This is a genomic window from Methylobacterium sp. 092160098-2, from assembly GCF_028920805.1.
In the GTDB taxonomy this organism is placed as follows: domain Bacteria; phylum Pseudomonadota; class Alphaproteobacteria; order Rhizobiales; family Beijerinckiaceae; genus Methylobacterium; species Methylobacterium fujisawaense.
Map to the genome: position 1 here is coordinate 3,072,368 of NZ_JAQPZJ010000001.1, position 55,157 is coordinate 3,127,524.

Below are 55,157 nucleotides of genomic sequence, written 5' to 3' on the forward strand. Positions count from 1 at the left end.
AGCCGCGGCCTGCTGCTTCGCGTTCGCCGCTCAGGCGGCCGATCTGCCGCGCCGTGCGCCGCCCCCACCGCTGCCGCCGTCGCTGCCGGTCTTCACCTGGACCGGCTTCTACGCCGGCGTGAATGCGGGATACGCCTTCCGCACCGGAAGCAGCGGCTTCACCGATCCGACCTACGGCGCGGTCACGGGCGGCGGCCGGGGCGGCGGCTTCGCCGGTGGCGGCCAGATCGGCTACAATTATCAGTTCACGCCCGGCTCCGGCTTCGTGGTCGGCTTCGAGACCGATCTCCAGGGCACCGCCTTCGCCAAGGCGGATGCAGCCTATCTCGGCACCACGCCGTACTACAGCGTTCGGCCGAGCCTCGACTATTTCGGGACGGTCCGCGGCCGGCTCGGCTACGCCATCGACCGCGTCCTCATCTACGGGACCGGCGGCTTCGCGTATGGCGGCGGCACGCGCTCGACCTATGCGGGATCCTATCCCTACACCCTGCCGGCGACCGATCGGACCGGCTATGCGGCCGGCGGCGGCATCGAATACGCCTTCACCGAGAAGCTCTCCGCCAAGGTGGAGGCCCTCTACCTCCATCTCGGTCGCGGATCGTCCGCTGCTACGTACTACAACGCCAGCGTTCCGGCATATTATGGTGCCGGCAAACAGGAATCTGGTTTCGCCTTGGTCAGGGCCGGCGTGAATTATAGATTCTAACAAATATTCGCTGTCGGAGATCTTGACGCTTTCCGTGGGCTGGGACGCCATACGCGACGTTCGGCTTCGCGAATCCGTCGGCCGCGCGAACGAGGTCATGGCCGGTGCAGGGCGGCGATTCCGAATGTCGCGCGGGCGTTGCCGTGCGGGATCAAGGGTCTTCTCCGACAGGATCGGCCGTGAGCATCCCCAAACCGACCACCCTCACGACAGCGTTGCTCGCCTTCGGGCTCGCGGCCTGCGCCGTAACGGTACGGGCCCAGGAGATCATCCCGCCCGGACCCACCGGGCGCGGTGCCATCCTGATCTACGGAAACTTCTGCGGGCCGGGTAACCGGGGTCCCGGATTCCGGCCGATCGACGCGCTGGACCGTGCCTGCGCCCGTCACGACATCTGCTCGGCCGATCCGATGTCGGGCACGCTTACGAGCTGCACGTGCAACCGGCGCCTCACGGTCGAGGCCGGTGCGGTCGCCCGGGATCCGCGCGCGCCCGCTCACACCCGAGAGGCGGCGCGATTCATCTCGGATTTCTCCGCGGCGCTGCCCTGCCAATAGGCCGCGCCGCGGGGACGAGCGGCAGTGTCGGTCAGGCGGCGTCCGCCGGGCTGGCCGCCGCCTTCGGGCCGCCCTTGGCGACGCCCACCAGGGCCGGGCGCAGGACGCGATCACCGATGACGTAGCCCGCCTGCACGACCTGCACGACGGTACCGGCCGGAACCTCCGCGTTCGGCACCTCGAACATGGCCTGATGGCGGTTCGGGTCGAACTTCTGGCCCTGGGGCTCGACGATCTTCACGCCGTGGCGCTCAAGGGTCTTGGCGAGGTCGCGCTCGGTGAGTTCGATCCCGTCGATCAGACCCTTCAGGGCGCCGTCGGCCGTGGACTTCGCATCGTCCGGCACGCTGTCGAGGGCGCGGCGGATGTTGTCGGCGACGTTGAGAACGTCCCGGGCGAAGTTGGTCACCGCGTAGGCGCGCGCGTCGGCGACTTCGCGCTCCGTCCGGCGGCGCAGGTTCTCCATCTCGGCGAGGGTGCGCAGCGTCCGGTCCTTGAGCTCGTCGCGCTCGGCGGTCAGCAGAGCCAGGGCCTCCGCGACGGGATCGACGGAGGCCGACTCGCCGCCCTGACCCGCGGGCGCGGAATCCTGGGCCGCGCCGGCACCGGCTTCGACCGTGGTCTGGCGCTGGTCATCCTGAGGCATGTCGTTGCTCGTCATCACGTTTCAGTCGTGGGCGGGAATCGGTGAGGGATCGTGGAATCGGCGCTGATATCTGGCCAAGGGGTCGCGAAATCAACCCGTCCGCTCACGCCTCGCGCGGCGGCGGGGCCGCCACCAGCGCCTCCAGACCCTCGGCCTTCAGCGTGGCGACGTCGTGCGCGAACACGTCCATCACGGCGCTGCGGATTGCGGCCTGCCGGTCGGGCTGCGTCACCCGGGTGCCGGTGAGGTCGGTGACGTAGAAGACGTCCACGGCGCGTTCGCCAAAGGTCGCCACATGCGCCGACGTGATGTTGAGCGACAGCCGGCTGAAGGCGGTGGTGAGCTCGTAGAGCAGGCCCGGCCGGTCGAGGCCGGTGATCTCCACGACGGTCTCCCGGCTCGACAGCGCGTTGTCGATGATCACGTCCGGCGGCACCGGGAAGGTCTTGGCGCGGGTGCTCGCCGTCGGGTGCTTGTCGGCGACGAGGTCGGCGATGCGGATCTCGCCCTTCAGCGCGCGCTCGATCGCCGCCGTGATGCGCTTGGTCCGGCGCAGCTCGTCCTCGTCGCGCTCGAAGGCGCGGGAGATGAAGATCGTGTCGAGGGCAAACCCGTCCGTGGTGGTGAAGATCTGCGCGTCGACGATGTTGCTCCCCGCCGCCGCGCAGGCGCCGGTGACGATGGCGAGCAGGCGGGGATGATCCGGCGAGTAGATGGTGATCTCGGTCACGCCCCGAACCGGATCGAGGGCCACGTCGGTGGCGCTGGTCCGTCCGTCGCGCACCACATCGCGCAGGAAGATCGCGTTCTTCAGCTGGCGCGTGCCGTCGACCTTCAGCCAGTAGGCCTGGCTGTGCCGCGCCGCGTAGGCATCGAACTCCTCCGAGGCCCAGCCCGGCAGCTGCTCGCGCAGGCCCATCTGCACGAGGCGCACCCGGTCGGTGCGGGCGATCTCGGAATGGCCGCCTGACAGGTAGACTTCAGTCTCGTCGTACAGCGTGCGGATCAAAGTGCCCTTCCAGGCGGTCCAGACCCCCGGCCCGACGGCGGTGATGTCGGCCACCGTCAGGATGGTCAGGAGTTTCAGCCGCTCCAGGCTCTGCACGCTCGCGGCGAACCGCTCGATCGTCTTGGCGTCCGAGAGGTCGCGGCTCTGCGCCGTCATGGACATCAGCAGATGGTGTTCCACGAGCCAGCGCACGGTCTCGGTCTCGGCCTGGTTCAGGCCGAAGCGCGGGCAGAGCTTCTCGGCGATGGCGGCGCCGGCGATCGAGTGGTCCTCAGGCCGGCCCTTGGCGATGTCGTGCAGCAGGATCGCCACGTAGAGCGCCATGCGGTTGTGGATCGTATGCACGAGGCGCGAGACCAGCGGATAGGTCTCCTGGACCCGGCCCGATTCGATGTCGGCCAGGACGCCGACCGTGCGCAGCAGATGCTCGTCCACCGTGAAGTGGTGGTACATGTTGAACTGCATCATCGCGACGATGCGGCCGAAATCCGGGATGAAGCGGCCGAGCACGCCCGCCTCGTTCATCTCGCGCAGCGCCTCCTCCGGGGCGTTCCGCGAGGTGAGGATCTCGACGAACAGGCGATTCGCCTCGGGGTCCACGCGCAGCGACGGGTTCACCAGGCGCAGGGACCGGTTGGCCAGCCGCTTGGCGTCCGGATGGATCGCGAGGTTGTGCCGGTCGGCGAGCCAGAACAGCCGGATCAGGTTCACGGGGTCGCGCTCGAAGGCGTCCTCCGCACGCAGGTTCACCCGGCCGTGGTCGATCCAGAAATCCTCCGCCTCCATGGCGGTTGCCCGGAACCGGTCGCGGAACCGGCCGATCCAGCGGTCGAGCACCGGGGTGCGCTTGGCATGGCGCGCCTCCAGCTCCGCGCAGACGATGGCGGTGAGGTCGCCCACGTCCTTGGCGATGCGGAAATAGGCCTTCATGAAGCGCTCGACGCCGGAGAGGCCGCCCCGGGGCTCGTAGCCGAAGCGCTCGGCGATCCGCGGCTGCAGGCCGAAGGACAGGCGCTCCTCCGCGCGCTTCGTCACGAAGTGCATGTGGCAGCGCACCCGCCACAGAAACTCGTCGCAGCGCTCGAACAGCGCGTATTCCTCCGGGGTGAACAGCCCGGCGCTCACGAGTTCCAGCTGGTCGCGGACCCGGTAGGTGTATTTGGCGATCCAGAACAGGGTGTTCAGGTCGCGCAGGCCGCCCTTGCCGTCCTTGACGTTGGGCTCGACGAGATATCGGGAGGTGCCGGCCTTGGAGACGCGCATGTCGCGCTCGCGCAGCTTCGCCTCCACGAACTCGGCGGCGGATCCGACCACCAGCTCGGCGTCGAAGCGGGTCACGAGCTCCTCGTAGAGGATCCGGGTGCCGAACAGGTATCGCGCTTCCAGGAGGGCGGTGCGGATCGTCATGTCGGCCCGCGCCTCGCGCAGGCATTCCTCCACCGACCGGGTGGCGTGGCCGACCTTCAGCTTCAGGTCCCACAGGACGTAGAGCATCCCCTCGACGACGCTCTCCGACCACGCCGTCTGCTTGTAGGGAAGCAGGAACAGCAGATCGATGTCCGAGCCCGGCGCCATCGTGCCCCGGCCGTAGCCGCCGGTGGCGACCACCGCGAGCTGCTCACCGGTCGACGGATTGTCGTTGGGATAGAGGCGCCAGACCACGGCATCGTGAATCGCCCGGACCACCGCATCGGTGAGGTTCGACAAGGTCTGCGCGCAGCGCAGCCCGTTGCGGTCCTCGAGGAGCTGCGCCTCGGCGGCGCGGTGGCCCTCTTCGATGACCCGGCGCAGTTGCGGCACGAGCGCGGCCCGGAGCTTCGTGGGCTCACGGGCCTCGCGGTCGAGGTTCTCCAGAACCGTGTTGAGGGCTGCGACGGGATCGAACATGGCTCCCGTTAGCATGATATCCCGACACCGCCAGCCACGCGGCCCCGCCGCTATTCCGCAGCCGGCAGGTCGAGGGCGAGCAGCCGCGCCGTGCGGGTGCGGGTCGCCGCCCGGGGCTCCGCCTCGCTCGCCTGCCGCCGCGCGTCCGCGATCGCCGCATGGACGCCGTCCACCGCCAGGATCAGCGCGCTGACTGTCCGCGCATCGATGCTGCGTTCACGGGCGTAACAGACGACGTCCGCCACCAGCCCGTCGGTCTCGATCGCGATCGCATCGAGTTCGGCGGCGCTGGTCGCCGCCCGCACCTCGCGCATGATGTCGAGGAGCCGGTCGAGGACGAAGTCCACGCGCTCCCGGCGCTTGCGGGCGAGGCGCTGGCCGATCCAGGCGATGCCGGACCCGATCGTGCCGCCGAAGAAGGCGAACAGGTAGATGTAATCCTCGTAGCGATCGAGGAAGGTCTGCTGCTCGCGCTCGAAATAGTCGACGGCGCCGGGGTGGTTCGGCAGGCGCGCCGAGGTCGCCGCCACGGTGGTGTCGAAGTCCGGCGCCTTCATCAGCTTGGCCACCGGCGCCGCCGAGGCCAGACGCGAGCGCCACTCGAACAGGTGCTGCGTCGCCGAGGCGACCGCGACCCGGCTGACCGTGCCCCGCGCCATCAGGCGGTAGGAGGCGCCGACGGTCTTGATCTCCTCGTCGGGGCGCTTCGGCCGGCCGCCGAAGGTGCCGGCCGGAATCGTGACCGCTTGCAATTCGGGGAAGCGCTGCAGGATCGCGTCGCCGTCCGGGATCGAGACGAAGCCGACCTTCCGCTCCGGCGAGCCCAGCTCGACGGCACGGACCACGGAAGCCGCGGGCTTGGAGGCGGGGCTCGCGATCACCGCCACCGCATCGACGCGTTTGTCGGCGAGGGCGGCGGTCACCTCGCCGATCTTGAGCGGCACCACGGTGACATGACCGGGCTCCGCCTCGGCGGCAGGGCTGGCCTCCGGCGCGTCCGCGCCCGCATTGTCCGGCACGAGGTCGTAGAAGGAGAGCAGGTTCGTCAGGAAGGACAGGTCGGCGCTGTGCCGGACCACGATGCCGAGCCGCTTGCGCGCGAGCGCGGGGATGTCGTCGATATCGGCCGCCTCCGGCGCCGCGATGACCAGGGCCTCGTCGTGCAGGATCGCGAGGGTCAACCCGTTCTCGGGCAGGAACACGTCCGGCCGGACCACGGCGAGGTCGGCCTTGTTCCGCTGAAGCGCGAGGGCGCTGTCGCGCACGTCGCCGTAGCGCACGACCTTGAGCCGGACATCCTCGCGTGCCCGGTCGAGGGCGCTGGCATAGGCTTCGATCAGCGCGGCCTCGGGGCCGTCCTGCGGGCCGACCGCCACCGTCAGGGTATTCGGGCGCGACAGATAGACGATTGCGGCCGCGGCCGCAGCGAGCCCCAGGGCAACGAGGACCAGGAGCCATTCACGCCGCATCAGGATAGCTGCCGCACGTGGCAGCCGACGGTTCCGTCGACCCTGCGGATCGCCTGACGAAGAACGGTGGTTCGGGCCATGGCCGAGCCTGTCGCGTTGCGCGCGTTCCATGCCCGAGTCATGGAACGCAAACCTGTCGAGATCGTGAAGAACCGGTGAAATCTCCATTCGTTGCAGGATCCGCGCCAGAAGGTCGCGACCGCGAGATCGAGCCGCCCGGCCCCGTGAGCCCGGCGTGGCTGGAGCGGGCGGCGCTCCATTATCTGGAGCGCTACAGCGCCTCGACCGAGATGCTGCGCCGGACCCTTGCGCGCCGCGTCCAGAAGCGGGCCCGCGCCCGGGGCGAGGATCCCGCGCTCTTCACCGACCTCGTGACGGCGACCGTCGCGCGGGCGGTGTCGGCCGGCCTCGTGGACGACGCGCGCTTCGCCGACACCCGCCTCGCCACCCTGCGCCGCCGCGGCACGTCGAGCCGCGGCGTCTCGGCCAAGCTCGCCGCCAAGGGTGTTCCGCGCGATGTCGTCGAGGCCGCCATGCTGGCGGAGCGCGACGCCCTGCCGGACGGTGAGGCGGAGGCGATCGAGGACCAGGCCGCGCGGGCCTACGCCAAGCGGCGGCGCCTCGGGCCGTATCGCCGCCCGGATCAGCGGGCGGCGCACCGCGACCGGGACCTCGCCGCCCTGGCCCGGGCCGGCTTCGACTACGACCTCGCCCGCCGGGTGGTCGATCTGGAGCCCGACGACATGGTGTGATGGGTGCGGCATCGCGGCCCGGGGTGAAAGGCGGGGCGGCCTTGCACCTTTGGCCGGGTTGTTCATTGTCTGTTCGATGGACGAGACCCTGGCCAAGAAGCTGCGCATCCTCGCGGATGCCGCCAAGTACGACGCCTCCTGCGCCTCCTCGGCCGCGCCGAAGCGCGCGGCCGGCAAGGACGGGCTCGGGTCGACCACCGGGGCGGGGATCTGCCACGCCTATACGCCGGACGGGCGCTGCGTCTCGCTGCTGAAGATCTTGCTGACCAACTGGTGCCTGTTCGATTGCGCCTACTGCATCAACCGGCGCTCCTCGAACGTGCCGCGGGCCAAGTTCTCCGTCGAGGAGGTCGTGAACCTCACCCTGAACTTCTACCGGCGCAACTACATCGAGGGCCTGTTCCTCTCGTCGGGCATCATCAAGTCGCCGGACCACACCATGGAGCTGCTGACCCGGGTGGCGAAGTCGCTGCGGCGCGATCACGGCTTTGCCGGCTACATTCACCTGAAGTCGATCCCGGAGGCGAGCCCCTGGCTGATCGAGGAGGCCGGTCTCTACGCCGACCGGCTCTCGATCAACGTCGAGCTGCCCACCGAGGCGAGCCTGGAACGCCTCGCCCCGGAGAAGGACGGCGCCGCGATCCAGGGAGCAATGGCCCAGATCGGCGAGCGCATCGTGCAGGCCAAGGCCGAGAAGCGCCGCTTCTCGCCGGCCGGCCACTCGACGCAGGTGATCGTCGGGGCGGACGCCACCACCGACGAGGCGCTGATCCGCAAGAGCGCGCTGCTCTACGGCAGCGTCGGCCTGAAGCGGGTCTATTACTCGGCGTTCAGCCCGATCCCGGACGGGTCCGCGATCCTGCCGCCCAAGCCGCCACCGCTCCAGCGCGAGCACAGGCTGTACCAGGCCGACTGGCTGCTGCGGTATTACGCATTCACCCCCGACGAGGTGGCCGACGCCTCGGAGGGCGGGATGCTCGCCCTCGACATCGACCCGAAGCTCGCCTGGGCGCTGAAGCACCGGGACAAGTTCCCCGTGGACGTGAACAAGGCCGATCGGGAATGGCTTCTGCGGGTGCCGGGGCTCGGCGCCCGGGCCGTGGACAAGATCGTGAAGGCGCGCCGGCACGCGACCCTGCGCCTCGACGACGTTGCCCGCCTGACCTCGGGCTTGAAGCGGGCCCGGCCGTTCCTCGTCGCCGCCGATCATCGTCCGGTGGGGCTCACCGACAGGCTCGACCTGCGGGCGCGACTGGTCGAGCCGGCGGCGCAACTGAGCCTGTTTTGAGAAAGGTCGCAGACGCGATGCTCCGTTCCCCTGCGAGCGGACACGGGAATGCCGGCGCGCCGCGCGCCATGCTCCTGCGCCCGGGCGCCGATCTCGACGGCTTCCGCACCGCCGTCCGGAGCCTCGTCGCGGAGGGTGTCCCACCCGAGGGGGTGACATGGTCGGAGGCGGACTCCCCCGGCCTGTTCGGCACCGGCGCGGCGCATGCCCTCAGCCCGCCGCTAGCCCTGCCGAAGCCCGTCGCCGCTCTGATCCCGCAGGTGATCCCGCACCGCGATCCGGAACGCTATGGGCTGCTCTACGCGCTGATCTGGCGCGTCTGCCACGGCGAGCGGCATTTGATGGAGGTCGGCAGCGATCCGCTGGTCCACCGCCTGCACCGTCTGGCCAAGGCGATCGGGCGCGACCTCCACAAGATGCACGCCTTCCTGCGCTTCCGCCGGGCTGAGGGGCCGGGTGGGGAGCGCTACATCGCGTGGTTCGAGCCGGATCACCACATTCTCGAGGCCGCGGCGCCGTTCTTCGTCAATCGCTTCCGCGGGATGCGCTGGTCGATCCTGACGCCGGACGGATCGGCGCATTGGGATACGGAGGCCTTGACCTTCGGACCGCCGGGCGACCGCGCGCAGCTGCCGGAGGGCGACGGGTTCGAGGCCGGCTGGCAGACCTACTACGAGAGCACGTTCAACCCGGCCCGTACCAACCTGAAGGCCATGCGGGCCGAGATGCCCAAGAAGTACTGGCACAACATGCCCGAGACGGCCGCCATCCCCGCCCTCGTCCGCGCGGCGGCCGGGCGCACCGAAGCGATGATCGAGAGGGAGCCGACCATGCCCACACGCCGCGACCCGGCCCGCGCCGTCGCCGCCATGGCCGATCAGGACCCGAAGACCCTGGAGGAGCTGAACGCGATCATCCGACGGACCGAGCCGCTGGTCGCGGGCGCCACCCAGGCCGTGCTCGGCGAGGGGCCCGTGGGCGCAACGATCGCCTTCGTGGGCGAGCAGCCCGGCGATCAGGAGGATCGGCAGGGCCGACCCTTCGTCGGACCGGCGGGGCAACTGCTCTCCCGCGCCATGGCGGAGGCCGGGATCGACCGTGGGGCGAGCTACCTCACGAATGCGGTCAAGCACTTCAAGTTCGAGGAACGCGGTAAGCGCCGCATCCACCAGAAGCCGACGGCGGGCGAGGTCAGCCATTACCGCTGGTGGCTGGACCGGGAATTGGACTTCGTGGCTCCGAAGCTCGTGGTCGCCCTCGGCGCGACCGCGGTGCTGGCGCTGACCGGCAAGGCCGTCCCGATCACCCGGGCGCGGGGCCCGTTCCGGTTCGACCGGTTCGACAACCGCTTCCAGGGCTTCATCACGGTCCACCCCTCCTACCTGCTGCGCCTGCCCGACGAGGCGAAGGAAGAGGCCTACGCGGCGTTCGTGGACGACCTGCGCCGGGTGGAGGCTCTGGGGCAAGAGCTCGCGGCCTGATCCTCCAACCCCGCGGTTCTGCTATGCTGATGGCCGCCGATTCCCTCCGATCCCGCCGCCATGGACAAGCAGCTCGCCCTCGACATCCTCCGCACGAACGAAGCGGAACTGCGCCGCCGCGGGGTGCTGCATGCGGCGCTGTTCGGTTCGGTCGCCCGTGGGGACGCCGGGGACGATAGCGACCTCGACGTGCTGATCGACATCGATGCGCCCGTCGTCGGCGGTCTCTTCGGCTATGTCGGGTTGTGCCATTTCATCGATGATCTGTTTCCGATCCGGGTCGACGTGGCGGACCGGGCGGCCCTCAAGGATCGGGTCCGAAAGCACGCAGAGCGCGATGCCGTTTTCGCTTTCTGAGCGCGAGCGGACCGCCTGCGCCGACATCATCGCCAACGCCGAGCGTGCCGCTCACTTTGTGGCGGGGTTCACGCTCGAGACTTTCGGGGCGGACGAGCGCACGCACTTCGCAGTCATGCGTTGCCTTGAGATCGTCTCGGAGGCGAGCCGCCGATTGAGCGCCGAGACGAAGGACCGGTATGCGGACGTGCCGTGGCGACAGATCGCGGATGCGGGCAGCGTCTATCGCCACAGCTATCACCGGGTGACGCTGGACATCGTCTGGCTCACCGTCCACCACGAGTTGCCCGTTCTCGTCGCGGCCTGCCGCGCCGAACTCGCCCGCGCGCCCGATTCCTGATCGCCCCGAGCCGCCTGAGCCCATGACCGACGCGAAGCCCGAAATTAAGTCCGTGGGCCCCGGCGATCAGGTGATCCTGGTCGACGGCTCGTCGTTCATCTTCCGGGCCTATTTCCAGTCGATCAATCAGGACCAGAAGTACAATTCGCGCCCCTCCGACGGGCTGCCCACCGGCGCCGTGCGGCTGTTCTGCACGAAGATCGCGCAGTTCCTGCAGGACGGCGCCGCCGGCACGATGCCGACGCATCTCGGCATCGTCTTCGACAAGTCAGAAGGCTCGTTCCGCAAGGAGATGTTCCCAGACTACAAGGGCCACCGCCCGGACGCGCCCGACGACCTCAAGCGGCAGATGCCCCTGATGCGCGACGCGGTGCGGGCCTTCGGCCTGCACGCGGTGGAACTGGAACGCTACGAGGCCGACGACCTCATCGCGACCTATACCCGCCAGGCCGAGGCACGGGGCGCGGGCGTCATCATCGTCTCCTCCGACAAGGATCTGATGCAGCTCGTGGGACCGCAGGTGCGGTTCTACGATTTCGAATCCGGTGCGAAGGGCAAGCCGGGCTACCGGCCCGAGCGCAACCTCGATGTCGAGGCGATCATCGCCAAGTGGGAGGGGCTTCAACCCAACCAGATCGGCGACGCGCTGGCGCTGATCGGCGACACCTCCGACAACGTACCGGGCGTCCCCGGCATCGGCTTGAAGACCGCCGCGGCGCTGATCAAGGAGTTCGGCAGCCTCGAGGCGCTGCTGGAGCGGGCGGGCGAGATCAAGCAACCCAAGCGCCGGGAAACCCTGCTCGCCAACGTCGATCAGGCTAAGCTGTCTCGAAAACTCGTGGCGCTGATGGAGGATGTGCCGGTCCCGGTGCCGCTCGACGAACTCGGCGTGCCGAAGCCCGACCCGGAGAAGCTCGTCGGCTTCCTGAAGGCGATGGAGTTCAACACCCTGACGCGCCGCATCGCCCAGATGCTGCACGTCGACCCCGAGGCGGTGAAGCCCGATCCGCGGCTCCTGCCCGGCGCCCGGCCGCACGGCTACGGCAACGGGGCCGGCGGCAGCGACGCGGTGCCATTCTTCGGCGATTCCGTGCCGCCGGATCCCGAGACCGCGGCGGCCGGGGCCGAGCGCCCGCCGGGCGCCGCACCGCCCGAGGGCGGCGCGGTGGACCCCTTCGCGGATCTCGACCTGCCGGACGCGCCCGCCAAGCCCCGGGCCCCCGTCGAGGCGACGCCCGGCAACGTCGTGGCGGCCCGGGCCGCGGAGGCCGTGGCCCCCTTCGACACCGCCGCCTACGAGACCGTCACGTCTCTGGAGCAGCTCGACGCCTGGATCGCCGAGGCCGAGGAGGCCGGTGTGATCGCGGTCGACACCGAGACGGACGCGCTCGACGCCCACAAGGCCGGCCTGGTCGGCGTCTCGCTGGCGGTGTCCACGGGACGGGCCTGCTACATCCCGCTGGCGCACGTGCAGGCCGCCAAGGTGCAGGCCGACGCCACCGACCTGTTCGGCGAAGGGGCCGCGCCCTCCGACGTGGTCGAGCCGGTCCCGGGCCAGATCCCCCTGAAGGATGCCGTCGCCCGACTGAAGCCGCTTCTGGAGAATCCCGGCGTCCTGAAGGTCGGCCAGAACCTCAAATACGATTGGGTCGTGCTCGCCCGCTACGGCGTCGAGGTGGCGCCCTTCGACGACACGATGCTGATCTCCTACGTTCTCGATGCCGGGAAGGGCGGCCACGGCATGGACGAGCTGGCCCGCCGCCATCTCGGCCACCAGCCGATCACGTTCTCGGATGTCGCCGGCACCGGCCGCAACAAGGTGAGCTTCGACCGGGTCGCGATCGACAAGGCCACCGCCTACGCGGCCGAGGATGCGGACGTGACGCTCCGCCTGTGGCGGATGATGAAGCCGCGCCTCGTCGCCGAGCACCGGGTCGCGGTCTACGAGACCCTGGAGCGCCCGCTCCTGCCGGTCATCGCCCGGATGGAGCAGCGCGGCATCCGGGTCGACCGGGACATGCTGAGCCGCCTCTCGGGGGATTTCTCGCAGATCCTCGTGCGCCTGGAGGAGGAAATCCAGGAGGATGCCGGCGAGAAATTCTCGGTGGGCTCGCCGAAGCAGATCGGCGACATCCTGTTCGGGAAGATGGGCCTGCCGGGCGCCAAGAAGACGCCCTCCGGCCAATGGGCCACACCGGCCACGCTCCTCGAAGAACTGGCCCAGGCCGGGCACGAACTGCCCAAAAAGATCCTGGAGTGGCGCCAGCTCTCGAAGCTGAAATCCACCTATACTGACTCGCTCCAGACCCATGCGGATCGCGAGACCGCGCGGGTCCACACCTCGTTCTCGCTGGCGGCGACCACTACGGGTCGGCTGTCCTCCTCCGAGCCGAACCTGCAGAACATCCCGATCCGCACCGAGGAGGGCCGGCGCATCCGCCGCGCCTTCGTGGCCGCGCCCGGCAACCGGCTGATCTCGGCGGATTATTCTCAGATCGAGCTGCGTCTCCTGGCCCACATGGCCGATATCCCGGAACTCCGGAAGGCGTTCGCGGACGGGATCGACATCCACGCGGCCACCGCCTCGGCGATGTTCGGCGTGCCGCTCAAGGACATGACGCCCGACCTGCGGCGCCGGGCGAAGACCATTAATTTCGGCATCATCTACGGCATCTCGGCCTTCGGGCTCGCCGACCGGCTCGGCATCGGCCGCGAGGAGGCTTCCGCGTTCATCAAGCAGTATTTCGAGCAGTTCCCCGGGATCCGCGACTACATCGATGCGACCAAGAAGAGCTGCCGGGACAAGGGCTACGTCACCACCCTGTTCGGCCGGGTGTGCCACTATCCGCAGATCCGCTCCAACAACCCGTCCGAGCGCGCCAGCGTCGAGCGGCAGGCGATCAACGCGCCGATCCAGGGCTCGGCCGCCGACATCATCCGCCGGGCCATGACCCGGATGGAAGGGGCTTTGGCCGACGAGAAGCTCGGGGTGCGCATGCTCCTGCAGGTCCACGACGAGCTGGTCTTCGAGGCTGGCGAGGACGAGGTGGAGCGGGCGATCCCGATCATCCGCGGCGTGATGGAGGAAGCCCCGGCGCCGGCCCTGACGCTGCGGGTGCCGCTGGTGGTGGAGGCCAACGCGGCGGGGAACTGGCAGGAGGCGCATTAGCGCGGATGGCGGCTGAACCTGTCCATCCTCGCGACCGGAGCGGAGCGGGCCGGCACGACGCTCATCGATCCGGTGGGCGCGGGTTCAGGACAGGGGCGATGGCGTCGTCCTCGCGCGTCCGGTAGAGCGCCATCGGCTTGGTCGCGTGCGCCCGCTTGGGGGGCGTCGTCGCGCCGCACAGCACCGGGCCGGCCCGCAGGGTTTCGACGAAAGGGTGCAACCGGTCGAGGCAGCCGCCTCCGGCGGTCCATTGGACACCGAGATGCGCTGTTCGGTGCGCCTCCGTGGAGGACGAGAATTCGTCAGTTCAGCTCGATCCCGCGTTCCGGGCACGGCGAGATCGCCCTCGGTCAGGCACCCGAGTATCGCTGTCGCTCCAACATGCAGGATGCCCGCCGGGACGGGCAGGCTCGTCTGCAGAAGGTCGCTGACGAACGCGAACAGCCGTTCGGCTCCGGCGTGGGCTGCGTCGCTGTCGACTGAAATGCCGGCCGCCGGTTGTGCCGTCTGCCCTGGCCCACGCTCTTGCCCGTGCCCGGGTCAACGTATTTCGGCCGCACGGACTGTCGCCGGTCCAGAGGGCTGTGTTGGAGGCCTGCGCGGAGAGATCAGGTCAACGGATCGCCGCGATCCAGGCCCTGCAGTCCGGCAATCCCATTCATTCCCGGGCACCCCCGGGCGAGCCCGGAACCCAGAGCCGCCGCCAGCCATGCCGGCACGCGGTCGAGGTCTGGATCCTGCTTCGCAGTCCCGGAATGACGGGGCTGTGACGTCGGGCTGTGACCTCGGGCTGGTCTCCGACTACAGGCATCCACAGGGCCGCCCTGGCTTGGAGATGGCGTCGAAGACGGTCATACGCGGTAAGTCCATGACCTGTATCGCTCAGAACTTGTGATCGATCCCCTCTCCTTCCTATCCGGCGGCGGCGAGGCCGCGCGGATGATCCGCGCACGCGACTGGACCGGCCATCCCCTCGGCCCCCCGGGGACCTGGCCGGCGGAATTCCGCGCGGCCCTTTCGCTCGTTCTCAACTCGCCGGAATCGATGATCCTGGCCTGGGGGCCCGATCTCCACTTCTTCTTCAACGACACCTACTTCCCGCTGCTCGGGCCCCGTCTGGCCTGGGCCATGGGCGAGCGGTTCGACGTGGTCTGGGCCGATGCCTGGGATCAGGCCAAGCCGATCATCGACGCGGCCATGGCAGGCAGCCCGGAGCGCTTCATCGATCTGCCCTGGCAGCTCGACACCGACCGGGGCTCCCGGGAGACGTGGTGGACCTTCTCGTACTCGCGGGTCCTCGACGCCGCGGGGCGGGTCACGGGGTTGTTCATCCTCACCAACGAGACCACGGCCCGCGTGCGCGCCGACGCCGCCCTCAAGGAGAGCCAGGGCCGCCTGGAATCCGCCCTCGCGGAGCTGCGCGACCTCAACGCCACCCTGGCCCAGCAGGTCGAGGAACGCACCGCCGATCGCAACGCCCTGTGGACGCTCTCGTCCGACATGATGCTGCGCTGCCTGTTCGACGGCACGATCACCGCGGTGAACCCGGCCTGGACCGAGGTGCTGGGCTGGCGGCCGGACGAGCTGATCGGAACCAAGCTCATCGCCTTCGTCCATCCGGACGATTTCGACCGCACCGTCGAGGGCGCGCAGCAGCTCGCCACGGGATCGAGCCTCGCGCGCTTCGACAACCGCTACCGCCACCGGGACGGCGGATACCGCTGGATCAGCTGGGCGGCCCGGCCGGGGGAGGGGGTGATCAACGCCGTCGGCCGCGATTTCACCGCGGAGCGCGAGCGCGCCGACGCCCTGGCCGCCACCGAAGAGGCCCTGCGGCAATCGCAGAAGATGGAGGCGGTCGGCCAGCTCACCGGCGGGATCGCCCACGACTTCAACAACCTGCTCGCCGGCATCTCCGGATCCCTGGAGCTGATCCAGACCCGCCTCGGCCAGGGTCGCGTCATGGATGTGGACCGCTACATCAATGCCGCGCAGGGAGCGTCCAAGCGGGCCGCGGCCCTGACCCATCGCCTGCTCGCCTTCTCGCGGCGGCAGACCCTCGATCCGAAGCCCACCGACGTGAACCGGCTCGTGGCCGGCATGGAAGAGTTGATCCGGCGGACGGTCGGCCCCGCCGTGATCGTCGAGGTCATGGGCGCGCCCGGTCTCTGGCCGGCCCTGGTCGACCCGCCGCAGCTCGAGAACGCCCTGCTCAACCTGTGCATCAACGCCCGTGACGCCATGCCGGAGGGCGGCCGGATCACGATCGAGACCGCCAATGCCTGGCTCGACGAGCGCGCCGCCCGGCGTCACGACATGCCGCCCGGCCAGTACCTCTCGCTCTGCGTCACCGATACCGGCATCGGCATGCCGCCCGAGATCGTCGGCAAGGTGTTCGAGCCGTTCTTCACCACCAAACCGCTGGGGCAGGGCACCGGCCTCGGCCTGTCGATGATCTACGGCTTCGCCCAGCAATCGGGCGGCCAGGTGCGGATCCATTCCGAGGTCGGCAAGGGCACCACGGTCTGCCTCTACCTGCCCCGCCATCGCGGCGCGGTCGCGGAGGAGGATGCGCATACCGCCGTCGGCGCGCCGCCGCGGGCCGCGCCGGGCGAGACCGTGCTGGTGGTCGACGACGAGCCGACCGTGCGCATGCTGGTCACCGAGGTGCTGGAGGATCTCGGCTACACGGCGATCGAGGCCGCCGACAGCGCGGCCGGCCTCAGGGTGCTGCAATCCGACGTGCGCATCGACCTGCTCGTGTCCGATATCGGTCTGCCGGGCGGCATGAACGGGCGCCAGATGGCCGAGGCCGGCCGGGTGACGCGACCGGGGCTCAAGGTCCTGTTCGTCACCGGCTACGCGGAGAATGCCGTCTTGGGCAACGGCCAGCTCGATGCCGGGATGCAGGTCATCACCAAGCCGTTCGTGGTGGAGGTGCTGGGCGCCCGCATCCGCGAGATGATCGGGACGGCTTGACCGCACGGCCGGTTCGGGCCTCATCGGCGGAGAAACGCCGGGGAGGAGACACGGAATGCGGGCGCTGCTGTGCACGAGGCTCGACGGGCCGGAGCATCTGGAGATCGTGGAGCGCTCCGATCCGGTTCCGGGTCCCGGGCAGGCCCTGGTGCGGATGCGGCTCGCGGCGCTCAACTTCTTCGACACGCTGATCGTGGCTGGGCGCTACCAAGTGAAGCCGGCCCTGCCGTTCTCGCCGGGCGGCGAGGGGGTCGGCGTGGTCGAGGCGCTCGGGCCAGGGGCCTCGGGCGTGGCCGTGGGCGACCGGGTGATCGTCCATGCCGGGCACGGTTGCTGCGCCGAACTCATCGCCCTCGACGCCGCCCGGCTCACGCCGGTGCCGGACGCGGTGCCGGACGAGCAGGCGGCCGGGCTCACCATCACCTACGGCACCTCGCTCCATGCCCTGGCGAACCGTGCCCGCCTGCAGCCCGGCGAATGGCTGGCGGTCCTCGGGGCCTCCGGGGGCGTCGGTCTCGCCGCCGTGGAACTGGGGCGGCTGATGGGCGCCCGGGTGATCGCCTGCGCCTCCTCGGAGGAAAAGCTCGCCGTCGCCCGCGCCCACGGCGCCGAGGCCGGCCTCGTCTACGATCCCGCGACGCTCAAGGACGAGTTGCGCCGGATCTCCGGGGGCGGGATCGACGTGGTCTACGATGCGGTCGGCGATGCCTACGCGGAGCCGGCCCTGCGGGCGCTCGGCTGGCGCGGCCGGTTCCTCGTCATCGGCTTCGCCGCCGGGGAGATCCCGCGGCTGCCGTTGAACCTGATGCTCCTGAAGGAACTCGACGTGCAGGGCGTCCACTGGGGCGCCTTCCTCGAACGCGAGCCGGAGGCGCATCGGGCCGACCAGCGTCGGCTCCTCGACTGGGTGGCCGAGGGCAAGCTCACCGCGCAGGTCCACGGCGTCTACCCGCTGGCGGACTTCCCGGAGGCCTTCGGCCTGCTGACCCGCCGTGCGGCCGTAGGCAAGGTTCTCCTGCGGCCCTGATCGGGCCGCGGCCGCCCGCCTTCGACTGGATCGGCGCTCGACCCGCGGCACGGCCTTGGCGGGCGACGCGTCATGCGTTCCGCGCTGATCTGCGGCGCAGATCACTTCCGAAGTAGAGGTTGCGAAAAATCTGTCCTTCATCTTCGTGTGCCACGATGCGCCGGTGTCGTCCTCTGTGGTGCCCGAGATGAGCTTTCGAAGAAGTATCGTTTCGAAGCTGATACTGCCATCGATAATCGGCTTTTTGCTGTTTATCGCAAGCTCGACCATCGGCTTGATGCAGATACAGGCCATCAATGCCGCCGCCGTGGAGACCCGCGACGTCTGGGTGCGCAAGGACAACGATCTCCATACGATTCGATTCCTGATGCTGCGGTACCACACGACGACGATCCGCAAGGTGGTCGCCGTCGACGACGGTGAGAACCGGGACCTCGATGCCGAGTTCGTCGAGATGGATCGGACCATCCCCGAGGCCTTCCAGAGCTATCGCGTGCGCGCGACGACGCCCCGGGAGCGCGCGCTCTGGGACGCATTCGAGGGGCGGTGGAAGGTCTATCGCACCGCCCAGGAGGCGATCCTCGCCCCGCTCAGGCGCGGCGACCGGAACGCGGCCCGCGACGCCATCGCGCCCGCCCGCCCGCCTCTGGTGGCCGCCTTCGATGCCCTGGCGGATCTCGCCCAGGTCACCGCCGAGGGCACGAACGTCTCGGTCCAGCGCTCCGAGGATGCGTTCCGGACGGCGTGGTCCGTCACCATCACGCTCTCCGTGATCGGAGCGATCATGACCGGCGCGGCGGTCTGGTGGGTCTGGCAGCGGGTCGCCCGCCCGATCCGGTCCCTGGCCGAGATCATGGGTCGGCTCGCGGCCAACAACCTCGACGTGGCCGTCGGCGGCTCCGAGCGAGCGGACGAGGTCGGGGTCATGGCGGCCTCCGTCCAGGTCTTCAAGGACGGCCTGATCCGCGCGCGCACGCTCGAGCACGAAGCGGCACAGGCCCGCGCCGCGGCCGAGGCGCGGCGGCGGAGCGGCATGCAGCAGATCGCCGACGCCTTCGAGGGCACGGTCGGCGGCATCATCGGCACGGTCTCGGCCGCCGTCGCTGCGCTGCAGGACACGGCCTCGGCCATGAATGAGGCGGCCGCCGACACCGCCGATCGCTCCGGCCGGGTGGCGAGCGCGGCCGAACTCGCGGCCAGCACCGTCAACGTCGCGGCGGCGGCGGAGGAACTCGGCGTCTCCGTCCAGGAGATCAGCCGCCAGGTCGCGGGCTCGACGGCGCTGACCCAGTCGGCGGTCGCGGACGCGGAGGCGACCGCGCACTTGGTTCGGGATCTGAACGGGGCGGCGGTCCAGATCGGTCATGTCGTGACCCTGATCTCGACCATCGCCGAACAGACGAATCTCCTGGCGCTGAACGCCACGATCGAGGCGGCGCGGGCCGGCGCGGCGGGCCGCGGCTTCGCCGTCGTGGCCGCAGAGGTGAAGGCGCTGGCCGGTCAGACCGCGCGGGCGACCGACGAGATCGGCGGCCACGTCGCCCGGATCCAGTCCTCCACCGGCGACGCCGTCTCGGCGATCGGGCGCATCGGCGGCCGAGTCCAGGAACTCAGCGCCGTGGCGACGCGGATCGCCAGCGCCGTGGAGCAGCAGGGCGCCGCGACGCAGGAGATCGTCCGCAACGTCTCCCAGGCCGCCCAGGGGGCGGCTGACGTCACCAGCACCATCACGGGCGTCGCCGACGCGGCGAAGGGAACCGGAGCGGCGGCCGATCAGGTTCTCACGGCAGCCTCGGAGCTGTCGCTCCGGTCCGGGCATCTCAGGGACGAGGTGACGCGCTTCCTCGCGACCGTCCGCGCGGCCTGAGCGGGCGGAATCGGAGCGGACGCAACCCTCCGACCGCGCGCCCGACGCGCCGGCTCAGAGGAGCCCGCGCGCCTTGGCCAAGCCGACCAGATCCGCCTGCGGGCGGGCGCCGATGTGCTGGATGACCTCGGCCGCCGCGAGCGTGCCGAGGCGGGCGCTCGTGACGTGGTCGAGGCCGCGGGCGTGGCCGGCCAGGAAGCCGGCCGCAAAGAGGTCCCCCGCCCCCGTCGTGTCGACCACCTCGTGGACCGGGCTCGCCTCGACGGCGCGGACCTCGCCACCCTGCACCACCAGGGCACCGTCGGCCGAGCGCGTCACGAGGCCGAGCAGGTGACGGCCGCGGGCGTTGCGCTCGTCCCGCAGGGCCGCCACCGCGGCCTCGGCATCGTCGGTCTGGAAGAGGCTCTGCAACTCGCCGATGTTGGCGAAGAGGATGTCGATGGTGCCGTCGCGGATCAGACCGAGGAATTCATCGCGGTAGCGACCGACGCAGAACGCATCCGAGAGGGTCAGCGCAACGGCGTTGCCGGCCTGGTGGGCGATGTCGGACGCCTTGCGGAACGCCTCCTTGGCGGCCGGCGGATCCCAGAGGTAGCCCTCGAGATAGACGACCCGGGCGGAACGCACGAGAGCCTTGTCGACATCGTCGGGCGAGAGTCCCTGGCAGGCGCCCAGATAGGTGTTCATCGTGCGCTCGCCATCCGGCGTCACCAGCACGAAGCATCGGGCGGTGGCCGGTCCCTCGGCCGCCGCAGGGACGCTGAAGTCGACGCCGGTCGCCTTGAGATCGTGGCTGAACAGGCCGCCGAGCTCGTCGTTCCGGACCTTGCCGACGAAGCCGGTCTTGGCTCCGAGCAGGGCCGCGCCGACCGCGGTGTTGGCGCCGGAGCCGCCCGACACGATCGTGGCCGGGCCCATGGCCTCGAACAGCGCCTCGGCCCGCGGCTCGTCGATGAGCTGCATCGCACCCTTGGTGACGCCCTGCGCCGCCAGGAAGGCATCGTCCGTCCGTGCGATCACGTCGACGATCGCGTTGCCGAGCACGAGGAGATCGAGAGGTTCAGTCATCCGGGCGTCCTGATTCGCGTTCGCGCCGCTGTGGCATCCACCTCGGATCGGATCAAGCTCCGTCGTCGTCGGACGCGCGGTCGGCGAACAGCTCCGGGACGGGCAGGCGCAGGCCGGGCGGCGTCAGGTCCAGCGTCTCCTGGGTCGCGATGCGGGTCTCGATCAGGCCGCCCTGCGCGCGGCGGTGATGGATGACGAGGCGTTTGACCGGATCCACGATCAGATAGTGGATCACGCTCTCGAGACTGAAGTAGCGGGTCAATTTCAAACCCGAATCGACGGAACGTGTGCTCGGCGACTGCACCTCGACGACGATGACGGGATCGGTGATCTCCGTCGCATCGGGGTCAGCGCGCATTCCGCAGTAAACGAGGGCGTCGGGCTCGAAGACCGTATCCTGATCGACGCGAACGCTGATGCCATCCGGCAGCGCGTAGCAGGCGCTCTTCGCTTGCTTCAGTGCGGACCGGAGCGCCAGATAGGTGGCAGCCTTGACCTCGGCATGCCGAACGCGCTCCGGCGACATCGCGAACACCTCGCCATCGACCAGCTCGAAGCGCCCCGGCTGCCCATCGGCCCAGGTGAGAAACTCGTCGACCGTCATCCGGGATTTCGGCTGAGCGACCATGCCCGAGGCTAGCACGGATTCGGCCTCCTGGGAGCCGAGCCCGTGACGGGCCTCACCCCGCGATCTTCTCCAGCGCGACGTCCCGTGTCCGCGGACCCAGGAGCCCGACGAGCAGGCCCGCGGCCAGCATCGCGGCCGAGATGAACAGGAACACGCCCGGCGTGCCGGCCTCCCGCAGGACGAACGCGATGACGAAGCCCGTGAAGATCGCCGAGAAGCGGCTCCAGGAATAGACAAAGCCCACCGCCCTGGCGCGGATGCCCGTGGGGAACAGCTCGGCCTGATAGGCGTGGAAGCTGTACGACATCACGTTCGAGGCGAGCGTCAGGCCGATGCCGAGCGCCACGATGATCGGGACGTCCCGCGTCTGCGCGAAGGCGAGGCCGCAGCCGATATAGACGAGGGCGGCGGCCACGATGACGTGCTTGCGCTCGAACCGGTCGGCGATGGCGAGGCCGATCAGCGGGCCGACGGGGGCAGCCAGCGCGATCAGGGCCGTGTAGGCGAGGCTCGACGTCACCGTGATGCCCTGGGCCACCAGCAGGGTCGGCACCCAGTTGGCGAAGCCGTAGAAGCCCACCGTCTGGAAGACGTTGAATCCGGCCATCATCAGCGCCCGGCGCCGATAGGGCCGGACCCACAGGTCGCGGAAGGCGCCGCGCGGCTGCACCGGCTCCGCCGCGGCCGGCGCGGGCAGCGCGCCGCCATGCTCGGCCGCGATCCGCGCCTCCAGCTGCCGCAGAATCGCGTCGGCTTCCGCCAGACGCCCGTGCTCGACGAGCCAGCGCGGGCTTTCCGGAAGGCCCGCCCGCATCCACCAGACCACGATCGCCGCCGAGGCGCCGATCAGCACCACCCAGCGCCAGCCGTCGATGCCGAGGGGGGCGATCGGGATCAGCAGGTAGGAGAGGAACGCCACCACCGGCACGGCCGTGAAGCCGATGCCCTGGCACAGGGCGAAAGCCCGGCCGCGGATCGCCTTCGGGACGAGTTCGGAGAGGTAGCTGCCGATCGTCACCATCTCCAGGCCGAGGCCGATCCCTGCGACGAGCCGCCAGAGGTTGAGGCCGAAGGCGTCGCTCTGGCAGGCCATCACGACGTTCGCCGCGGTGTAGGCGAGGAGCGACCACGTGAAGATCGCCCGGCGCCCGAACCGGTCGGCGAGCCAGCCGCAGACGAGGGTGCCGATGAACAGGCCCGTGAAGAGGGCGGCCACGAAGCTCGCCACACCACTGGCGCCGAACAGGCCGGGGGTCGTCGGCGTCAGGATCCCGGCCTTGACGAGGCCGGGCGCCACGTAACCGGTGAAGAGCAGGTCGTAGAGTTCGAAGAAGAAGCCGAGGCCGAGCAGCGCCACGAGGCGCCAGACCGTCGGCGTGGCCGGAAGCCGGTCGAGACGGGCCAGGATGGCACCGGGATCCAGACCGTCGTCGGCAGCCCGGACCGCCACACTCGTCGCCATGCCGCTGAGTCTCGCTTCGGCGCCGCAACGCCCCGGCGGCGCAGTGCCGCGGAAGTGGGCGCCGCGCAAGGGGGCAGGGGAAGGGGGGCAGGGAAGGGGGGCAGGGACCCGCTCAGGATCCGAAGACGGACCAGCCCATGCGCTGCGTCAGCCGCTCCAGGGCGATGCGGCCGAGATGGGAATTGCCCGCCGCGTCGAGACCGGGCGACCAGACGGCGATGGAGGCCTTGCCGGGTGCGATCGCCAGGATGCTGCCGCCGACTCCGCTCTTGCCCGGCAGGCCCACGCGATAGGCGAACTCGCCCGACCCGTCGTAGTGGCCGCAGGTCAGCATGATCGCGTTGATGCGGCGCGCGCGCTCCGCCGAGACCACCGAATGGCCGGTCGACGGGTTGATGCCGTTATGTGCCAGGAACCGGCCGGCGCGTGCGAGCTGGCGGCAGTTCATCGCGATGGCGCAGTGGTGGAAGTAGACGCCGAGCGTGTAGTCGACCGGATTGTCGATGACGCCGAAGGACTTCATGTAGTTGGCGAGCGCGGTGTTGCGGAAACCCGTGCGCTTCTCCGAGGCCGCCACGGTCTCGTCGATCGCGATGCTCGAATCCTGGGCCAGGAACTGCATGAAGCGCAGGATCTCGCCCAGCGCCTCGCGGGGCTCGTGGCCCGAGAGGATCACGTCGGTGACCGCGATGGCGCCCGCATTGATGAACGGATTGCGCGGCACGCCGCGCTCCCGCTCCAGCTGGACGATGGAGTTGAACGGGTTGCCCGAAGGCTCGCGGCCGACCCGTTTCCACAGCCGGTCGCCGACCATGCCGAGGGCGAGGGTGAGGGTGAAGACCTTCGACACGCTCTGGATCGAGAAGGGCGTCTCGCTGTCGCCCCCGGCGAAGACGCGTCCCGCAGCATCGATCACCGCCATGCCGAACTGACCGGGATCCACCCGCGCGAGTTCGGGAATGTAATCCGCGACCGCCCCCCGATCGGAGCGCTGGGCCATCTCCTCGGAGATTTCCCGGATGACGAGGGCAAGGTCAGGCACAGTGGGGCTCGGGCATCGAGACGCGTCGGAACCGGGCCGGTTCGCGACGTCCAGGCGATGCAAGGTCCGGTCCGGCGGGCCGATGATCTACCAGTGCCGATCGGGCGTGAAAACCGGAGCGGCGGAACTGCGCCGCCGTCCCGGTGCGGCAATGCCGGGACGGGTCCACGGGGGCGCAGTCAGGCGGCGGCGAGGGCCATCGCCATGGATTCCTTCTTCATCAGCTCCCGGAAGAAGCCGTCGAGATGGGTCAGCTTGTCGGGCGAGCCGTCCTGCGCGATGCGGCCGCCGTCGAGCACGACGATCCGGTCGAAATCCTGCAGCGTCGAGAGGCGGTGCGCGATCGCGATGACGGTCCGGCCCTTCATCAGGTTCGCGAGGGCCTGACGGATCGCTTGCTCGGATTCCGCGTCCAGCGCCGAGGTAGCCTCGTCGAGAAGCAGGATCGGCGAGTTCTTCAGGATCGCCCGGGCGATGGCGATCCGCTGACGCTGGCCGCCCGAGAGCTTTACGCCGCGGTCGCCGACGATCGTGTCGAAGCCTTCGGGAAGGGCCTTGATGAAGTCGGTGCAATGCGCGGCCTCGGCGGCCTGCCAGACCTCCTCGTCCGTCGCCTCGGGCCGGCCGTAGCGGATGTTCTCCCGCAAGCTGCGGTGGAACATCGAGACGTCCTGCGGCACCACGGTGATCGCCTCGCGCAGGGATTCCTGGGTGACCCGCTCGACGTTCTGGCTGTTGATGCGGATGGCGCCACTCTGCACGTCGTAGAAGCGCTGAATCAGCGAGAACAGGGTCGACTTGCCGCCGCCGGACCGGCCCACCAGACCGACGCGCTGGCCCGGCTCGATGACGAGGTCGAAATCCGTGAAGACGGGGCGCCCGTCCGGATAGCTGAAGGCGACGTGCTCGAACTCGATCTTGGCGCCTTGGCCGGTGAGCGGCTGCGCTTCCGGATGATCCACGAGATCGTGGGGCTGAAGCAGGGTGTGCAGGGCCTCGGCCAGCCGGGCGGTGTGCTGGGTCGCATCGACCAGCGCGACCGCGAGGTCGCGGGTGGCCGCCAGGATGCGGATGCCGAGCGTGCAGACCAGCACGACCTGACCGTTCGTCGCCTGTCCGGCCTCCCACATCTGGATCGCCCAATAGAGCAGGCCGAACACGGCAAGCACGGTCAGCACCGCGTGCACGATGCGCAGCTTCTCGAGGTAGAGGAGCGACGAGCGCCGCGCCCGCATCTCGGTCGCGATGGTGCCCTCGAAGCGCTGCCCCTCGCGCTTGAAGGCCGAGAAGGCGCGCACGAGCGACATGTTGCCGACGAGATCGACCATCTCGCCGTCGACGCTGGCGGCCTTGGCGGCGAAGTCGTGGTGCAGCGGCTTGCCGGCCGAGGCCATCTTGAACATCAGCACGACGACGGCCGCGAACACGCCCGCCAGGATGCCCGCCATGGTGAGGTTGACGGTGGCGATGTAGGCGATCGACCCGAAGGCCGCGACCGTCGGCGGCATCACGTTGAACACGAACATGTTCTCGACCGTGAAGATCGCGTTCGAGGTCGCCGTGATGCGCGACGCCAGGGTGCCCGGCTGGCGGTCGGAGAAGAAGGTCGGGGAATGGCCGGTCATGTGCCGGAACAGGTCGCGCCGGATGTCGCCGGTGATCCCCACGAAGGTGAAGGCGCCGGTCAGCGCCGCCACGCGCCAGAGCATGTTGTCGGCGGCGATGAAGGCGACCAGGACCGCGAGCGCGCTCCAGACGACCGTGTTGCCCGGGCCGGGCCCCTTCGTCAGCGCGTCGACCACGCCCTTGAGGGCGTAATCGGTGGAGACCGAGAAGCCGACGGCGCCGAGCACGGAGATCAGGATGACCAAGTGCGGCAGCCAGCGGCGGCGGAGATACCGCGCGACGAAGGCGAAGGGCCTGTCGGCGTATCGGTGCAGCTCTTCCATCGCGGTGACCATTCCGTATTCGCGCGGCTTTGGCTTACGGGCTGAGGCGGCGTGCAGAGCGGGCGCAGTCTGACCCGCAGCGGCAACGCGAGAGCGTTGCCATATGTTTCACCGGCCCGCACCTTCCGTGCGCTTTTATCCGCAGAACCTGAACGTCGCTTGAGCGGCGCGGAAACACCCTTGCGAATCCGATGCCGCGGCCGGTCAGGCCGTGTGCTCCGTCGGACGCGTCTCCGGCATGATCAGCGCCACCAGCATGAAAGCCGCGAACCCCACGATCGCGAGCCCCAGGAAGGCGCTGTGGCTGCCGAGATGGTCGGCCATGATGCCGGCAAGCGAGGTCGAGAGGGCGGCGCCGATGCCCATGGCCGTGCCGACCGCGCCGAGGGCGAGGTTGAAGCGGCCGGTGCCACGGGTGAGATCCGACACGATCAGCGGCACCATCACGCCCAGCACCGACGCCGAGATGCCGTCCAGCACCTGGATGGCGACGAGACCGTAGGGGTTGGTCGTGTAGGCGAGCAGCAGGCCCCGGACCGGCAAGGCGCCGAATCCGAATAGCAGCACCGGGTAGCGGCCGAAGCGCTCGGCGGCCCGGCCGACCGCAGGGGCGCTGACCGCCAGCACCGCCTGCGGGACCATGATGCACGCGGCGACCAGCGCGGTGGCGGTCTCGCTCGCCCGCAGGGTCAGGACGCTGCCGACCAGGGGCAGCATCGCGGCGTTGGCGAGGAAGAACAGCACCATGCAGGCCGCGAAGCACAGGAGGCTCCGATTGGTCAGCAGGGCGCGGATGCTGTCCTTGCCGGTCGACGGCGACGCCTGCGCCGTGGCCGGCTCCTTGAACACGTTGGAATCGATGTCTTGGGCGCGGATGCGCGCCAGCGCGATCACCGTCGGGATACCGAGAGCGGCGGTGAGGTAGAAGACGGCGCCGTTCGACAGGTAATATCCGATGGCGCCCATCCCGGCCGCGCCGAGGGCGTTGCCGAGGGCCGCGAAGCTGGCATTGCGGCCGAGACGCTCGCCAGCGTGGGCACGCCCGACGAGTCCGATGCTGATCGCCGCGATGGCCGGTGTGAGCACGCAGCTCGCGGCCGAGTGCAGGGCCATTGCCAGGAGCACGATCAGGAAGCTCGGCCAGACCGCCAGCGCGAAGGCGCTGCCGGCGATCCCGATCACCGCCACGGCAGCGGCGAAGCGCTTCGAGCGCACGACGTCGACGAAGGCGCCGCCCGGGACCTGGCCCAGCAGCGCCACGAGGCTCCCCACGGTCAGGGCGAACCCGATGTCGGATTGGGTCCATTTCGCCTGGGAGAAGTAGACGGCCAGGAAAGGGCCGAACCCGGTCTGCAGGTTGGCCACGAAGAACGCGAAGGCATCTAGGCCGTAGCGGCTCGTTGCCGAGATCACGCGTCCCCCCTGTGCGGCAGGAACCGCCGACGCGCGCGCGGCTTCGCCCGCCGGATCCTTCAGGCGGCCCGGACGGGAGCGGATGTCCTGACGGGACAGCTCACGTTCGCGCGGAGTGGCGGCGGTTCGGGCCTTCGACCGGGCCACCGTCACTTATCCGGTGCCTTCTCCGGAGGGCGGGCGGGCGCGGTCGCGGCCGGCGCCGCCGCGCCCGAGGCCGCACTGCCCGGAGCGGGCGAGGTCGGAGCCGCCGCGGCGGGGGCCGGTTGCGACGGTGCCGCCGAGCCCGGCGCCGGATTGGCCGGCGGCGTGGTCGCCTGCTCGCCCTCCGCCGCCGGCGCGGCGGGGCTGGCGGGCCCGAGAACCACGATCGGCTCCCCGGCCTTGTATTCCGGTGACACGCGGACCTGGTTGCGGGTCAGCGCGACCGAGAGCTTGCGCTCCTTGCCGCCGTCCGGCGTGAAGCGCAGGGCGCGCCAATCCACCGCGATCTTGCGGGTTCCGACCCCGAGGAAGCCGCCGAAATCGATGATGGCGGCCCTGGGATGGCCCTCCTTGTCGATGATGATGTCGATGACGCGCCCCAGTTCGTCGCCGCCGGCGCTGCGCACGCTGCGACCGAGCAGGCTCTCGTAATCCTGCGTGTCGAGGACCGTGGCCGGTGTTCCCTGCTGCTGCGCCTGGGTCGTGGAAGGCGGCGAAGTCCCGGCGGCCGGCGGTGCGGCCGGCGCCGCCGCGGGCGGAGAAGTCGGCGGTGTCGAAGTTGGCGCCGGAGCCGGCGCGGGAGCCGGAGTCGCGGACGGAGGCGTGGCCGGTGCGTGCGGCGCTGCCTGCCCGGCCGCACCCTCGCTGCCGCTCACCTGCGCCGCAGCCCCCGACGCCCAGAGGGCGAGCGTCACGGCCGCGATCATCCGGTTGGTTCTGAACACGCTTCGTCCTCTGAGGAAGGGCCGGGCTGCACCGGCGCGCCGGCGCGTCCACGACCGTATCGGCCGGTTCCGGGTCCGCCGCCGGCTGGACCCCGCCTGCGGATGGCGTCATGCCGCAGGACCTGGGCGAAGTTATGGACCGCAGCGGCCAGACAGCAAGACGCGAACCGCGCGCTTCGGCGGTCTGCCACAAAGGATACGGCGATGATGACCGGGGGCGCGACGGCACTGTCTGGTTTTCGCCGCATCCCCGGCGTAGACAACCGCTCATAAGCCCATGCGAGCCGCGGACGGCACCGCGGCCACTGTCGAGGACCACACGATGTCGACCCTCCCCACGTCGAGATGCGCCGCAGCGCGCGGCCTTGCGCTCGGCGCTGCCCTGGCCGGCCTCGTGGCCGGCTGCCAGGCGCTCGGTGGCGGCGGCGGCGTGATGCCCGCGACAGAGGTCGGCCTGCCGCCCTCGCTGCGCGGATCTCTGCCGAACCGCGAGCCGCGCAATGCTGCGGTCGATGCCGATGGTCAGCCGCTCCAGACCGCTCCGACGAAGCAGCTGGCGATCCCGAAGACCGCCGGCGGGGCGACCCGCACCGCCGATAGCGGGGAGCGCCGGATCCGGCGCGAGGATCTCGACGGCGGCAATGCGGCGGTCGGTGGCAGTGGCAGCAGCGGCGCAATGGGTCCGATGCTGTCGCCCGGCGGCAGCGTCGGCCTCGGCGGGAAATTCTGAGCCGTCAGGCCGAGACCGCCGCGCCCGCTCAGGAGGGGCGCGCGTACGGGCCGTCGAAGGCCTAGATCCGGGCGCGATAGCTCGGATCGGCGACTTCGTCTTCGCCGGCGCCGGAGCTCGATGCGCCTGCGAGGACCGCCGGATCGATGTCGATCACGTAGCCGCCGAATTCGGTGCTGTAGGTCAGAGCCTTCCAGGGAAGCGGGTGGTGGGTCTCACCCAATCCGAGAAATCCCCCGAAGGCCAGCACCACGTAGGCGACCTGTCCGGAAACCTTGTCCACCATGAAATTGTGGACGGCGCCCAGGTGGCGGCCGCTGCTGTCGTACACGGCGGTGCCTTCGACCTTGTTCGACGCGATCAGCCGGGGGCTCTCGTCGATGGCGATGCCCTCGCCGGCGGGATCGAGCTCCAGGGTGCCGGGCTTTCTCAAGGCGCGTTCGTTGGGCAGGTCCGTCGGCATGATGTCTCCCGATCCATGAGCGGGATCGTGCCCGCGTGGCGGTCCCTGGCTCACTAAGCGCGTGGGCCGGGACGGGTTCCGCCTCCTGAGCCGGTCGCCGGGCGAGCGCCGGCCTCTCAGAGGTCGGGTGGTATCCCGGCGCTCCTCCGCCGCTGATTGATCCGGTCGCGGACCGATCGGCTGGCCAGCAGCATCTCGAACCCGAAGGCCACGAGGGCGCACAGGGTGCAGAGGATCGCCGCGCCGAACAGGCCGAACAGCAATGTCGTGACCGTGCTGTCGCGCATGGCTCCGACGAACAGGGTTAGCACCGACCCGCAGGTCGCCACGCCGCCCAGCGCGGCCAGGAACACGGCGGCATCCAGGGCCAGGGAGCGCCGGTGCAGCCGATCCAGGCGCCGTCCGAGGAGGATGCGCTCCGCATCGCCGGCGCCCGCGAGGAGCCCGGAGACGTGGTCGGCCTGATCGGCCACGCGCGCGAGCCGCGCGCCGAAGACGTTGAGCAGCGTCGCGATGCCCGACAGCAGGAACACGGGGCTCAGCGCCACCTGAACGACGTGGGCGGTGCTTTCCGGGCTGGCGAGGGTGATCGGATCGGTCATGCGGTCGGGCTGATGCACCCGGTGGACGGGCGCTGCAATCCCGGCGCGTTCAGACCAAGCCGCGGCCCGGCGCGATGCCGGGCGCGGAAGGCTCGGCCCGCACCAGGAGCCCGAGACTCGTGACCAGTCCGGTGGCGAGCAGGAGCGCGAGGGTGAGGGTCGGGGCAAACATGCCTGTACTTCACGTGCAGGATTGTTAAAGGCAGGTTTCACGCCCGGCGGTCGGCCGAATAATCTTGGCGGCGGCGTCCATCCGGCGATCCCGCAGGGGATTTCTGCGCCTGCCTTGTGGATGAGGCGTTTCCAAAGGCAATTTCCCCTTGGAACGGCGGCGGCACCGCTTAGTTGCTGCTATGCTGGCTCGGCCGTGGGGCGATCATGCCCCGGCCTGCGGCCCGAGAACCGGAGGATGTTGATGGCCACAAAGACCGAGAAGGCTGCGCCCAAGGCGGCCAAGACCACCAAGACTGCGGAGAAGGCCGCCCCGGCCAAGGCTGCGAAGCCCGCCGCCGAGAAGTCGGCCGGCGCCAAGCCGAACGCTCTGCAGCAGCCGCTGAAGCCGTCGGCCGAGCTCGGCGCCATCGTCGGGACCAGCCCGCTGCCGCGCGGCGAGGTGGTCAGCAAGGTTTGGGACTACATCAAGAAGAACAACCTTCAGAACCCGCAGAACAAGCGTGAGATCCTCGCCGACGACAAGCTCAAGAAGGTCTTCGGTAAGGACAAGTGCACGATGTTCGAGATGAACAAGCATCTCGCTGCGCACCTGAAGGCCTGATCTCGCCCTAGAGCCAAGTCCGGCATTCTCTCCGGGCCGACGGCTCTAGGAGCCCTGCGGCGTTCCCCGTCGTACGGGAAGACCGGCCGTGTGGCTTGGTATGACGCGGACGAGAGTCCGGCATCCAGAGCCGCCGGTCCGATCCCTCGTGGCGAACGCGCCGCCTGAACCCGAGGCGCCCGACGTATCGCCAGCGCGGGCTTGTCGATGCGCCGCCGCGCGGATTTTTCCGTCCCAGACCCGCACGGTTCGAGCCCCGCTTCGGCGGTCGCCGGCGTTGCCCCCACCGATCCCGGCTTCAAGCGAGGCCCTGCAGGACCCCTCCGTCGACCCTCAGGGCGGCGCCGGTGGTGGCGCTCGCGGCCGGGCTGCAGAGATAGGCGACGAGATTGGCCACCTCGTCCACCCGCGCCAGCCGCTGGATCAGCGACGAGGGGCGATGCTCCGCGACGAATTTCCGGCCCATGGCCTCGAGGTCGGTATCGGCTGCGCCTCCGGCCATCTGCCGCATGAAGTCCGCGACACCCTCCGAGAGGGTCGGGCCGGGCAGGACACTGTTGACCGTCACGCCGCTGCCGGCCACCGTCTGCGCCAGACCGCGGGAAATCGCGAGCTGCGCCGTCTTGGTCATTCCATAGTGGACCATCTCGGTCGGCGTGTTGATGCCCGACTCGCTGGAGATGAAGATCACCCGTCCCCAGCCCCGCTCCGCCATGCCGGGCGTGTAGGCCCGCGACAGGCGCACGCCGCTCATCACGTTGACGTCGAAGAAGCGCTGCCAGTCGGCATCCGGGATCTCGAAGAACGGCTTCGGCTCGAAGATCCCGGTGTTGTTGACCAGAATGTCGACCGCCGGGACAGCCTTGACCAGGGCTGAAACGCCCTCACCGGTGGCGACATCGCCCGGTGCCGCAAAGGCGCGGCCGGCCCGCGTCTCGCCCCGCAGCTTCGCGAGGGCGGCCTCGACCCGCTCGGGCGTGCGACCGTTGATGCCGACCTCCGCACCGAGGTCGCAGAGTTCCTTGGCGATGGCGTAGCCGATGCCGCCGGTCGACCCGGTGACCAGGGCCTTCCGGCCGGTGAGATCGAGATCCATGGGGCGCTCCAGCACGGGACACACCCCATCAACGCAAGCCGGCGTCCCGGGTGGCATACGCGATCCGGTTAGCCGCTCCGACTCCGCCGCAGGACGCTGGCGCAGCCGCCGATCACCGAGAGCGCCACCGCGCAGGAGAGCGACAGGGTTACCGCCCGCTCGGCCCCGAGACCGTGGGTCAGGCCGAAGATCACCGCCACCAGAGCTGCGCCGAGCGACTGGCCGGTGAGCCGCGCCGTCGACTGCATCCCGCTCGCCCCCCCAGCCCGTTCGCGCGGCGCCGACGTGACGATCACCTTGTTGTTGGGGGACTGGAACAGGCCGAAGCCGAGACCGCACAGGGTCAGCCGCCAGACGATATCGAGGGTCGTCGGAGCGGCCGGCAGGATCGTCACGCAGACCAGACCGACGGCCATCATGGCCAGGCCGATCCCGCCCAGGATCCCGGGCGGATACCGGTCCGCAAGGCGGCCGGAGATCGGCGCCATCGCGGCGACCGCGATCGGCCAGGGGGTGAGCAGGAAGCCGGTCTGCGTGCTGGAGAGGTGCAGCACGTCCTGGAAATAGAAGGGCAGCGCCACGTAGGAGACCATCTGGGCGCAGAACGAGGCGACGGAGGTCGCCATCGACAGGGCGAAGGCGGGGATCCGCAGCAGGTCCACGGGCAGGAGCGGCGCGGCCAGCCGGATCTGGTGCCGGACGAACACCGCGCCGACCGCGATCGCCGCCGCGAGTTCGAGGACGGCGATGCCCCGGGCCTCCGGATCGCCAAGCCCGTCGATGCCGATGATCAGCAGGCCGAAGGTCAGGGCGTTGAGGACGGCACTCACGAGATCGAAGGGGCGGCCGCTCGCCGGCGTCGCCGGCAGGGTCCGGGACGCCACCGCCAGGGCCAGCAGGCCCACGGGGATGTTGACGAGGAACAGCCAGGGCCAGGTGGCCACCGACAGGATCGCGGCCGCCACGGTCGGGCCGGCGGCCGAGGCCACCGCCACCACGAGCGCGACGTTGGCGACCCCTTGGCCGATCATCCGGTGGGGGTAGATGAAACGGACGAAGCCGATGTTCACGCTCATGATCGCCGCGGCGCCGAGCCCCTGGACGATCCGGGCGGCGATCAGCAGCGGCAGGCTTGGCGCCAGCGCGCAGGCCAGCGAAGCGGCCACGAAGACGGCCAGACCCGGCAGGTAGACGCGTCGGAAGCCGAAGATGTCGCCCAGCGCCGCGAACGGCAGGAGGGTGGCCGTGACGGCGATCTGGTAGGCGTTAACCACGAAGATCGCGTCGGCCGGCCTGACCGCCAGATCCTTGGCCATGACGGGCAGCGCCACGTTGACGATGGCGCCGTCGAGGACCGCCATGGTCATGGCCAGCGCGATCGCCGCCATGGCGAGGACGCGCTCGCGGGGCGGCAGGCCATCGTGCGAAGGCCCCTGCGGGTGCCTCTGCGGGTGTCCGTGACGGCCGCCGGCTGGACCGAGCGGGACCTGCGCCATTCCTGCGCGCTCCTGCGGCGTCCCGGCGGGTCCGTGACGTCGATGGCTGGGAAAATCCGGACGCAGGACGCGCCGCGGACGCTGTTCCCTGTCGCGCAGGCGGCACGGCACGTCGAGGGGTGTCGTGTGTCCTATGTCACGGCACGGGCAGGTTTGTTCGCGTCGGACGGGTGCTGCGTCGGGGGCCCGTGCTCCGCAGCGGGGCGACCCATCCCTTGCTCGGCCGGGGATCGGCTTTCCTGAAGGTCCGCCTGTCCGCAGGCAGCGCGAGGCGTGCCGCCGGTCGAAGCGCGGACCGCCGCAGGCCGCTCAGGCGAGCATGTAGGTGAGCAGGGAGCGGAGCTGCGCCGGCTTGATCGGCTTGTGCACGAGTTCCGCCCCGACGGCCGTGACCCGGTCCTCGACGGCCTCGGAATGGTCGGCGGTGGTGACGATGACCGGGACCGGATCGGCGTGCACGGCCCGGAGGTAGTTGGCCACGTCGAGGCCGCAGGCGCCGTCGTCGAGATGGTAGTCGAGCACCAGGATGTCCGGCCGCGGGGCGCCGGCCTCTACGGCGGCCCGCACCCCCGCGAGGTCGCGGAAGGTCGAGACCCGGGCATCCCAGTTCTGGAGGAGGCGGGCGAGGGCGTCGGACGTGGAGGGGTCGTTCTCCACGACGAGCACGTGCGCGCCCGAGAGCCGGGTCGCCACCGGAGCGGGCGGGGCGACGGCCGCCGGGATCGTGCTCACGGGCAGCGTCAGGGCGACCCGGGTGCCGTGGCCGATCCGGGAGCGCAGCCGCAGGGGGTGGTCGAGGGCCTGGGCCATACGGCGGACGATCGACAGGCCGAGGCCGAGGCCCGGCTCCTCGCCGCTGCCGGTCCGGGCGCCGCCGCGGAAGAACTCGTCGAAGACGAGGTCGCATTCCTCCGCGGCGATGCCGCAGCCGGTATCGGTCACCTCGATCCGGATGCCGCCGGACCGCCGCCGGGCCGCGAGAACGATCCCGCCGACGCTTGTGTACCGGACCGCGTTGGAGACGAGGTTCTGGAGGATGCGCTGCAGGAGCATCACGTCGCTGGTGACGGTGACGTCGGGGCAGCGCAGCGACAGCCGCAGGCCCTTGCGCTCCGCGAACGGCTTGAAACTCTCGGCCAGCTCCGCCAGCAGGTCGGGCAGGAACACCGGCTGGATCTGCGGCCGCACGATCCCGGCATCGAGCTTCGAGATGTCGAGCAGCGTCTTGATCAGATCCTCGATGGTCTGCAGGCCGCGATCCACCTGGCCCGCGATGATGCGCGCCTCCGGCGGCACGTCGAGATCGGCCAGCGCCGAAATCGACAGGCGGGCGGCGTTGACCGGCTGAAGCAGGTCGTGGCTCGCCGCGGCCAGGAACCGGGTCTTGGAGCGGTTGGCGGTCTCGGCCTCCTCCTTGGCGGCGGCCAGCGCCTCGTTGGAGCGCTCCAGCCGGTGCATCAGCCCGGTCAGCTCCTCGGTGCGGGTGCGGACCCGGCCCTCCAGCATGATCGCGGTCTGGAACAGCGAATAGGCGCTGCCCCGCTGATCCATGGAGCGCTCGACATGGGACATCAGCGCGGCGTTGATGCGCTCGAGCTTCTCGATCCGCCGGTGCAGGGACGCGTCGGTCTCGAGACCGTTCGGATGCAGGGTCACGACGCGACGGGGGTGGCTTCCGCCCCCGGGGCACTGCCGGCGAGGGTCTTGCCGATGGCAATGCCCGTGAAGGTCTGGTTCAGGTGCATCGCCCTGTACTGCTCGCCGAAGGTCTCGAAGCCGACGACGTTGTAGCGGCGATAGAGGTCGGCAATGCCGTGGCGCACCTGCCGGCTCTCGGCGTCGAGCCGTCGCAGCACGCATTCGAAGCCGATGATCAGGTCGACGCCGCCGAGCACCGCGTCGAGGCGCGCCAGCTCGGCCCGCGTCGAGGCGACGATATCGCGCGGTTCGGCGAGGGTCAGCACCACGCCCTCGTCCACCGCACAGAAGAAGCTGAGCGACCCGTCCTCGTTCATGCGCCGGATCGAGCGGCAGAAATACTCGCCGCCGACCTTCACAGCCAGCGGGTAGGCGGCGAAGCTCATCGGCGACAAGCCCTCGGGGTCGAGGCCGATCGCCATCGCGTATTCCCGGGCCGCCGGCTCGGCGTTCAGCTCGTGCACGGTCCGGCGCTCGCCATCGGAGGCCGTCACCACGAACTTGGTCTGGGTCGGCTCGAAATTGTCGCTCTTGAAGATCTCCACCGAGAAGTCGGTCTCCACGAGGACCAGGACCGCCGCCTTCCGGTGGATCTTCCCGCCGTGGAGCAGGACGGCGTCGCGGAAGCGCAGGTCGTCGCCGGCCGAGCCGCCGACGATCGGGATGCCGTCGAGCGCCCAGGCGATGGCCGAGACGACCGTCTCCTCGGCGTTGGCGAGCCCGTCGATCAGCGACAGGGCGAAGCGGTGGCCGGACGCGGCCATGTCGACCTCGCGGCACCGGTCCAGCGGGTCGAGGGTCCGGCGCAGCGCCCGGACCGCGGAGGCCGTCCGCTCCACGTCGAGGTGGTCGATGGCGTCGAGGACCGTCGAGACGATGCGGAAGCGCTCCGCCGGGAACGCGATGGCCACGAGGCCGCGGTCGAGGCCTCCGGCCGGGGCGATGCCTCCCGACATCGAGCAGCCCGCCACCGGCACGCCGGGGAACCAAGTTTCCAGCGCGCGGGCCAGGATCTCAGCGTCGTAATCCGCCGAGAAGAACACGACGATCTGTGACAGGGCCGAGCCCCCGACGGCCCGGGCGACCTCAGCGGCCGCGTCGGCGGCCCCGGCCGCATCGGTCCAGGCCGTCCAGATGCCGCAGAGATGGCGGCGCACTCCCGATCCTTGAGCCACGTTCCATCCCCTGCGACCCCCTCGGCAAGCTTGGCGCCTGCTCTTCAGCGTCTTGTGCAGAGTATGTCGTGCGCAACCGAGCGGTGCAACGGGGCGTGTCGCCCCCCGGGCAGGTTCAATCTCGGTCCGAGGCCCGGGAGGCGGCGTTCACTTCATGCAGGCGTCCTCGGCCTTCTCGAAGGCAGCGGGCTTGGGCTCGTGCTCCGGCGGTCTGTTGCGACCGAGCGCTCCGTCCGAACGGGCGCGGAGATACGTGAATATGTCCGGCAGGTAGCACATGACGTTCTTGTTATCGCCGAAGGCGGGCATGACCAGCTCCTGCGAGGCGTTCACGTCCTTCTTGCCGCCCACGACGATGCCGGCGAAGTGCGCGTAGTCCATGCCCTTGAGGGCATCGACAAGCGACGGTGCATAGGTCGAGCCCATCCCGTCGGGGCCGTGGCAGACGATGCAGTTGGAATTGTACCGCACGTAGCCGGACATGGTATACCAGTCGACCTTCTTGCCGCCGTCCGTGACGTGGTAGGTCGGATCGCCGTTCTTGTCGGTGTACTGGCCGTCCTGGACCTTCGCCGGCTGCGTCGGTCCCTCGCTCTTCAGGTCGGTCGATGCCGCGCCGGCTGGGGCGGCGGATGTCGAAACGGCTCCGAGGGTTCCTGCTGCAAGTCCGGCCAGAATGAGCCCGGCGATCCTGTCTGCTGCGCGCCGCATAAGTCGTCCTCCTGCCGCCCACAGGCTTCTTCTCGGTGGAGCGACGCCGGGATAACGACGGATCTCGGCCACGAAGACCTTGGTGTGCCTTCACGTTTTCGCGCATCGCAGGGACGTGCCGGCTCGGAACGACGACTGAACGATTATCCGCGTTGCGCACAGCATTAACCTTTTGTTAATCGGCGCATTGCCGCCGGCCCGCCGGCGTGAGAGCTTTCGTTAACGAGAGCTTAACGGTTGGGTCCGGCGATGCGGTTCGCGGTTTCCATGATGCAGAGACGGGTCGAGGCACCCGCAGCGCGTCGGCTGCCCCGGAGCCGCCGCGCCGCCGCCGCCGCCCTCGCGGTCTTCGGCATTGCGGGCCTCGCCACCGGTGTCCAGGCGCAGACGCTTGCGAGCCTGCCGACGGAAGCCGGTGCCCGGGTGCAGGGCGACGCCAAGCCGATCGCGGCCTGGACGACCTTCTGTCAGACCTACGCGGCCGAATGCGCGCTCGACCGGGGCGAGCCGGCCCGGATCAGCCTGACGCCCGCCACCTGGGCGACGATCGTGTCGGTGAACCGACGGGTCAACAAGGCGGTCGAGCCGATGACCGATCAGGACCACCTGCATGTAGCCGACCGGTGGGATCTGGCCGAGGACGGCATCGGCGACTGCGAGGACTTCCAACTGCTCAAGCGCCATCTGCTGGCCCAGGCCGGCCTGCCGCGGCGGGCGATGCGCATGACCGTGGTGATCGACGAGAAGGGCGAGGGCCACGCGGTGCTCACCCTGATCACCGACCGGGGCGACCTGGTGCTCGACAACAAGACCAACGCGATCCTGCCCTGGCACAAGACCGGCTACGTGTTCATCAAGCGCGAGAGCCAGGACGCCGTCGCCTGGGTCTCGCTCGGCGGCGTCACCTCCCCGGTCACCACCGCCAACCGCTGATCAAGGCCCACCTCCGGCAGTGGAACCCGCGCCGCGGGCACCACATCTTAACGGATTGATAACCCTGCGCCGCCACTCTGTCGGGTGACGGAGTGCCTGAACGATGCCGCGAGCCCGCCACGTGATGCCGGCCCCGCTCCTCGCGATCGTCCTCGTCGCCGCGGCCTGCGGCACCGCGCGGGCCGCGAGCGAGACCGAGCTCCGCCACGCTGCGTGGCGCGACTGCGTCAGCCGCAACTTCGGGATTCAAGCCGCGCTGACGGACAGGGATCTGGCCGTCGACGCTGCCTTCCGCGCCTGCCGCAGCGCCGAGGACGCCTATCTCGCGACGCTCGCAGACTCGCCGCTCCTCGACGGCGACGACGTCATTCGCGCTAGGCCGCTCCTCGCCGGCCGGATCCGGGCCTGGCTGGTGGGCGATCGCGGCTGACGCGGCGGACCCGCGGAGCCCCGCGCGCGACAGTCCGCAGGCACGGCATCGGCGATCCGCCGCTCGGCGATGCGCGATCGTCAGGAAGAGACGCCGCCCGCCTACGCCTTCAGACGGGCCTTGATCCGCCGGGTGAGCCCGTCGCGGACCTCACGATAGGCCTCGAGACGCTGCTCCCGGGACGCGTCCTGCACCAGCGTGGGATCCGGAGTCGGCCAGTATTCGACATCGGCCGCGAGCGTGTGCGTCAGGGCCAGCGCCCGGTGATGGGCCTCCGGCGCCAGGGTGATGATCAGGTCGAAGTTCAGCCCCTCCCAATCCTCCAACTCCTCGATGGTGCGGGGGCGGTGTCGGCTGGCATCGATCCCGATCTCGTCGAGGGCCGCGATCATGAACGGATCGGTGGGCTCGCCGGACCGGACTCCGGCCGACTGCACATAGGTGGACTTGCCGAAATAGGCGCGCGCGATCGCTTCCGCCGCGACGGAGCGCACGGCGTTGTAATTGCACATGAACAGGACGGACTGCACCCGCCGCTTCTTCGGAGAGGCGTCGGGAGGAGGCTCTGGAACGGGCTCAGCCATCGCCGGTCGGCGCGGAGGGCGCCCTAGCCCTTCCAGTGCAGCGCGAAGATCAGGGTGAACAGGCGGCGGGCCGTGTCGTGGTCGAGGTCGACCTTGCCGTCGAGCCGCTGCTTGAGCGTCTCGGACGCCTCGTTGTGCAGGCCCCGCCGACCCATGTCGATCGCCTCGATCTGCGATGGCGAGGCGGTGCGGATCGCGTTGTAGTAGCTCTCGCAGATCATCTCGTAGTCGCGGATCACCCGACGGAATGGCGTCAGCGACAGGAGGTGCGTCATCACCGGCTCGCCCTCCACCGTGGTGATGGCGAAGGATAGCTTGTTCTCGACGAGGCCCAGCGTCAGGGCGTAGGGGCCCTCTCGGCCCGGGATCGCGAAGACATTGTCTTCCAGGATGTCGAAGAGCGCGATGGCCCGCTCGTGCTCCTGATCCGGGTTGCCGCGGGCGATGGACGCCTCGTCCAGGCTCACCTTCGCGAGGCGGTTCGGCCCGCGCTGCTTCTCCGCCATCCCCAAAACCTCACAGGTTCAACCGGATCGCGACGGAGCGGGCGTGCCCCTCCAGGCCCTCGGACCGGCCGAGGTTTATCGCCGCCGGGCCGAGCGCCCGCAAGCTCTCCGGCGTGCAGGCGAGGATCGTCGTCCGCTTCATGAAGTCGAGCACCCCGAGGCCGGAGGAGAACCGGGCGGACCGGGCGGTGGGCAGGACGTGGTTCGGCCCACCGACATAGTCGCCGATCGCCTCCGGCGTGTGCGAGCCGAGGAAGATCGCCCCGGCATTGCGCACCTTGGCGGCGACCGCCTCCGCATCCTGCGTCTCGATCTCCAGGTGCTCGGGGGCGAGGCGGTCGACGAGGGGGACGGCCTCGTCGAAGGTCCGGACCCGGATGACGGCGCCGTAGTCGCGCCAGCTCGCCCGGGCGATCTCCTGACGGGGCAGGGTTGTGAGGGCGCGCTCGACGGCCACCTCGACGGCGTCCGCCAGGTCTGCGCTGTCGGTGATCAGGATCGCCTGGGCGGCGACGTCGTGCTCGGCCTGCGCCAGCAGGTCGGCGGCGACCCAGTCCGGGTTGGCGTGGCCGTCGGCCAGGATCAGCACCTCGGAGGGGCCGGCGATCATGTCGATCCCGACCTGGCCGAAGACCCGGCGCTTGGCCGCGGCGACCCAGGCATTGCCGGGCCCGACGACCTTGGCGACAGGAGCAATGGTGGCGGTGCCGTAGGCGAGGGCGGCCACCGCCTGGGCCCCGCCCACCCGGTAGACCTCGTGGACGCCGGCGAGCTGCGCGGCGGCCAGGACCAGCGGATTGATCTGGCCGTCGGGGGTCGGCACGACCATGACGAGCCGCGGCACGCCGGCGACGCGGGCGGGGAGCGCGTTCATCAGCACCGAGGAGGGATAGCTCGCCGTCCCGCCCGGGACGTAGAGCCCCACCGATTCGAGCGCCGTCCAGCGCCAGCCGGCGGTGACGCCCAGCGCGTCGGTGGCGCGATGGTCCGTGGGCCGCTGCGCCCGATGGAAGCTCTCGATCCGCTCGGCGGCGAGGCGCAGGGCCTCGAGGGACTCCTGCGGACAGGCGGCGACCGCCGCGGCGATCTCCGCGTCGGTGACCCGCAGGTGCTCGGCTGAGAAATCGGTGCCGAGCCGGTCGAAGCGGCGCGTGAAGTCGACCAGGGCCGCGTCGCCGCGTGCGACGACGTCGGCGATGATGGCGCGGACCGCTTCGTCCACGTCCTCGGCGATCTCACGCTTCACCGTCAGGAGATGCGCGAAGGCGGTGGCGAAATTCGGATCGCTGCTGTCGAGCCGGACCATCGGAAAGCTCTCTGTCTCGCGTCAGGCCGCCGGGCCGGCGGTCGTGTCGGTGTCGATGTCGTGGCCGGGACGGGTGGCCGATTCCCAGACCGGGCCGAGATCCTTCATCCGGACCTCGATGCACTCGACCTCCAGCCGAAGGGCCGCACCGCCCGAGAAGACGAGATCGATGTGACCCGACGGCGCATCCGTCTGTTCGAAGGTCAGCGCGAGCAGGCTCATCGGCGTGGCGTCGCCCGGCTTCAGGCCGCGGCTCTTCACGCCCCGGACGCGCTCAATGTGCAGGCCGGCGAGGCGCCGCCGGGGCGGGGCGTCCGGTGTCCAGTCGAAGCGTCGCACCGCCATGAGGAAGCGCTGCTCACCGGCGAGATAGGTCAGATCCTCCGGCCGGAGGATCGCGTCCTGCAGGTGGGCTGAGATCACGGTCAAGTCCTCGATGTCGAGGGCGGCGAGCTTGAGCAGCTCCATGCAGAGGGTCCTCGGCGAACGCGGGGCGTGGGCCGGTCGGCGAGGGGCCCCGCGGCAGGGCGTAGGTAGCGGCGCAGCCCCGTTCGGGCAACGCCCGACCTGAGGATGCCGGGTGCGGACGGGGCACAGGCTCGACCCAGCGCCGTCGGCTAGAGGCGGGGCGGACGCATCGAAGCAGGGTCGAGGCAGGGTCGAGGATGGCCAAGTTCACGACGCACGCGACTCTGGCGGCGCTGGCCCTGGGGATTCACGCGGCCGGTCCCGCGGGTGCGCAGGTCGGTCCCGACGCGCGGCCCTACATCTACGGCCGACCGGGTCCGGACCGGGACGTCTACGCCCCGCCGCCCCGAGATCGCCGGCCGCCACCGCGCGCCGACGATGGCTACGGCTGGCCTCCGCCCCCGCCGCCATTCGACGATGCGTCCGACCGGATCCGGCCTCAATGGCGCACCGGCCCGGGGCGGTCGTGGGATGACAGCGTCTGCGTGACCGCCCGCGGCACATGCCTGACGCGCCCGGCGCCGCCCAATGCGCCCTGCGGCTGCGACATACCCGGCTTCGGCTACAGGCGCGGGCAGATCGAGGATTGAGCATCCGCTGTCGCGCATGACCTGCGGGGCATGGCCCGCCTCGGCCGCCGCGTCCGGAGGCTCTCGGCGTGGCCTCCGAGATGCCGGGCCAGGATGGCCTCCGCCCGGGCATAGAGAGCGAGGCGGTTCTCGGGCCGCACGAAGCCGTGGCCCTCGTCCGGGAACAGCGGATCGGTCACCGTGAGGCGCTTCGCATCGAGGGCTGCGACCCTCTGGTCGGACTCGGCCTGCTTCACCCGGGGGGCGGTGGCGCCCTGCGCGATCAGGAGGGGCGCCCGGATCCCGCCGGCTCGGTGAACCGGCGAGCGCGCACGCATCAGGTCCAGCCCCGCCGCGGTGTCCGGATCGCCGATCGCCCGGATCACCTGCGCGCGGAACGCCTCCCCGTGAGGGGGCTCGTCTGGCTGACCCGGACGAGCCCGGCCGCGCCGCCCGGAATGGGCGTCAGGTCCCGGTTGGTCCCGGCGATCGACCGCACAGACGTGCCGGTTCTCGTCTCCGCCGCCGTCCTGCAGATCGAGCAGAGGCCGCCCGCCCTGGGCCCGGCCGTAGAACCGGATCCCGCGCCCCGGATCGGCGGTCAGGGTTCAGACGACATCGGCGGCCCGCCGACGTCCATCGACGTCCCGGATCGCAGGGGTCGCTCAGGCCCGGACGCGCTCGATCTGCGCGCCGCAGCGGCCGAGCTTGGCCTCAAGCGCCTCGAAGCCGCGGTCGAGATGGTAGACCCGGTTGATCTGGGTCTCGCCTTCGGCAGCGAGGCCCGCGATCACCAGGGACACCGAGGCGCGCAGGTCGGTGGCCATGACGGGTGCCCCCCTCAGCCGCTCCACGCCCTCGACGATGGCGAGGTCGCCCTCGAGGCGGATCTTCGCGCCGAGCCGGGCCAGTTCCTGCACGTGCATGAACCGGTTCTCGAAGATCGTCTCGCGGATATGCGACTGGCCCTTGGCCAGCGTCATCAGCGCCATGAACTGCGCCTGCAAATCCGTGGGGAAGCCCGGGAACGGGTCCGTGGTGACGTCGACCGCCGCGATGCCGGCGCCGTTGCGGCGCACGCGGATGCCGCCCTCGACCGGGGTGATCTCGGCGCCCGTGGTCGACAGGATGTCGAGGGCCGCGTGCAGCAGATCGGCCCGCGTATCCTTCAGGACGACGTCACCGCCGGCCATCGCGACCGCCATGGCGTAGGTGCCGGTCTCGATCCGGTCGGGCAGGACCGCGTGGCGGGCGCCGTTCAGACGGGCCACGCCTTCGATCTCGATATGGGGCGTGCCGGCGCCGCGGATCTTCGCGCCCATCTTGTTCAGGCACTCCGCGAGGTCGACGACCTCCGGCTCGCGGGCGGCGTTCTCGATCACCGTGGTCCCGTAGGCGAGCGCAGCCGCCATCAGCGCCACATGCGTGCCGCCGACCGTGACCTTGGGGAAGACGATCTCGGCGCCGCGCAGGCCGTTCTTCGTGCGGGCGACCACGTAGCCGGCGTCGATCTCGATCTCGGCCCCGAGCTTCTCCAGGGCCATGATCAGCAGGTCGACCGGCCGGGTGCCGATGGCGCAGCCGCCGGGCAGCGACACCTTGGCCTCGCCGAACCGGGCGAGCAGCGGCGCGATCACCCAGAAGCTCGCCCGCATGGTCGAGACGAGGTCGTAGGGCGCGGTGGTGTCGATGACGTTCGAGGCGGTGAGCCGGATGGTCTGGCCCGTCTCGGTGGTCTGACCGGGGCGCTTGCCGACCACCATGTGGTCGACGCCGTGGTTGCCCAGGATCCGCGTCAGCGCGGCGATGTCGGCGAGCCGCGGCACGTTGATCAGTTCCAGCGTCTCGCCGGTGAGCAGGCTGGCGATCATCAGCGGCAGCGCCGCATTCTTGGCGCCCGAGATCGGGATCACGCCGTTGAGCGGCGCGCCGCCGGTGATGTGGATGCGGTCCATCGTGTGTCCTTGGGCGGCGCATCCCCGATGGCGCGCGGCCGGCCGTGCTGATCGCGGGCGCGGAAGCGCCCAGGCTTGTCGCGGGCGCGGAAGCGCCCAGGCTTGGCCGTGCCCTATAGACCGGATTTGTCGGAATCAGGACCGTTGATCGCGGCCTCGGACGTGCAGGACCGGTCCGCGTCCGGAGCCGGTCTCGTTTCGGTCCGGCCCCGATCCTGTGCCTTGCGGCGCCGCAGATTCTGCCGCAGGGCCGCCTTCAGGCGCTCCGTGCGCGCATCCTTCGCGTCCGTCTTCGCGTCGGTCATGGCGCGACCCTTGGTCGCCGCAAGCTCGGGACACGGGCGTTCCGGTGGGAGGAGCCATCTGCGGGTTGAGACATGGGATTCGGAAGGGCGCCGGAGCCAAGTTCGAAGGGAAAGATCCTGACGGACGCTACCGGGTTCGTGCCGCCCTCTCAACGGATGCAAGGCAGCGATGTCGGAACCTTACCTTGAACCAGTTCCAGATCCGCGCGTATCTTCCGGTCCTCACGCGAAGGACTGACCGAGGCCAGACCTCAGATCGCGGGACCCGGCGCTTAAAGGCGCCGCCCGCGTGGCCGAATACGCGAAGGACGCTCGATGACCGTGACCCGGATGCCCAGCACGACGCTCGCCCCAACGGGATCGACGCGCGCCGGTTCCGGCTACGAGCGCTACTTCCGCGGCGCGTTGGATCAGCTGCACGGCGAGCGGCGCTACCGTGTCTTCGCCGATATCGAACGCATTTCCGGGCGGTTCCCGACGGCCAAGTGGCGTCAGCCCGACGGCAAGACGACCGAGATCACCGTGTGGTGCTCGAACGACTACCTCGGCATGGGCCAGCACAAGGAGGTGGTGGCCGCCATGACCGAGACCGCCGCCCGCTGCGGCGTGGGCGCGGGCGGCACCCGCAACATCGCCGGCAACAACTCGCCCCTCGTCGACCTGGAGCGCGAACTCGCCGACCTGCACGGCAAGGAGGCGGGTCTCGTCTTCACCTCGGGCTACGTGTCGAACCAGGCCGGCATCTCGACGATCGCCAAGCTGATTCCGGATTGCCTGATCCTGTCCGACGCCTTCAACCACAATTCGATGATCGAGGGCGTGCGCCATTCAGGCTGCGCGAAGAAGATCTTCCGCCACAACGATCTCCAGCATCTGGAGGAGCTGCTCCAGGAGGCCGGCGACCGGCCGAAGCTGATCGTCTTCGAGTCGGTCTACTCGATGGATGGCGACGTGGCGCCGATCAGCCGGATCTGCGACCTCGCCGACCGCTACGGCGCGATGACCTATCTGGACGAAGTCCACGCGGTCGGTCTCTACGGTCCGCGCGGCGGCGGCATCGCCGAGCGCGACGGGGTGATGCACCGGGTCGACGTGATCGAGGGGACGCTGGCCAAGGGCTTCGGCTGCGTCGGTGGCTACATCACCGCCTCGGCGGCGATCTGCGACGCCGTGCGCAGCTTCGCGCCGGGCTTCATCTTCACCACCGCGCTGCCGCCGGCCGTGGCGGCGGCGGCACGGGCGTCGGTGCGCTACCTCAAGCGTTCCAGCGCCGAGCGGGAAGCACACCAGAGCCAGGCGACGGCCACCAAGGCGGCCCTGGCCGCGGCGGGCCTGCCGATCCTGGAGACCGAGACCCATATCGTGCCGGTGATGGTCGGCGATGCCGAACTGTGCAAGGCGGCGGCCGACCACCTGCTGGAACACCACGGCATCTACATCCAGCCGATCAATTATCCGACCGTTCCGCGCGGCACCGAGCGCCTGCGGATCACGCCGTCGCCGTTCCACGACGCGGCGCATATCGAGCGCCTCGCCGCGGCCCTCAGCGAGACCTGGGAGGCGCTGGATCTGCCCCGGGCCGGCACGGTCTTCGTCGAGGCCGCCGAGTAGGGCCTCGGGTCTCCGTATCGACCGGCCACGGCCTGGCCCCACCGAGGGGCCGTGGCCTCTATCACAGGGCGCGATCGGCTCACCCTTCCGGCTGAGGGAGGGTAGGTTCCGGATCAGGCGTGCCGGTGACGCGCGCTCAGGTCGCGCCGCCTCCGGCTGCCGCACGCCCCCCATTCGTCCCTCTCGCCCGAGGGAGAGGCCGGGCCGCGACGACGATCCGTGGGACCCGGTCCGGGCCGGCCGCCCGCCGCACGGCGCCCATGTCCTGCCCCCATCTCGTCTTTTCCGGCGCCGGGCTGTAACGACGGCGTCAATCCTCACCCGCGAAAAGTCCGACCATGATCTCCTCCCCGCTCATGACCGTGATGGTCGATGCCGTGCGCAAAGCCGCGCGCGGCCTGCGCCGCGACTTCGGCGAGGTCGAGAACCTGCAGGTCTCCCGGAAGGGCCCGGGTGACTTCGTCTCCGCGGCCGACCGCAAGGCCGAGGAGGTGCTGCGCGACGCCCTGATGAAGGCGCGCCCAGGCTACAGCCTCGTGCAAGAGGAGAACGGGATCATCGAGGGGACCGACAAAAGCCACACCTGGCACATCGACCCCCTCGACGGCACCTCGAACTTCCTGCACGGCGTGCCCCATTTCGCCGTCTCGGTCGGCCTCGAGCGCGAGGGCCAGATCGTCGCCGGTGTGATCTTCGACCCGATCAAGGACGAGCTGTTCGTCGCCGAGCGCGGGAAGGGGGCCTATCTCAACAACCGGCGCCTGCGCGTCTCCGGCCGTCAGGACATGGCCGACGCGCTGGTGGGTTACGGAACGCCCTATCTCGGTCGCGGCAGCCATCCGCGACTCCTGCGCGAGCTGGGCGCCGTCATGGCGGTGGCCGGCGGCACCCGCCGGATGGGATCGGCGGCCCTCGACATGGCCTATGTCGCCTGCGGGCGCCTCGACGCCTATTGGGAGCGCGATCTCCAGACCTACGATTTCGCCGCCGGCGTGATCCTCGTGCGCGAGGCGGGCGGCTTCGTGACCTCCGCGGATGGCGCCGCCGAGCCGCTCGCGCCCCGGTCGGTGGCCTGCGGCAACGAGGAGCTGCACCGGGAACTCGTCGCCATCCTCAAGAAGGTCCAGGCGGCCTAGCGGCCCGTCATCCCGGGATCGTGCGGCGAAGGCCGGCATCGAGGGCCGCCGAAGCGCACCGTCTTGACGCCCGCGGCGATCAGGGATTGCCCGCCTCGGGCGGGCTTCCTCGGTGACACGCGGCGCCCGCGGCGACCGGACCGCTCGCGCCGCGTGAGACGGTCGTCGGAGCGCCGCGACGCACCGGACGCGGCCTGAACCGCCCGGCCTGCCCGCCGGAAACTGGTCAGGACCGCAACCTTCTGCTTTAAGCCCGCGGTTCTCCACGGAAGGCCGAACGCATGGAAGCCCGCCGCCACGTCGCGCTGAAGGAATCGATCCGCTCGATTCCCGATTACCCGAAGCCCGGGATCATCTTTCGCGACATCACCACGCTGCTCAGCGACCCGCGCGCCTTCCGGCGGGCGGTGGACGCGCTGGTTCACCCCTATGCGGGCGGGCAGATCCACCAAGTGGCCGGCATCGAGGCCCGGGGCTTCATCCTGGGCGGGGCCATCGCCCATCAGCTCTCCTGCGGCTTCGTGCCGATCCGCAAGAAGGGCAAGCTACCCCACACGACGGTTTCGATGGCCTACGCCCTCGAGTACGGCACCGACGAGATCGAGATCCACGTCGACGCGGTCCGGCCCGGCGACAGGGTGCTCCTGGTCGACGATCTGATCGCCACCGGCGGCACCGCCACGGCGGCTGTGAACCTGCTCCAGAAGATCGGCGCCGAGATCGTGGCCGCCTGCTTCGTCATCGATCTGCCCGAGATCGGCGGGGCCCAGCGCCTGCGCGACATGGGCGTCGAGGTGCGGACCCTCATGCAGTTCGAGGGGCATTGAGCCCCGCCGAACGTTGACTTCGCGGGACCCATCCGCCATAAGCCCGCCACTCGCGACGTGGCGCCCCGCATGGGCGCCCTTCGTGTTTGCAGACAACCAAGGACGCGTGAAGGTCGGGTGCGGCATCAGCCGCCCGCGAGCGCGCCTCGACCTTTGAAGGCTCTGAGCCATGAAGAGAACCTACCAGCCGAGCAAGCTCGTCCGTAAGCGCCGTCACGGTTTCCGTGCGCGCATGGCCACCGCCGGCGGCCGCAAGGTGATCGCGCGCCGTCGCGCCCACGGCCGCAAGCGCCTGTCGGCCTGAGGCCGGATCCTCTCGGGCGCGGACGCCTTCGCGCATCCGCGCCGTGAGGCAAGTGGTATCGGCCGGGATCGAACCATCGATGGCGACGATCGAGCGGCTCAACAAACGACCCGACTTCCTGGCTGCGGCCGAGGGGCGTCGCTTTCACACCGAGCGCATGACCGCGCAGGGGCGCCTCCGGAACCCGGAGGCCTGCCCCGGCCTCCGTCTCGGTTTCACCATCACTAAGCGCGTGGGTCACGCGACGGAGCGCAACCGCATCCGGCGCCGTCTCCGCGCCGCGTTGGGGCTGGTCGCGGCCGATCTGCCGGCCGATCTCGCGACCCTGCCGGCCGACATCGTACTGATCGCCCGGCGCCCGGCGCTGGACGCCCCCTTCGCGTCGCTGGCCGAGGACCTGCGGCGTGCGATCCCGACGGTGACCCGGCCTGCGGCGCCCCGGAGCGACAGGCCGTCCGGCCGATCCGGCAACCGGCGGTCCAAGACCACTCCTCAAACCTCATCTCTCCAGCAGGAAGCGGGCGCCTCCGCGCAGCCCGCGCCCTCCGGCCGCGCCGACATCGGCCCGTCGCAGGGGTGCGACAGAGATCACCGAATCACCGGCGCGCGCAGGTCCCCCGGGGCCGGCGCCGGTCTTGATGCCACTCCGAACGCGTGCGGCGGTGTCCCTGATGGGCAATGACAAGACGAACATGTTCGTGGCCATCGGCCTGTCGCTGCTGGTGCTGCTCGGGTGGCAGTACTTCGTGGCCGGCCCGCGCATGGAGCAGCAGCGGCTGATCGAGGCCCAGAACAAGGCCGCGCAGCAACAGCAGCCCCCGGGCGTGACCCCGGACGGCGTGCCCTCGCCGTCCCCCAAGGAGGGCGGCCCGGCCGCGCCGGTGCCCGGCACGCTGCCCACGCCGCAGGGCGGCCCGGTCTCCCGCGAGGCGGCGCTCGCCCGCTCGCCGCGCATCCGGATCGAGACCCCGGCGCTATCCGGCTCGATCGCCCTGAAGGGCGGCCGCGTCGACGACGTGTCGCTCAAGAACTACCACGAGACCGTCGACCCCAAGAGCCCCGAGATCGTGCTGTTCTCGCCGGCCGGCAGCGAGACGCCCTATTACGCCGAGTTCGGCTGGGTCGGCGCCAATGCCGGGCCGCTGCCCAACAACGACACCCTCTGGACCAGCGAGGGCAAGACGCTCCAGCCGGGCATGCCCGTGACCCTGACCTGGGACAACGGCGCCGGCCTCGTCTTCAAGCGGATCATCGCGGTCGACGACAAGTACATGTTCACGATCCGCGACGAGGTCGAGAACAAGGGCTCGGGCGCGATCACGCTCTACCCCTACAGCCTCGTCTCCCGCTGGGGTAAGCCGCACACCCAGGGCTATTACGTCCTGCACGAGGGCATGATCGGCTATCTCGGCAACGACGGGCTCCAGGAATTCACCTACGACAAGCTCGCCAAGGAGGGCGCCTACGGCGGCGCCAACACCAAGGGCAAGGCCTGGACCGGCGTGACCGGCGGCTTCGTGGGCATCACCGACAAGTACTGGGCGGCCGCCGCGATCCCCGATCAGGACACGCCGTATACCGGCGCCTTCACCGACCGGACCGACGGGACCACCAACGTCTATCAGGCGAGCGTGCGCGGCGACGCCGTGAACGTGGCGGCCGGCACCTCGGTCACCGCGACGCAGCGGCTGTTCGCGGGCGCCAAGGAAGTCAACGTCATCAACAACTACGAGAAGGACCTGGGCATCAAGCATTTCGATCTGATGATCGATTGGGGCTGGTTCTTCTTCATCACCAAGCCGATGTTCCGGGCGCTGGACTTCTTCTATCACCTGTTCGGCAATTTCGGCGTCTCGATCCTGGTTGTCACCTTCTGCCTGAAGCTGCTGTTCCTGCCGATCGCGAACCGATCCTACGTCTCGATGGCCAAGATGAAGGCCGTGCAGCCGGAGATGGCCGCCATCCGCGAGCGCTACAAGGATGACCGCCTGAAGGCGCAGCAGGCCACGATGGAGCTGTACAAGAAGGAGAAGATCAATCCGGTCGCCGGCTGCTGGCCGGTGCTGATCCAGATCCCGGTCTTCTTCGCGCTCTACAAGGTGCTGTTCATCACCATCGAGATGCGGCACGCGCCGTTCTTCGGCTGGATCCACGACCTCGCGGCGCCGGATCCGACGAGCATCGTGAACCTGTTCGGACTGCTGCCCTTCCCGGCGCCCGACTTCGTCCACCTGGGCGTCTGGCCGCTGATCATGGGCGTGACGATGTTCGTGCAGATGAAGATGAACCCCGCGCCGCCGGACCCGGTCCAGGCGCAGATCTTCACCTTCATGCCGATCGTGTTCACCTTCATGCTGGGGTCGTTCCCCGCCGGCCTCGTGATCTACTGGGCCTGGAACAACACGCTGTCGGTGATCCAGCAGTACGTCATCATGCGCCGCAACGGCGTGAAGGTGGAGCTGTGGGACAACCTGCGATCGACGTTCCGGCGCGGCAACGGCACCAAGACGGCCGCCACCAAGAGCTGACAGGCAATGTGCCGTGACTGAAACCAACGACGATGCGGCCGACCTTCTTGAGGCCGGCCGCCTTCTCTTTGCCGGCGCCGCCGACTTCTACGCGGCTGCCCAGACGCTCGATCGGCTGCCGCCCATGGAGGGCGTGGAGATCGCCTTCGCGGGACGGTCGAACGTCGGCAAATCGAGCTTGATCAATGCCCTCACCGGGCGGAACACCCTGGCGCGGACCTCGCACACGCCCGGGCGCACGCAGCAGCTGAACTTCTTCCGGATCGGCGAGCGCCTATCCCTCGTCGACATGCCCGGCTACGGCTACGCCGCGGTCGAGAAGGCCAAGGTCGAGGCCTGGACGCGGCTGATCCATTCCTACCTGAAGGGGCGCGCCAGCCTCGCCCGCGTGTTCATGCTCATCGACGCCCGGCACGGCTTCAAGTCGATCGATACCGATGTGCTCGACGGCCTCGACAAGGCCGCGGTGAGCTATCAGGTCGTGCTGACCAAGGGGGATTCCCTCAAGAAGGGCGAGGTCGCGAGCCGCATTGCCGGGATCGAGGCCGGGCTTGCCAAGCGTCCGGCTGCCTATCCGCAGGTGATCCTCACCTCGAGTCGGGACGATTCCGGCGTGCCGGAGCTGCGTGCGGCCATCGCCAGGCTCCTCGTGGAGCGCGGCGCGTGAGTGTTGCGGGTGTCGATCGTGCGCTCGCGGCGCTCGCCTGCCTCGCCGGCCTGCTCGGTGTGGCGTTGAGCGCCGCCGCCGCGCACATCCCCGGCGCCGATTCGCTGAAGACGGCGGCGCAGTTCCTGCTGTTCCACGCCCCCGCCATTCTGGCGCTCATCGGCTTCGGCACCGCCGGCCTTGCCCGGACCGGGCTTGCCCGGACCGCTTCGGGGCTCCTGGTCCTCGGTCTGATCCTGTTCTGCGGCGACCTCTCGGTGCGCACGTGGCTCCAGCGCCCGCTCTTTCCGATGGCTGCGCCCACCGGCGGCGTCGTCCTGATGGGCGGCTGGCTCGTCGGGATCCTGTGCGCCCTCGTCCCCGCGCGTCGAACCGTCTAGGCCGGCGCCCGGACCTGCAGGAAATGCAGCGCCGGGCCCTGCGCGGCCGAGAAGACGCCTGCCGTGAGGGCTCCCCCGTAGACCGCTGCGGTGTCGAGGTTCGTGCGGAACCGGCGGATTTCGGGCCGTCCGTTGCGCTGGGGGGTATGGCCATGGACCACGTGGCGGCCGAAATCGTGGTCGCCCTCCAGGAACGGCTCGCGGATCCAGAGCCGATTGTGATCGTCCGGATCCGGGATCGCCGCGCCGGGCCGGAAACCGGCATGGACGTACCAGCGGGCGTCATCCCCATGCAGGGTGGGGAGACCTTCGAGCCAGTCGAGGGTGTCGCGTGGCAGATCGCCCGCCTCCCGGGCGCCGAAGGAGGCGAGCGTCGCCTCCCCGCCGTTGTAGAGCCAGTGTTCCGCGGCCTGAGGGGTCTGCAGCGCATCGAGCAGCATCCGCTCGTGATTGCCCATCAGGCAGATGACATGCTCGGGCTCGGCCCAATTCAGCCGGCTCACGGTGCGGAGAACCGCGGCGCTGTCCGGCCCGCGGTCGATATAATCCCCGAGGAAGACGAGGCGGCGGCCGCGGTCGGCGGCATGGTCGGCGATCCGCTCCAACAGCGCATCGAGGAGGTCGGCGCAGCCGTGGATGTCGCCGATGACATAGGTGAGCGGACCGGATTCCATCGCGCCATCGTCCACCGGGCCGTCCCGCTCCGCAAGGGTACATGATCGGGACGGGCTGCTCCCCGTCGCCGGGTCAGCCTCAGCGCGTGGCGATGGTCAGCAAGGCCGTCGCCGACCAGAGCGGCGCTGAGGGGCGCCCCCGCATCGACGGCGGGTGGCGATGTGGTGCCCGCGACATCGGCCGCGACGTCACCCGGGCGTCTTCGCTCCCGGATCCGGTTCGATCAGTGATCGGCCGCCGGAACTGTTCCGGCGCCGCCGCCGGTCGCAAGCTTGCGGCGCGCGTCGGCCTGCCCGCTGGTCGTGCCGAAATAGCTCGCCGAGTCGCCGAGCTGTACCGACGGTTGGCAACTCGGCGTGCAGGACAGGGATTCCCGGTCGAGACCGCGCTGGACCGTGATGGTCGAGTCCCGCGATGCCTCGACCCGGATGGTCGTCTCGGCAATCATGGCGCCGCCGTTGTCGAGGGCGATGAGATTGGTCGATCCGAAGCTCTTGCCGGTGAGCACGAGGACGCCGTTCTTCTGCGGCGTCACCTCGGCGATGATCGGATTCCCGACGATGATGGTCGAGGTCTTCTCCGGCAGGCGGAGAACCTTGGCATTGTCCACCAGAACGGTCACGACCGGCAGCAGCTCGGGCTGACCCGCCACGGCTGTGGCGCCCGTCATCAGGACGATGAGGCCGGCTCGGCCCGCAATCGACAGGGTGCGGCGCATCGGGTTTCCTCAAGACGACGGGTAGCGGACGAGATCCGACCCGACGCCCGAGGCTATCGCGGGATGGGTGAAGGAAGCGCTAAGCAAGACCAAGAGTCCGCGCACTGCCGTATCGAAGAAACCCAACCTTCACCAATCTCGCAACGAGACGGCATTTCACGACGCTCCGGGATCGATTTAACCGATTTTCAAGGCGAAATCGCCAGTCTGTGCAGGCCGCCGATCGAGACAAGAAAAATCTTCATCGGTCATCGCGCAAGTTTTGCCTCGCTCTATGTTGATCGAAGGATCGCTCTCCATGAAGACCCTGTTCACGCGCTTCGCCTCGGACGAGTCCGGTGCCACCGCGATCGAGTACGGCATGATCGCGGCCCTGATCGCCGTCGCCATCATCACCGCGCTGAAGACCGTTGGCACCAGCCTCACCAGCAAGTTCAGCCAGATCTCCGGCAACCTGAACTAAGCGAGACGGCTCTGATCTGCGGCAGGTGCGAGACACCCCGGCTCTCGGCGAGAGACCGGGGGCTCGGCCGGCCGGGATCGTTCTCGTTCGCGGCGGCACAGGCCGTCTGGTAACGCGCGGATCCATTCCGGCCGACGGATGGCCGGGTCGGATCGTTGGCCGGTGATGCGACAGGTTTCGACGAAATGGGCGCCGAGATGGTCGGTTCAGCGACGGCAAGCCTCGGCCTGACAGGTCTGGGCCCGGCCGGATTCGGCCTGTTGATCCTCTTCCCGTTCCTGATGGCGTACGCAGCCGCCAGCGATCTTCTGACCATGCTGATCCCCAACCGGATCTCCCTCGGCCTCGTGGCGGGGTTCGCGCTCCTCGCCCTGACGGGCCCGATGAGCTGGGCCGAGATCGGCTTCCATTGCGCGGCCGGCGCGGTCGTTCTGCTCGTCACCTTCGCGCTCTTCGCCTTCGGTGTCATCGGCGGCGGCGATGCCAAGCTCGCGGCCGCCACGGCCCTGTGGCTCGGCTTCGATGGACTCGGCGATTACCTGCTGGTGGCGTCACTGTTCGGCGGTGCCCTGACGCTGGGGATCCTGTTCGCGCGGACGCATCCGCTGCCCGTCCGGATTGCGCGCATGCCGTTCGCACTGCATCTGCACGACGCCAAGACCGGGATCCCGTACGGGATCGCCCTGGCGGCGGCCGCTCTCCTCGTCCTGCCCGATACCGATGTCTGGACCCGGGCCCTCGCTGGCTGAAGCCGCCGCGCTTCGGGCCGGCGGGATCTGGAGCCGCGCGTCCGGCCCAGCTAGAAGTCGCGCATGCCCTTCGCGCTGCTGCGTCGCCCCGATCCCGATCATCTTGAGGTCCAGCACGAGGGGGCCAGTTTCCGCGTTGCCCTCCGGCGGCGGGAGACCGCGCGCCGCATCACCCTCCGGGTCTCGGCCGCCACAGGCGAGGCGGTGATCACCCTTCCGAGCCGCACCGCCGTCAACACCGCCCAGCGCTTCGCTGCGAGCCATGCGGGCTGGATCGCAACGCGTCTGGCCCGTGTGCCGGCTCGCGTGGCCTTCGAGCCTGAGTCCAGCCTGCCGCTCCGCGGCGAGCCTCACCGGATCCTCCAGCGCGGCACTCGCAGCGGTCCGGTACGGGTCGAGTGCGTCGCCGGAGAGCCGGCCATCTCGGTGTCCTGCGACGCAGCCCATGTGGCGCGCCGAATCCGCGACTTCCTGGCCCGTGAGGCGAAGCACGACCTCGCCGAGGCGATCGAGCGTTATGCGGTGCAACTCGGGCAGAGGCCGGTCCGCGTCACCCTGCGCGACACCCGCAGCCGCTGGGGCTCCTGCACGGCCCGCGGCGAGCTGAACTTCTCATGGCGCCTGATTCTCGCGCCGCCGATGGTGCTCGACTATCTGGTCGCTCACGAAATGGCCCACCTGCGCGAGATGAACCATTCCCCACGCTTCTGGGCTCTCGTGCACGCCCTCTGTCCGAACACCGACGCCGCCGAAGCGTGGCTCAAGCGCCACGGCACCGGCCTGCATCGGTACGGCTGATCCGCCGACCGGAGAAGACGGCGTGACCCGCGTCAGCCCTTGGCGCGCAGGACGCGCTGGCGCGCCACGGCGTCGGCCGGCCAGCTCGGGCGGGGATCGACCTCGCCGGGACTGAGGGTACGCGGCGCGACGCTGTCGCACACCTCCCGCTGGCGGATGATCACCGGGTTGCCGAACTCGTCACGCCGCCGGATGAGACCACCGTCCCGGCAATAGCCGGCGATCGCGGCATGTCCGTTGCGGCGGCCATACGGGTTCGCCGCCACCGGCGGATGCTCGATCACCAGCGTGTCGGTGTGATTGAGCGAGCGCTCGATGTAGGTGGTCTCCCCGACCGGCAGGGACTGGGCCCCCGCCTGCGCGAGGGTGGCCATCAAGCAGGCGGCCGAGAGAGTGAGCAGGCGCATCACGGCGGGATCCGGCGCAGGAGGAGTGTTCGATCACAATCTAGGCCGCAGACACCCGCGCGGG

General features: G+C 69.9%; 56 protein-coding genes (1 of these 56 cut by a window edge). 27 read left to right on the forward strand and 29 right to left on the reverse strand.

Features of this window, described 5'->3' with window-relative positions:
* Together PQI07_RS14440 and PQI07_RS14445 are read left to right on the forward strand one after the other, a co-directional pair.
* Positions 1–709 carry the 3' portion of an outer membrane protein gene (locus PQI07_RS14440; protein ID WP_043381071.1) on the forward strand. It extends 32 nt beyond the left edge of the window, so the window shows 709 of its 741 coding nt (coding positions 33–741); the start codon falls outside the window, past its left edge; the stop codon is at positions 707–709.
* Positions 710–888: 179 nt separating this feature from the next.
* Positions 889–1,266 carry a phospholipase A2 family protein gene (locus PQI07_RS14445; RefSeq protein WP_274926841.1) on the forward strand — a complete coding sequence of 126 codons (378 nt, stop codon included), beginning with the start codon at positions 889–891 and terminating at the stop codon, positions 1,264–1,266.
* A gap of 31 nt (positions 1,267–1,297) precedes the next feature.
* Here the strand turns inward: PQI07_RS14445 and grpE are convergent, their stop codons facing one another.
* The 3 genes from grpE to PQI07_RS14460 form a co-directional block, all read right to left on the reverse strand.
* Positions 1,298–1,912 carry a nucleotide exchange factor GrpE gene (gene grpE / locus PQI07_RS14450; protein ID WP_043381244.1) on the reverse strand — a complete coding sequence of 205 codons (615 nt, stop codon included), beginning with the start codon at positions 1,910–1,912 and terminating at the stop codon, positions 1,298–1,300.
* Positions 1,913–2,015: 103 nt separating this feature from the next.
* Complete coding sequence (locus PQI07_RS14455; protein ID WP_043349231.1) at positions 2,016–4,808, reverse strand: [protein-PII] uridylyltransferase; 2,793 nt, start codon at positions 4,806–4,808, stop codon at positions 2,016–2,018.
* 50 nt (positions 4,809–4,858) lie between these two features.
* Positions 4,859–6,277, reverse strand: a complete 1,419-nt coding sequence (locus PQI07_RS14460) for a TAXI family TRAP transporter solute-binding subunit (protein ID WP_043349228.1) — start codon at positions 6,275–6,277, stop codon at positions 4,859–4,861.
* A 224-nt stretch (positions 6,278–6,501) separates the two neighbouring features.
* Here PQI07_RS14460 and PQI07_RS14465 point away from each other — a divergent pair, with 224 nt between their 5' ends.
* From PQI07_RS14465 to polA, 6 genes are all read left to right on the forward strand, one after another.
* The gene (locus tag PQI07_RS14465; protein WP_274926842.1) at positions 6,502–7,029 is read left to right on the forward strand and encodes a regulatory protein RecX; all 528 of its coding nucleotides are present in this window, start codon (positions 6,502–6,504) and stop codon (positions 7,027–7,029) included.
* Between the two features lie 76 nt (positions 7,030–7,105).
* Positions 7,106–8,317 (forward strand): putative DNA modification/repair radical SAM protein, encoded by a 1,212-nt coding sequence (locus tag PQI07_RS14470; protein ID WP_274926843.1) that lies wholly within the window; start codon positions 7,106–7,108, stop codon positions 8,315–8,317.
* Positions 8,318–8,334: 17 nt separating this feature from the next.
* Entirely contained in the window at positions 8,335–9,798 is a 1,464-nt protein-coding gene (locus tag PQI07_RS14475) for a UdgX family uracil-DNA binding protein (protein WP_075380746.1), read from the forward strand.
* A 60-nt stretch (positions 9,799–9,858) separates the two neighbouring features.
* A complete protein-coding gene (locus PQI07_RS14480; protein WP_043356924.1) occupies positions 9,859–10,155 on the forward strand; it encodes a nucleotidyltransferase family protein in 297 nt (98 codons plus the stop codon).
* On the forward strand, positions 10,136–10,495 hold the full coding sequence (locus PQI07_RS14485) for a HepT-like ribonuclease domain-containing protein (protein WP_274926844.1): 360 nt from the start codon (positions 10,136–10,138) through the stop codon (positions 10,493–10,495). The genes PQI07_RS14480 and PQI07_RS14485 overlap by 20 nt, the downstream gene beginning before the upstream one ends.
* Positions 10,496–10,517: 22 nt before the next feature.
* On the forward strand, positions 10,518–13,664 hold the full coding sequence (gene polA, locus PQI07_RS14490; RefSeq protein WP_274926845.1) for a DNA polymerase I: 3,147 nt from the start codon (positions 10,518–10,520) through the stop codon (positions 13,662–13,664).
* Positions 13,665–13,725: 61 nt separating this feature from the next.
* Here polA and PQI07_RS14495 read toward each other — a convergent pair whose 3' ends face one another.
* Positions 13,726–13,884 (reverse strand): hypothetical protein, encoded by a 159-nt coding sequence (locus tag PQI07_RS14495; protein WP_158713272.1) that lies wholly within the window; start codon positions 13,882–13,884, stop codon positions 13,726–13,728.
* A gap of 671 nt (positions 13,885–14,555) precedes the next feature.
* Here PQI07_RS14495 and PQI07_RS14500 point away from each other — a divergent pair.
* The 3 genes from PQI07_RS14500 (at position 14,556) to PQI07_RS14510 (ending at position 19,537) form a co-directional block, all read left to right on the forward strand.
* A complete protein-coding gene (locus PQI07_RS14500) occupies positions 14,556–16,643 on the forward strand; it encodes a hybrid sensor histidine kinase/response regulator (protein ID WP_075380744.1) in 2,088 nt (695 codons plus the stop codon).
* A 55-nt stretch (positions 16,644–16,698) separates the two neighbouring features.
* Complete coding sequence (locus tag PQI07_RS14505) at positions 16,699–17,670, forward strand: NADPH:quinone oxidoreductase family protein (RefSeq protein ID WP_274926846.1); 972 nt, start codon at positions 16,699–16,701, stop codon at positions 17,668–17,670.
* Between the two features lie 187 nt (positions 17,671–17,857).
* A complete protein-coding gene (locus PQI07_RS14510) occupies positions 17,858–19,537 on the forward strand; it encodes a methyl-accepting chemotaxis protein (protein WP_274927725.1) in 1,680 nt (559 codons plus the stop codon).
* Positions 19,538–19,591: 54 nt separating this feature from the next.
* Here PQI07_RS14510 and PQI07_RS14515 read toward each other — a convergent pair whose 3' ends face one another.
* The 7 genes from PQI07_RS14515 to PQI07_RS14545 form a co-directional block, all read right to left on the reverse strand.
* Positions 19,592–20,605, reverse strand: a complete 1,014-nt coding sequence (locus PQI07_RS14515; protein ID WP_043758868.1) for an adenosine kinase — start codon at positions 20,603–20,605, stop codon at positions 19,592–19,594.
* A gap of 52 nt (positions 20,606–20,657) precedes the next feature.
* Complete coding sequence (locus PQI07_RS14520; protein ID WP_374701383.1) at positions 20,658–21,209, reverse strand: Uma2 family endonuclease; 552 nt, start codon at positions 21,207–21,209, stop codon at positions 20,658–20,660.
* A gap of 76 nt (positions 21,210–21,285) precedes the next feature.
* On the reverse strand, positions 21,286–22,695 hold the full coding sequence (locus PQI07_RS14525; RefSeq protein ID WP_043356936.1) for an MFS transporter: 1,410 nt from the start codon (positions 22,693–22,695) through the stop codon (positions 21,286–21,288).
* A 112-nt stretch (positions 22,696–22,807) separates the two neighbouring features.
* On the reverse strand, positions 22,808–23,737 hold the full coding sequence (locus tag PQI07_RS14530) for a glutaminase (protein ID WP_043356938.1): 930 nt from the start codon (positions 23,735–23,737) through the stop codon (positions 22,808–22,810).
* 179 nt (positions 23,738–23,916) lie between these two features.
* Positions 23,917–25,686, reverse strand: a complete 1,770-nt coding sequence (locus PQI07_RS14535; protein ID WP_274926847.1) for an ABC transporter ATP-binding protein — start codon at positions 25,684–25,686, stop codon at positions 23,917–23,919.
* A gap of 204 nt (positions 25,687–25,890) precedes the next feature.
* Positions 25,891–27,252 carry an MFS transporter gene (locus tag PQI07_RS14540; protein ID WP_274926848.1) on the reverse strand — a complete coding sequence of 454 codons (1,362 nt, stop codon included), beginning with the start codon at positions 27,250–27,252 and terminating at the stop codon, positions 25,891–25,893.
* On the reverse strand, positions 27,249–28,010 hold the full coding sequence (locus tag PQI07_RS14545) for a PRC-barrel domain-containing protein (protein WP_274927726.1): 762 nt from the start codon (positions 28,008–28,010) through the stop codon (positions 27,249–27,251). The genes PQI07_RS14540 and PQI07_RS14545 overlap by 4 nt, the downstream gene beginning before the upstream one ends.
* Positions 28,011–28,350: 340 nt before the next feature.
* On the opposite strand from PQI07_RS14545, the gene PQI07_RS14550 reads away from it, so the two are divergent.
* Positions 28,351–28,758 carry a hypothetical protein gene (locus PQI07_RS14550; protein WP_043356959.1) on the forward strand — a complete coding sequence of 136 codons (408 nt, stop codon included), beginning with the start codon at positions 28,351–28,353 and terminating at the stop codon, positions 28,756–28,758.
* Between the two features lie 61 nt (positions 28,759–28,819).
* Here PQI07_RS14550 and PQI07_RS14555 read toward each other — a convergent pair whose 3' ends face one another.
* The 3 genes from PQI07_RS14555 to PQI07_RS14565 all read right to left on the reverse strand — a co-directional run bounded on the left by PQI07_RS14555 (position 28,820) and on the right by PQI07_RS14565 (position 29,995).
* Complete coding sequence (locus tag PQI07_RS14555; RefSeq protein WP_179697061.1) at positions 28,820–29,221, reverse strand: PRC-barrel domain-containing protein; 402 nt, start codon at positions 29,219–29,221, stop codon at positions 28,820–28,822.
* Between the two features lie 116 nt (positions 29,222–29,337).
* A complete protein-coding gene (locus PQI07_RS14560; protein ID WP_043356961.1) occupies positions 29,338–29,823 on the reverse strand; it encodes a DUF2721 domain-containing protein in 486 nt (161 codons plus the stop codon).
* A 49-nt stretch (positions 29,824–29,872) separates the two neighbouring features.
* Complete coding sequence (locus PQI07_RS14565) at positions 29,873–29,995, reverse strand: hypothetical protein (RefSeq protein ID WP_257787383.1); 123 nt, start codon at positions 29,993–29,995, stop codon at positions 29,873–29,875.
* A gap of 243 nt (positions 29,996–30,238) precedes the next feature.
* Between PQI07_RS14565 and PQI07_RS14570 the strand changes: the two genes are divergently transcribed.
* A complete protein-coding gene (locus PQI07_RS14570; protein WP_043356955.1) occupies positions 30,239–30,598 on the forward strand; it encodes an SWIB/MDM2 domain-containing protein in 360 nt (119 codons plus the stop codon).
* Between the two features lie 298 nt (positions 30,599–30,896).
* Here the strand turns inward: PQI07_RS14570 and PQI07_RS14575 are convergent, their stop codons facing one another.
* From PQI07_RS14575 to PQI07_RS14595, 5 genes are all read right to left on the reverse strand, one after another.
* Positions 30,897–31,694: an SDR family NAD(P)-dependent oxidoreductase gene (locus PQI07_RS14575; RefSeq protein ID WP_274926849.1), complete on the reverse strand. Its 798-nt coding sequence runs from the start codon at positions 31,692–31,694 to the stop codon at positions 30,897–30,899.
* 68 nt (positions 31,695–31,762) lie between these two features.
* Positions 31,763–33,190 (reverse strand): MFS transporter, encoded by a 1,428-nt coding sequence (locus PQI07_RS14580; protein WP_075380738.1) that lies wholly within the window; start codon positions 33,188–33,190, stop codon positions 31,763–31,765.
* Positions 33,191–33,499: 309 nt separating this feature from the next.
* Positions 33,500–34,846 (reverse strand): ATP-binding response regulator, encoded by a 1,347-nt coding sequence (locus tag PQI07_RS14585; RefSeq protein ID WP_274926850.1) that lies wholly within the window; start codon positions 34,844–34,846, stop codon positions 33,500–33,502.
* Positions 34,843–36,045: an FIST signal transduction protein gene (locus PQI07_RS14590; protein ID WP_418287715.1), complete on the reverse strand. Its 1,203-nt coding sequence runs from the start codon at positions 36,043–36,045 to the stop codon at positions 34,843–34,845. Before PQI07_RS14590 ends, PQI07_RS14585 begins: the two co-directional genes overlap by 4 nt.
* 165 nt (positions 36,046–36,210) lie before the next feature.
* The gene (locus PQI07_RS14595; RefSeq protein WP_043358028.1) at positions 36,211–36,774 is read right to left on the reverse strand and encodes a c-type cytochrome, methanol metabolism-related; all 564 of its coding nucleotides are present in this window, start codon (positions 36,772–36,774) and stop codon (positions 36,211–36,213) included.
* Positions 36,775–37,023: 249 nt separating this feature from the next.
* On the opposite strand from PQI07_RS14595, the gene PQI07_RS14600 reads away from it, so the two are divergent.
* Together PQI07_RS14600 and PQI07_RS14605 are read left to right on the forward strand one after the other, a co-directional pair.
* Positions 37,024–37,707 (forward strand): transglutaminase-like cysteine peptidase, encoded by a 684-nt coding sequence (locus tag PQI07_RS14600; protein WP_107646919.1) that lies wholly within the window; start codon positions 37,024–37,026, stop codon positions 37,705–37,707.
* Between the two features lie 103 nt (positions 37,708–37,810).
* Positions 37,811–38,137, forward strand: coding sequence for a hypothetical protein (locus PQI07_RS14605; protein ID WP_043387534.1), 327 nt, complete (start codon positions 37,811–37,813; stop codon positions 38,135–38,137).
* A 101-nt stretch (positions 38,138–38,238) separates the two neighbouring features.
* Here the strand turns inward: PQI07_RS14605 and PQI07_RS14610 are convergent, their stop codons facing one another.
* From PQI07_RS14610 to PQI07_RS14625, 4 genes are read right to left on the reverse strand one after another with little or no spacing between them, the layout of a single operon-like run.
* The gene (locus PQI07_RS14610) at positions 38,239–38,721 is read right to left on the reverse strand and encodes an arsenate-mycothiol transferase ArsC (RefSeq protein WP_043356114.1); all 483 of its coding nucleotides are present in this window, start codon (positions 38,719–38,721) and stop codon (positions 38,239–38,241) included.
* A gap of 23 nt (positions 38,722–38,744) precedes the next feature.
* Positions 38,745–39,227 carry a UPF0262 family protein gene (locus PQI07_RS14615; protein ID WP_043387537.1) on the reverse strand — a complete coding sequence of 161 codons (483 nt, stop codon included), beginning with the start codon at positions 39,225–39,227 and terminating at the stop codon, positions 38,745–38,747.
* Between the two features lie 10 nt (positions 39,228–39,237).
* Entirely contained in the window at positions 39,238–40,533 is a 1,296-nt protein-coding gene (hisD, locus tag PQI07_RS14620; protein WP_274926851.1) for a histidinol dehydrogenase, read from the reverse strand.
* A gap of 21 nt (positions 40,534–40,554) precedes the next feature.
* Positions 40,555–41,001 carry a DUF2948 family protein gene (locus PQI07_RS14625; RefSeq protein ID WP_043351500.1) on the reverse strand — a complete coding sequence of 149 codons (447 nt, stop codon included), beginning with the start codon at positions 40,999–41,001 and terminating at the stop codon, positions 40,555–40,557.
* Positions 41,002–41,198: 197 nt separating this feature from the next.
* On the opposite strand from PQI07_RS14625, the gene PQI07_RS14630 reads away from it, so the two are divergent.
* A complete protein-coding gene (locus tag PQI07_RS14630) occupies positions 41,199–41,591 on the forward strand; it encodes a hypothetical protein (RefSeq protein WP_274926852.1) in 393 nt (130 codons plus the stop codon).
* Here PQI07_RS14630 and PQI07_RS14635 read toward each other — a convergent pair.
* The 3 genes from PQI07_RS14635 to PQI07_RS14645 all read right to left on the reverse strand — a co-directional run bounded on the left by PQI07_RS14635 (position 41,564) and on the right by PQI07_RS14645 (position 43,830).
* Entirely contained in the window at positions 41,564–41,956 is a 393-nt protein-coding gene (locus tag PQI07_RS14635; RefSeq protein ID WP_043758852.1) for an alpha/beta hydrolase family protein, read from the reverse strand. The genes PQI07_RS14630 and PQI07_RS14635 overlap by 28 nt on opposite strands.
* 279 nt (positions 41,957–42,235) lie before the next feature.
* Positions 42,236–43,525, reverse strand: coding sequence for a UDP-N-acetylglucosamine 1-carboxyvinyltransferase (gene murA / locus PQI07_RS14640; RefSeq protein WP_043357121.1), 1,290 nt, complete (start codon positions 43,523–43,525; stop codon positions 42,236–42,238).
* Positions 43,526–43,638: 113 nt separating this feature from the next.
* Entirely contained in the window at positions 43,639–43,830 is a 192-nt protein-coding gene (locus PQI07_RS14645) for a hypothetical protein (RefSeq protein WP_043357123.1), read from the reverse strand.
* Positions 43,831–44,145: 315 nt separating this feature from the next.
* On the opposite strand from PQI07_RS14645, the gene hemA reads away from it, so the two are divergent.
* The 8 genes from hemA (at position 44,146) to PQI07_RS14685 (ending at position 51,283) form a co-directional block, all read left to right on the forward strand.
* Positions 44,146–45,441 (forward strand): 5-aminolevulinate synthase, encoded by a 1,296-nt coding sequence (gene hemA / locus PQI07_RS14650; protein WP_043758849.1) that lies wholly within the window; start codon positions 44,146–44,148, stop codon positions 45,439–45,441.
* 338 nt (positions 45,442–45,779) lie between these two features.
* Complete coding sequence (locus PQI07_RS14655) at positions 45,780–46,577, forward strand: inositol monophosphatase family protein (RefSeq protein ID WP_043357127.1); 798 nt, start codon at positions 45,780–45,782, stop codon at positions 46,575–46,577.
* Positions 46,578–46,858: 281 nt separating this feature from the next.
* Positions 46,859–47,404, forward strand: coding sequence for an adenine phosphoribosyltransferase (locus PQI07_RS14660; protein ID WP_043387545.1), 546 nt, complete (start codon positions 46,859–46,861; stop codon positions 47,402–47,404).
* A 169-nt stretch (positions 47,405–47,573) separates the two neighbouring features.
* Entirely contained in the window at positions 47,574–47,708 is a 135-nt protein-coding gene (gene rpmH / locus PQI07_RS14665) for a 50S ribosomal protein L34 (RefSeq protein ID WP_007558110.1), read from the forward strand.
* Between the two features lie 79 nt (positions 47,709–47,787).
* Complete coding sequence (gene rnpA / locus PQI07_RS14670; RefSeq protein ID WP_274926853.1) at positions 47,788–48,390, forward strand: ribonuclease P protein component; 603 nt, start codon at positions 47,788–47,790, stop codon at positions 48,388–48,390.
* On the forward strand, positions 48,380–50,236 hold the full coding sequence (gene yidC, locus PQI07_RS14675) for a membrane protein insertase YidC (protein WP_043758843.1): 1,857 nt from the start codon (positions 48,380–48,382) through the stop codon (positions 50,234–50,236). Before rnpA ends, yidC begins: the two co-directional genes overlap by 11 nt.
* A gap of 13 nt (positions 50,237–50,249) precedes the next feature.
* A complete protein-coding gene (gene yihA, locus PQI07_RS14680; protein ID WP_043387550.1) occupies positions 50,250–50,903 on the forward strand; it encodes a ribosome biogenesis GTP-binding protein YihA/YsxC in 654 nt (217 codons plus the stop codon).
* A complete protein-coding gene (locus PQI07_RS14685; protein WP_111473665.1) occupies positions 50,900–51,283 on the forward strand; it encodes a DUF423 domain-containing protein in 384 nt (127 codons plus the stop codon). The genes yihA and PQI07_RS14685 overlap by 4 nt, the downstream gene beginning before the upstream one ends.
* Here the strand turns inward: PQI07_RS14685 and PQI07_RS14690 are convergent.
* Positions 51,280–51,957: a metallophosphoesterase family protein gene (locus tag PQI07_RS14690; RefSeq protein ID WP_043357445.1), complete on the reverse strand. Its 678-nt coding sequence runs from the start codon at positions 51,955–51,957 to the stop codon at positions 51,280–51,282. The genes PQI07_RS14685 and PQI07_RS14690 overlap by 4 nt on opposite strands.
* A gap of 224 nt (positions 51,958–52,181) precedes the next feature.
* The gene (locus PQI07_RS14695; RefSeq protein ID WP_043357447.1) at positions 52,182–52,676 is read right to left on the reverse strand and encodes a pilus assembly protein N-terminal domain-containing protein; all 495 of its coding nucleotides are present in this window, start codon (positions 52,674–52,676) and stop codon (positions 52,182–52,184) included.
* Positions 52,677–52,974: 298 nt separating this feature from the next.
* Between PQI07_RS14695 and PQI07_RS14700 the strand changes: the two genes are divergently transcribed.
* From PQI07_RS14700 to PQI07_RS14710, 3 genes are all read left to right on the forward strand, one after another.
* Positions 52,975–53,139: a Flp family type IVb pilin gene (locus tag PQI07_RS14700; protein WP_012320434.1), complete on the forward strand. Its 165-nt coding sequence runs from the start codon at positions 52,975–52,977 to the stop codon at positions 53,137–53,139.
* Between the two features lie 197 nt (positions 53,140–53,336).
* Positions 53,337–53,888, forward strand: coding sequence for an A24 family peptidase (locus PQI07_RS14705; RefSeq protein WP_051045115.1), 552 nt, complete (start codon positions 53,337–53,339; stop codon positions 53,886–53,888).
* 63 nt (positions 53,889–53,951) lie between these two features.
* Positions 53,952–54,686, forward strand: a complete 735-nt coding sequence (locus PQI07_RS14710) for a M48 family metallopeptidase (RefSeq protein WP_043387558.1) — start codon at positions 53,952–53,954, stop codon at positions 54,684–54,686.
* 32 nt (positions 54,687–54,718) lie between these two features.
* Here the strand turns inward: PQI07_RS14710 and PQI07_RS14715 are convergent, their stop codons facing one another.
* Entirely contained in the window at positions 54,719–55,093 is a 375-nt protein-coding gene (locus PQI07_RS14715) for a hypothetical protein (RefSeq protein ID WP_043387560.1), read from the reverse strand.
* Positions 55,094–55,157 lie beyond the last annotated feature (64 nt).

Bases quoted from the DNA above. Each gene is read 5' to 3' on its own strand.
- grpE (WP_043381244.1), bottom strand. From the start codon at position 1,912: ATGCCTCAGGATGACCAGCGCCAGACCACGGTCGAAGCCGGTGCCGGC.
- PQI07_RS14455 (WP_043349231.1), bottom strand. From the start codon at position 4,808: ATGTTCGATCCCGTCGCAGCCCTCAACACGGTTCTGGAGAACCTCGAC.
- PQI07_RS14460 (WP_043349228.1), bottom strand. From the start codon at position 6,277: ATGCGGCGTGAATGGCTCCTGGTCCTCGTTGCCCTGGGGCTCGCTGCG.
- PQI07_RS14470 (WP_274926843.1), top strand. From the start codon at position 7,106: ATGGACGAGACCCTGGCCAAGAAGCTGCGCATCCTCGCGGATGCCGCC.
- PQI07_RS14475 (WP_075380746.1), top strand. From the start codon at position 8,335: ATGCTCCGTTCCCCTGCGAGCGGACACGGGAATGCCGGCGCGCCGCGC.
- PQI07_RS14480 (WP_043356924.1), top strand. From the start codon at position 9,859: ATGGACAAGCAGCTCGCCCTCGACATCCTCCGCACGAACGAAGCGGAA.
- PQI07_RS14485 (WP_274926844.1), top strand. From the start codon at position 10,136: ATGCCGTTTTCGCTTTCTGAGCGCGAGCGGACCGCCTGCGCCGACATC.
- polA (WP_274926845.1), top strand. From the start codon at position 10,518: ATGACCGACGCGAAGCCCGAAATTAAGTCCGTGGGCCCCGGCGATCAG.
- PQI07_RS14505 (WP_274926846.1), top strand. From the start codon at position 16,699: ATGCGGGCGCTGCTGTGCACGAGGCTCGACGGGCCGGAGCATCTGGAG.
- PQI07_RS14510 (WP_274927725.1), top strand. From the start codon at position 17,858: ATGAGCTTTCGAAGAAGTATCGTTTCGAAGCTGATACTGCCATCGATA.
- PQI07_RS14515 (WP_043758868.1), bottom strand. From the start codon at position 20,605: ATGACTGAACCTCTCGATCTCCTCGTGCTCGGCAACGCGATCGTCGAC.
- PQI07_RS14520 (WP_374701383.1), bottom strand. From the start codon at position 21,209: ATGACGGTCGACGAGTTTCTCACCTGGGCCGATGGGCAGCCGGGGCGC.
- PQI07_RS14525 (WP_043356936.1), bottom strand. From the start codon at position 22,695: ATGGCGACGAGTGTGGCGGTCCGGGCTGCCGACGACGGTCTGGATCCC.
- PQI07_RS14535 (WP_274926847.1), bottom strand. From the start codon at position 25,686: ATGGAAGAGCTGCACCGATACGCCGACAGGCCCTTCGCCTTCGTCGCG.
- PQI07_RS14545 (WP_274927726.1), bottom strand. From the start codon at position 28,010: ATGATCGCGGCCGTGACGCTCGCCCTCTGGGCGTCGGGGGCTGCGGCG.
- PQI07_RS14550 (WP_043356959.1), top strand. From the start codon at position 28,351: ATGTCGACCCTCCCCACGTCGAGATGCGCCGCAGCGCGCGGCCTTGCG.
- PQI07_RS14555 (WP_179697061.1), bottom strand. From the start codon at position 29,221: ATGCCGACGGACCTGCCCAACGAACGCGCCTTGAGAAAGCCCGGCACC.
- PQI07_RS14560 (WP_043356961.1), bottom strand. From the start codon at position 29,823: ATGACCGATCCGATCACCCTCGCCAGCCCGGAAAGCACCGCCCACGTC.
- PQI07_RS14565 (WP_257787383.1), bottom strand. From the start codon at position 29,995: ATGTTTGCCCCGACCCTCACCCTCGCGCTCCTGCTCGCCACCGGACTG.
- PQI07_RS14570 (WP_043356955.1), top strand. From the start codon at position 30,239: ATGGCCACAAAGACCGAGAAGGCTGCGCCCAAGGCGGCCAAGACCACC.
- PQI07_RS14575 (WP_274926849.1), bottom strand. From the start codon at position 31,694: ATGGATCTCGATCTCACCGGCCGGAAGGCCCTGGTCACCGGGTCGACC.
- PQI07_RS14580 (WP_075380738.1), bottom strand. From the start codon at position 33,190: ATGGCGCAGGTCCCGCTCGGTCCAGCCGGCGGCCGTCACGGACACCCG.
- PQI07_RS14595 (WP_043358028.1), bottom strand. From the start codon at position 36,774: ATGCGGCGCGCAGCAGACAGGATCGCCGGGCTCATTCTGGCCGGACTT.
- PQI07_RS14600 (WP_107646919.1), top strand. From the start codon at position 37,024: ATGCGGTTCGCGGTTTCCATGATGCAGAGACGGGTCGAGGCACCCGCA.
- PQI07_RS14605 (WP_043387534.1), top strand. From the start codon at position 37,811: ATGCCGCGAGCCCGCCACGTGATGCCGGCCCCGCTCCTCGCGATCGTC.
- PQI07_RS14610 (WP_043356114.1), bottom strand. From the start codon at position 38,721: ATGGCTGAGCCCGTTCCAGAGCCTCCTCCCGACGCCTCTCCGAAGAAG.
- PQI07_RS14615 (WP_043387537.1), bottom strand. From the start codon at position 39,227: ATGGCGGAGAAGCAGCGCGGGCCGAACCGCCTCGCGAAGGTGAGCCTG.
- hisD (WP_274926851.1), bottom strand. From the start codon at position 40,533: ATGGTCCGGCTCGACAGCAGCGATCCGAATTTCGCCACCGCCTTCGCG.
- PQI07_RS14625 (WP_043351500.1), bottom strand. From the start codon at position 41,001: ATGGAGCTGCTCAAGCTCGCCGCCCTCGACATCGAGGACTTGACCGTG.
- PQI07_RS14630 (WP_274926852.1), top strand. From the start codon at position 41,199: ATGGCCAAGTTCACGACGCACGCGACTCTGGCGGCGCTGGCCCTGGGG.
- murA (WP_043357121.1), bottom strand. From the start codon at position 43,525: ATGGACCGCATCCACATCACCGGCGGCGCGCCGCTCAACGGCGTGATC.
- PQI07_RS14645 (WP_043357123.1), bottom strand. From the start codon at position 43,830: ATGACCGACGCGAAGACGGACGCGAAGGATGCGCGCACGGAGCGCCTG.
- hemA (WP_043758849.1), top strand. From the start codon at position 44,146: ATGACCGTGACCCGGATGCCCAGCACGACGCTCGCCCCAACGGGATCG.
- PQI07_RS14655 (WP_043357127.1), top strand. From the start codon at position 45,780: ATGATCTCCTCCCCGCTCATGACCGTGATGGTCGATGCCGTGCGCAAA.
- PQI07_RS14660 (WP_043387545.1), top strand. From the start codon at position 46,859: ATGGAAGCCCGCCGCCACGTCGCGCTGAAGGAATCGATCCGCTCGATT.
- rpmH (WP_007558110.1), top strand. From the start codon at position 47,574: ATGAAGAGAACCTACCAGCCGAGCAAGCTCGTCCGTAAGCGCCGTCAC.
- rnpA (WP_274926853.1), top strand. From the start codon at position 47,788: ATGGCGACGATCGAGCGGCTCAACAAACGACCCGACTTCCTGGCTGCG.
- yidC (WP_043758843.1), top strand. From the start codon at position 48,380: ATGGGCAATGACAAGACGAACATGTTCGTGGCCATCGGCCTGTCGCTG.
- PQI07_RS14690 (WP_043357445.1), bottom strand. From the start codon at position 51,957: ATGGAATCCGGTCCGCTCACCTATGTCATCGGCGACATCCACGGCTGC.
- PQI07_RS14695 (WP_043357447.1), bottom strand. From the start codon at position 52,676: ATGCGCCGCACCCTGTCGATTGCGGGCCGAGCCGGCCTCATCGTCCTG.
- PQI07_RS14700 (WP_012320434.1), top strand. From the start codon at position 52,975: ATGAAGACCCTGTTCACGCGCTTCGCCTCGGACGAGTCCGGTGCCACC.
- PQI07_RS14705 (WP_051045115.1), top strand. From the start codon at position 53,337: ATGGTCGGTTCAGCGACGGCAAGCCTCGGCCTGACAGGTCTGGGCCCG.
- PQI07_RS14710 (WP_043387558.1), top strand. From the start codon at position 53,952: ATGCCCTTCGCGCTGCTGCGTCGCCCCGATCCCGATCATCTTGAGGTC.
- PQI07_RS14715 (WP_043387560.1), bottom strand. From the start codon at position 55,093: ATGCGCCTGCTCACTCTCTCGGCCGCCTGCTTGATGGCCACCCTCGCG.